49 protein-coding genes (1 of these 49 only partly in view) are annotated in these 56,525 nt (G+C 72.9%); 33 read left to right on the top strand and 16 right to left on the bottom strand.

Annotated elements, in window-relative coordinates:
- Positions 1 to 24 precede the first annotated feature (24 nt).
- The 6 genes from ACTWP5_RS22940 (at position 25) to ACTWP5_RS22915 (ending at position 7,143) form a co-directional block, all read left to right on the top strand.
- Entirely contained in the window at positions 25 to 483 is a 459-nt protein-coding gene (locus ACTWP5_RS22940) for a DUF6917 domain-containing protein (RefSeq protein ID WP_443222953.1), read from the top strand.
- Positions 480 to 2,438 carry a 1-deoxy-D-xylulose-5-phosphate synthase gene (dxs, locus tag ACTWP5_RS22935; protein ID WP_443222952.1) on the top strand — a complete coding sequence of 653 codons (1,959 nt, stop codon included), beginning with the start codon at positions 480 to 482 and terminating at the stop codon, positions 2,436 to 2,438. Before ACTWP5_RS22940 ends, dxs begins: the two co-directional genes overlap by 4 nt.
- Positions 2,439 to 2,571: 133 nt before the next feature.
- Positions 2,572 to 3,735 (top strand): flavodoxin-dependent (E)-4-hydroxy-3-methylbut-2-enyl-diphosphate synthase, encoded by a 1,164-nt coding sequence (ispG, locus tag ACTWP5_RS22930; protein WP_443222951.1) that lies wholly within the window; start codon positions 2,572 to 2,574, stop codon positions 3,733 to 3,735.
- Between the two features lie 75 nt (positions 3,736 to 3,810).
- A complete protein-coding gene (locus ACTWP5_RS22925) occupies positions 3,811 to 4,773 on the top strand; it encodes an alpha/beta hydrolase (RefSeq protein ID WP_443222950.1) in 963 nt (320 codons plus the stop codon).
- Between the two features lie 137 nt (positions 4,774 to 4,910).
- Positions 4,911 to 6,368, top strand: a complete 1,458-nt coding sequence (locus ACTWP5_RS22920; protein WP_443222949.1) for an NAD(P)/FAD-dependent oxidoreductase — start codon at positions 4,911 to 4,913, stop codon at positions 6,366 to 6,368.
- A 124-nt stretch (positions 6,369 to 6,492) separates the two neighbouring features.
- Positions 6,493 to 7,143: a class I SAM-dependent methyltransferase gene (locus ACTWP5_RS22915; protein WP_443222948.1), complete on the top strand. Its 651-nt coding sequence runs from the start codon at positions 6,493 to 6,495 to the stop codon at positions 7,141 to 7,143.
- 123 nt (positions 7,144 to 7,266) lie between these two features.
- On the opposite strand, the gene ACTWP5_RS22910 is transcribed toward ACTWP5_RS22915, so the two are convergent.
- Complete coding sequence (locus tag ACTWP5_RS22910; RefSeq protein ID WP_443222947.1) at positions 7,267 to 8,295, bottom strand: glycoside hydrolase family 25 protein; 1,029 nt, start codon at positions 8,293 to 8,295, stop codon at positions 7,267 to 7,269.
- Positions 8,296 to 8,760: 465 nt separating this feature from the next.
- On the opposite strand from ACTWP5_RS22910, the gene ACTWP5_RS22905 reads away from it, so the two are divergent.
- Entirely contained in the window at positions 8,761 to 9,633 is an 873-nt protein-coding gene (locus tag ACTWP5_RS22905; RefSeq protein WP_443222946.1) for a helix-turn-helix transcriptional regulator, read from the top strand.
- A gap of 61 nt (positions 9,634 to 9,694) precedes the next feature.
- Here ACTWP5_RS22905 and ACTWP5_RS22900 read toward each other — a convergent pair whose 3' ends face one another.
- Entirely contained in the window at positions 9,695 to 10,114 is a 420-nt protein-coding gene (locus tag ACTWP5_RS22900; RefSeq protein WP_443222945.1) for a hotdog fold thioesterase, read from the bottom strand.
- A 190-nt stretch (positions 10,115 to 10,304) separates the two neighbouring features.
- On the opposite strand from ACTWP5_RS22900, the gene ACTWP5_RS22895 reads away from it, so the two are divergent.
- The 5 genes from ACTWP5_RS22895 to ACTWP5_RS22875 all read left to right on the top strand — a co-directional run bounded on the left by ACTWP5_RS22895 (position 10,305) and on the right by ACTWP5_RS22875 (position 14,633).
- A complete protein-coding gene (locus ACTWP5_RS22895; protein ID WP_443222944.1) occupies positions 10,305 to 11,297 on the top strand; it encodes an AvrD family protein in 993 nt (330 codons plus the stop codon).
- Between the two features lie 104 nt (positions 11,298 to 11,401).
- Positions 11,402 to 12,121 (top strand): AAA family ATPase, encoded by a 720-nt coding sequence (locus tag ACTWP5_RS22890; RefSeq protein ID WP_443222943.1) that lies wholly within the window; start codon positions 11,402 to 11,404, stop codon positions 12,119 to 12,121.
- A 109-nt stretch (positions 12,122 to 12,230) separates the two neighbouring features.
- Positions 12,231 to 12,473 (top strand): acyl carrier protein, encoded by a 243-nt coding sequence (locus tag ACTWP5_RS22885; RefSeq protein WP_443222942.1) that lies wholly within the window; start codon positions 12,231 to 12,233, stop codon positions 12,471 to 12,473.
- A complete protein-coding gene (locus ACTWP5_RS22880) occupies positions 12,470 to 14,107 on the top strand; it encodes an FAD-dependent monooxygenase (protein ID WP_443222941.1) in 1,638 nt (545 codons plus the stop codon). Before ACTWP5_RS22885 ends, ACTWP5_RS22880 begins: the two co-directional genes overlap by 4 nt.
- An 88-nt stretch (positions 14,108 to 14,195) precedes the next feature.
- Entirely contained in the window at positions 14,196 to 14,633 is a 438-nt protein-coding gene (locus ACTWP5_RS22875; RefSeq protein WP_443222940.1) for a nuclear transport factor 2 family protein, read from the top strand.
- Positions 14,634 to 14,700: 67 nt separating this feature from the next.
- Here ACTWP5_RS22875 and ACTWP5_RS22870 read toward each other — a convergent pair whose 3' ends face one another.
- Entirely contained in the window at positions 14,701 to 15,060 is a 360-nt protein-coding gene (locus ACTWP5_RS22870; protein ID WP_443222939.1) for a winged helix-turn-helix transcriptional regulator, read from the bottom strand.
- Positions 15,061 to 15,187: 127 nt separating this feature from the next.
- Here ACTWP5_RS22870 and ACTWP5_RS22865 point away from each other — a divergent pair, with 127 nt between their 5' ends.
- From ACTWP5_RS22865 to ACTWP5_RS22855, 3 genes are read left to right on the top strand one after another with little or no spacing between them, the layout of a single operon-like run.
- Complete coding sequence (locus tag ACTWP5_RS22865) at positions 15,188 to 16,459, top strand: MFS transporter (RefSeq protein WP_443222938.1); 1,272 nt, start codon at positions 15,188 to 15,190, stop codon at positions 16,457 to 16,459.
- Positions 16,456 to 17,400 carry an SDR family NAD(P)-dependent oxidoreductase gene (locus ACTWP5_RS22860; RefSeq protein WP_443222937.1) on the top strand — a complete coding sequence of 315 codons (945 nt, stop codon included), beginning with the start codon at positions 16,456 to 16,458 and terminating at the stop codon, positions 17,398 to 17,400. Before ACTWP5_RS22865 ends, ACTWP5_RS22860 begins: the two co-directional genes overlap by 4 nt.
- A gap of 10 nt (positions 17,401 to 17,410) precedes the next feature.
- A complete protein-coding gene (locus ACTWP5_RS22855) occupies positions 17,411 to 17,896 on the top strand; it encodes a carboxymuconolactone decarboxylase family protein (RefSeq protein WP_443222936.1) in 486 nt (161 codons plus the stop codon).
- Positions 17,897 to 18,081: 185 nt separating this feature from the next.
- Here the strand turns inward: ACTWP5_RS22855 and ACTWP5_RS22850 are convergent, their stop codons facing one another.
- Positions 18,082 to 18,879 (bottom strand): TetR family transcriptional regulator, encoded by a 798-nt coding sequence (locus ACTWP5_RS22850; RefSeq protein WP_443222935.1) that lies wholly within the window; start codon positions 18,877 to 18,879, stop codon positions 18,082 to 18,084.
- A gap of 84 nt (positions 18,880 to 18,963) precedes the next feature.
- Here ACTWP5_RS22850 and ACTWP5_RS22845 point away from each other — a divergent pair, with 84 nt between their 5' ends.
- The gene (locus ACTWP5_RS22845) at positions 18,964 to 19,644 is read left to right on the top strand and encodes a response regulator transcription factor (protein WP_443222934.1); all 681 of its coding nucleotides are present in this window, start codon (positions 18,964 to 18,966) and stop codon (positions 19,642 to 19,644) included.
- A gap of 305 nt (positions 19,645 to 19,949) precedes the next feature.
- A complete protein-coding gene (locus ACTWP5_RS22840; RefSeq protein ID WP_443222933.1) occupies positions 19,950 to 22,070 on the top strand; it encodes a SpoIIE family protein phosphatase in 2,121 nt (706 codons plus the stop codon).
- A 30-nt stretch (positions 22,071 to 22,100) separates the two neighbouring features.
- Here the strand turns inward: ACTWP5_RS22840 and ACTWP5_RS22835 are convergent, their stop codons facing one another.
- From ACTWP5_RS22835 to ACTWP5_RS22805, 7 genes are all read right to left on the bottom strand, one after another.
- On the bottom strand, positions 22,101 to 24,491 hold the full coding sequence (locus ACTWP5_RS22835; RefSeq protein WP_443222932.1) for an ATP-binding cassette domain-containing protein: 2,391 nt from the start codon (positions 24,489 to 24,491) through the stop codon (positions 22,101 to 22,103).
- Between the two features lie 342 nt (positions 24,492 to 24,833).
- A complete protein-coding gene (locus ACTWP5_RS22830; protein WP_443222931.1) occupies positions 24,834 to 25,244 on the bottom strand; it encodes a VOC family protein in 411 nt (136 codons plus the stop codon).
- Positions 25,245 to 25,254: 10 nt separating this feature from the next.
- Positions 25,255 to 25,743, bottom strand: a complete 489-nt coding sequence (locus ACTWP5_RS22825; protein ID WP_443222959.1) for a helix-turn-helix transcriptional regulator — start codon at positions 25,741 to 25,743, stop codon at positions 25,255 to 25,257.
- 74 nt (positions 25,744 to 25,817) lie between these two features.
- Positions 25,818 to 26,681, bottom strand: coding sequence for an RNA polymerase sigma-70 factor (locus ACTWP5_RS22820; protein ID WP_443222930.1), 864 nt, complete (start codon positions 26,679 to 26,681; stop codon positions 25,818 to 25,820).
- Positions 26,678 to 27,256: a carboxymuconolactone decarboxylase family protein gene (locus tag ACTWP5_RS22815; protein WP_443222929.1), complete on the bottom strand. Its 579-nt coding sequence runs from the start codon at positions 27,254 to 27,256 to the stop codon at positions 26,678 to 26,680. Before ACTWP5_RS22815 ends, ACTWP5_RS22820 begins: the two co-directional genes overlap by 4 nt.
- 299 nt (positions 27,257 to 27,555) lie before the next feature.
- Positions 27,556 to 28,932 (bottom strand): glycoside hydrolase family 6 protein, encoded by a 1,377-nt coding sequence (locus ACTWP5_RS22810; protein WP_443222928.1) that lies wholly within the window; start codon positions 28,930 to 28,932, stop codon positions 27,556 to 27,558.
- A gap of 266 nt (positions 28,933 to 29,198) precedes the next feature.
- Positions 29,199 to 30,335: an endo-1,4-beta-xylanase gene (locus ACTWP5_RS22805; RefSeq protein WP_443222927.1), complete on the bottom strand. Its 1,137-nt coding sequence runs from the start codon at positions 30,333 to 30,335 to the stop codon at positions 29,199 to 29,201.
- A 34-nt stretch (positions 30,336 to 30,369) separates the two neighbouring features.
- Between ACTWP5_RS22805 and ACTWP5_RS22800 the strand changes: the two genes are divergently transcribed.
- Complete coding sequence (locus ACTWP5_RS22800) at positions 30,370 to 30,552, top strand: hypothetical protein (protein ID WP_443222926.1); 183 nt, start codon at positions 30,370 to 30,372, stop codon at positions 30,550 to 30,552.
- A 2,159-nt stretch (positions 30,553 to 32,711) separates the two neighbouring features.
- On the opposite strand, the gene ACTWP5_RS22795 is transcribed toward ACTWP5_RS22800, so the two are convergent.
- Complete coding sequence (locus tag ACTWP5_RS22795; protein WP_443222925.1) at positions 32,712 to 33,482, bottom strand: FadR/GntR family transcriptional regulator; 771 nt, start codon at positions 33,480 to 33,482, stop codon at positions 32,712 to 32,714.
- A gap of 151 nt (positions 33,483 to 33,633) precedes the next feature.
- On the opposite strand from ACTWP5_RS22795, the gene ACTWP5_RS22790 reads away from it, so the two are divergent.
- From ACTWP5_RS22790 to larA, 6 genes are all read left to right on the top strand, one after another.
- Positions 33,634 to 34,899, top strand: coding sequence for an ABC transporter substrate-binding protein (locus tag ACTWP5_RS22790; protein ID WP_443222924.1), 1,266 nt, complete (start codon positions 33,634 to 33,636; stop codon positions 34,897 to 34,899).
- 157 nt (positions 34,900 to 35,056) lie between these two features.
- Positions 35,057 to 35,887, top strand: coding sequence for a carbohydrate ABC transporter permease (locus ACTWP5_RS22785; protein WP_443222958.1), 831 nt, complete (start codon positions 35,057 to 35,059; stop codon positions 35,885 to 35,887).
- Entirely contained in the window at positions 35,887 to 36,714 is an 828-nt protein-coding gene (locus ACTWP5_RS22780) for a carbohydrate ABC transporter permease (protein ID WP_443222923.1), read from the top strand. The genes ACTWP5_RS22785 and ACTWP5_RS22780 overlap by 1 nt, the downstream gene beginning before the upstream one ends.
- 10 nt (positions 36,715 to 36,724) lie before the next feature.
- On the top strand, positions 36,725 to 37,984 hold the full coding sequence (locus ACTWP5_RS22775) for a mandelate racemase/muconate lactonizing enzyme family protein (RefSeq protein ID WP_443222922.1): 1,260 nt from the start codon (positions 36,725 to 36,727) through the stop codon (positions 37,982 to 37,984).
- A 2-nt stretch (positions 37,985 to 37,986) separates the two neighbouring features.
- Positions 37,987 to 40,026, top strand: coding sequence for a right-handed parallel beta-helix repeat-containing protein (locus tag ACTWP5_RS22770; RefSeq protein WP_443222921.1), 2,040 nt, complete (start codon positions 37,987 to 37,989; stop codon positions 40,024 to 40,026).
- Positions 40,027 to 40,309: 283 nt separating this feature from the next.
- Positions 40,310 to 41,545 carry a nickel-dependent lactate racemase gene (gene larA, locus ACTWP5_RS22765; RefSeq protein WP_443222920.1) on the top strand — a complete coding sequence of 412 codons (1,236 nt, stop codon included), beginning with the start codon at positions 40,310 to 40,312 and terminating at the stop codon, positions 41,543 to 41,545.
- A 30-nt stretch (positions 41,546 to 41,575) separates the two neighbouring features.
- Here larA and ACTWP5_RS22760 read toward each other — a convergent pair whose 3' ends face one another.
- Positions 41,576 to 42,781: an ROK family protein gene (locus ACTWP5_RS22760; protein WP_443222919.1), complete on the bottom strand. Its 1,206-nt coding sequence runs from the start codon at positions 42,779 to 42,781 to the stop codon at positions 41,576 to 41,578.
- Between the two features lie 140 nt (positions 42,782 to 42,921).
- On the opposite strand from ACTWP5_RS22760, the gene ACTWP5_RS22755 reads away from it, so the two are divergent.
- From ACTWP5_RS22755 to ACTWP5_RS22725, 7 genes are all read left to right on the top strand, one after another.
- A complete protein-coding gene (locus tag ACTWP5_RS22755) occupies positions 42,922 to 44,421 on the top strand; it encodes a sugar ABC transporter ATP-binding protein (protein ID WP_443222918.1) in 1,500 nt (499 codons plus the stop codon).
- On the top strand, positions 44,421 to 45,518 hold the full coding sequence (locus ACTWP5_RS22750) for an ABC transporter permease (RefSeq protein WP_443222917.1): 1,098 nt from the start codon (positions 44,421 to 44,423) through the stop codon (positions 45,516 to 45,518). Before ACTWP5_RS22755 ends, ACTWP5_RS22750 begins: the two co-directional genes overlap by 1 nt.
- 5 nt (positions 45,519 to 45,523) lie before the next feature.
- On the top strand, positions 45,524 to 46,531 hold the full coding sequence (locus ACTWP5_RS22745; protein WP_443222957.1) for an ABC transporter permease: 1,008 nt from the start codon (positions 45,524 to 45,526) through the stop codon (positions 46,529 to 46,531).
- Positions 46,528 to 47,739 carry a substrate-binding domain-containing protein gene (locus ACTWP5_RS22740; RefSeq protein ID WP_443222916.1) on the top strand — a complete coding sequence of 404 codons (1,212 nt, stop codon included), beginning with the start codon at positions 46,528 to 46,530 and terminating at the stop codon, positions 47,737 to 47,739. The genes ACTWP5_RS22745 and ACTWP5_RS22740 overlap by 4 nt, the downstream gene beginning before the upstream one ends.
- Positions 47,736 to 48,605: a sugar phosphate isomerase/epimerase family protein gene (locus ACTWP5_RS22735; protein ID WP_443222915.1), complete on the top strand. Its 870-nt coding sequence runs from the start codon at positions 47,736 to 47,738 to the stop codon at positions 48,603 to 48,605. The genes ACTWP5_RS22740 and ACTWP5_RS22735 overlap by 4 nt, the downstream gene beginning before the upstream one ends.
- Before the next feature lie 54 nt (positions 48,606 to 48,659).
- The gene (locus ACTWP5_RS22730; RefSeq protein WP_443222914.1) at positions 48,660 to 51,785 is read left to right on the top strand and encodes a ThuA domain-containing protein; all 3,126 of its coding nucleotides are present in this window, start codon (positions 48,660 to 48,662) and stop codon (positions 51,783 to 51,785) included.
- 79 nt (positions 51,786 to 51,864) lie between these two features.
- Positions 51,865 to 53,004 carry a cellulase family glycosylhydrolase gene (locus tag ACTWP5_RS22725; RefSeq protein ID WP_443222913.1) on the top strand — a complete coding sequence of 380 codons (1,140 nt, stop codon included), beginning with the start codon at positions 51,865 to 51,867 and terminating at the stop codon, positions 53,002 to 53,004.
- Between the two features lie 152 nt (positions 53,005 to 53,156).
- Here the strand turns inward: ACTWP5_RS22725 and ACTWP5_RS22720 are convergent, their stop codons facing one another.
- Positions 53,157 to 53,585: an arsenate reductase ArsC gene (locus tag ACTWP5_RS22720; RefSeq protein ID WP_443222912.1), complete on the bottom strand. Its 429-nt coding sequence runs from the start codon at positions 53,583 to 53,585 to the stop codon at positions 53,157 to 53,159.
- 81 nt (positions 53,586 to 53,666) lie between these two features.
- Here ACTWP5_RS22720 and ACTWP5_RS22715 point away from each other — a divergent pair, with 81 nt between their 5' ends.
- Together ACTWP5_RS22715 and arsB are read left to right on the top strand one after the other, a co-directional pair.
- The gene (locus ACTWP5_RS22715; RefSeq protein ID WP_443222911.1) at positions 53,667 to 53,981 is read left to right on the top strand and encodes an ArsR/SmtB family transcription factor; all 315 of its coding nucleotides are present in this window, start codon (positions 53,667 to 53,669) and stop codon (positions 53,979 to 53,981) included.
- Positions 53,982 to 54,055: 74 nt separating this feature from the next.
- The gene (arsB, locus tag ACTWP5_RS22710; RefSeq protein WP_443222956.1) at positions 54,056 to 55,111 is read left to right on the top strand and encodes an ACR3 family arsenite efflux transporter; all 1,056 of its coding nucleotides are present in this window, start codon (positions 54,056 to 54,058) and stop codon (positions 55,109 to 55,111) included.
- Between the two features lie 36 nt (positions 55,112 to 55,147).
- Here the strand turns inward: arsB and ACTWP5_RS22705 are convergent, their stop codons facing one another.
- Positions 55,148 to 55,666 (bottom strand): GNAT family N-acetyltransferase, encoded by a 519-nt coding sequence (locus ACTWP5_RS22705; RefSeq protein WP_443222910.1) that lies wholly within the window; start codon positions 55,664 to 55,666, stop codon positions 55,148 to 55,150.
- Positions 55,667 to 55,846: 180 nt separating this feature from the next.
- Positions 55,847 to 56,525, bottom strand: the 3' portion of a protein-coding gene (locus tag ACTWP5_RS22700; RefSeq protein WP_443222909.1) for a flavin-containing monooxygenase. It continues 380 nt past the right edge of the window; only the last 679 of its 1,059 coding nucleotides appear in the window; the start codon falls outside the window, past its right edge; the stop codon is at positions 55,847 to 55,849.

The following is a 56,525-nucleotide window of genomic DNA, read 5'->3' as shown; positions in this document are numbered from 1 at the left end:
GGAAACGATGGAAGGACACGCGGCATGAACCCTCACGAGGACGGTCCCAAGCGTGAGGTGCCCGGCACCCTCGTCAAGGTCCTCACCCACCGTCGCCACGACCGCGGCATGCGGCTCGCGGAGTTCACCAGCCGCTGCGTGCGCCGCGGCGAGGTCCACGAGCTGGTCACCACCGACCAGGCGGGCCAGCCGCCGGGCGCGCGCATCGACCGGGTCGGCTTCCTCGGCTTCGCCGAGATCGGCGGCGCCGGCGTCATCGACCGCGGCGACGAGGTGTGGGTGGGCGACCACCGCGTCGGCACCGTGCTCGGCTTCGACTCCTGCCACTTCCCGAACCACTACAACGTCCTCATCGCCGTCGAACGCCTGCTGACGGGCCCCGAACTCGACCTCAAGCCCGAGGCCGAGCTCACCTTCCGCCAGGGGCAGCCCCAGCCTCAGCCCCAGCCACGGCCGGCCACCACGGAGCGGAGGCCGGCGTGACGACCCTCCTCGCCTCCCTCACCGGACCGGCCCAGCTGCGGGGCCTCGACGACGGGCAGCTCGACGCCCTCGCCGCCGAGATCCGCACCCTCCTCGTCGACCGCGTCTCCCTCAACGGCGGCCACCTCGGTCCCAACCTCGGCGTCGTCGAACTGACCATCGCCCTCCACCGCGTGTTCGACTCCCCCCGCGACGCCGTCGTCTGGGACACCGGCCACCAGGCGTACGTCCACAAGCTGCTGACCGGCCGCGTCGCCGACTTCGCGACGCTGCGCACCCGCGGCGGCATGTCGGGCTACCCCTCCCGGGAGGAGTCCGAGCACGACCTCGTGGAGAACTCCCACGCCTCCACCGCCCTGTCCTACGCCGACGGCCTGGCCCGCGCCCGCGCGCTGCGCGGCGAGCCGGGGCACGTCGTCGCCGTCATCGGCGACGGCGCGCTCACCGGGGGCATGACGTGGGAGGCGATCAACAACATCGCCGCCGCGCCCGAGCGCCCCCTCGTCGTCGTCCTCAACGACAACGGCCGCTCCTACGCCCCCACCGTCGGCGGCCTCGCCGACCACCTCGCCGCCCTGCGCGCCTCCCGCCGCTACGAGGAGTTCCTCGACCGCGCCAAGCACACCCTCCAGGGCCTGCCGGCCGTCGGCGACACCGTCTACCGCGCCCTGCACGGCGCGAAGAAGGGCCTGAAGGACTTCCTCACCCCCCAGGCCATCTACGAGGATCTGGGCCTGAAGTACCTCGGGCCGGTCGACGGCCACGACCGCGCCGCCGTCGAGCTCGCGCTCGCCCGCGCCCGCGACTTCGGCGGCACCGTCGTCGTGCACTGCCTCACCGTCAAGGGCCGCGGCCACGGCCCGGCCGAGCAGGACACCCGCGACCACTTCCACGCCGTCCGCGCCTCCGCACCCGCGGGCGCCGCCCGCCCGGCCCCCGCCGGCGGCGACGCGGCGGCGCGGGGGCGCCGCCTCGCCTGGACCCAGGCGTTCAGCGAGGAACTGCTCGCCCTGGCCCGCGAGCGGCCCGACCTCGTCGCGCTCACCGCCGCGATGCTCGAACCCACCGGCCTCCAGCAGCTCCACCAGGAGCTGCCCGACCAGGTCGTGGACGTCGGCATCGCCGAACAGCACGCCGTGACCTCCGCCGCCGGCATGGCCATGGCCGGGCTCCACCCGGTCGTCTGCGTCTACGCCACCTTCCTCAACCGCGCCTTCGACCAGGTCCTCATGGACGTGGCCCTGCACCGCCTGCCCGTCACGTTCGTGCTCGACCGCGCCGGCATCACCGGCGACGACGGCCCCTCCCACCACGGCATGTGGGACCTGGCGGCCTTCCGCCTGGTGCCCGGCCTGCGCATCGCCGCCCCCCGCGACCGCGCGACGCTGCGGCGCCAGCTGCGCCAGGCCCTCGCCACCACGGACGGGCCCACCCTGCTGCGCTTCCCCAAGGGCGACCTCGGCCCCGAACTCCCCGCCGAGGAGCGCCTCGACGAGGCGGGCTCGGACGCGTCGGTGGACGTGCTGGCCCGCACCGGGGAGGACGTCCTGCTCGTCGCGTTCGGCGCGATGGCCGGCCCGTGCGTCGAGGCGGCGGCGCTGCTGAACGAGACCGGCGTCGGCGTCACCGTCGTGGACCCGGGCTGGGTCGCGCCGGTCTCGCCCGCGCTGACGGGGCTGGCCGCCCGGTTCGAGACCGTCGTCACGGTCGAGGACGGCCTGCGGTCCGGCGGCGTCGGGGAGGCCACGGCCGTGGCGCTGCGCGACGCCGGGGTCGTGCCGCCGAGCCTGGCGGTGCTCGGCGTGCCCGCCGCGTTCCTCCCGCACGGCAGCCGCGCGGAGCTGCTTCAGGAGTGCGGGCTGACCGCCCACCAGATAGCCGCCCGTGTCCGGGAGGTGGCCGCGCTGCCGACGCCCGGACTGCCGCTCGGCGCGCGCGCCACGCTGACGCGCTGACCGCGCCCTCGTTGACCGTGCCCGCCGACCGTGCCCGCCGACCGATTCCGTGGACCGATTCCGCTGACCGTCTCCGACGAGCCCGCCCGTGCCGGCTGTCATGCCGACCCGTTGAGTTGAAAGGAGCCGTGTGATGACCACGACGCCCGTGTCGCTCGGCATCCCGGCCGTCCCCGTCCGGCTCGCCGAGCGCCGGACCTCCCGAAGGATCCGCGTCGGCTCGGTCGAGGTCGGTGGTGGGGCGCCGGTCTCGGTGCAGTCGATGACGACGACCGTGACCGCGGACGTGAACGCGACGCTCCAGCAGATCGCGGAGCTGACCGCGGCCGGCTGTGAGATCGTCCGGGTCGCCTGCCCCTCCCAGGACGACGCCGACGCGCTACCGCAGATCGCGCGGAAGTCGCAGATTCCGGTGATCGCCGACATTCACTTCCAGCCGAAGTACGTGTTCGCCGCGATCGACGCGGGGTGTGCGGCGGTGCGGGTGAACCCGGGGAACATCAAGAAGTTCGACGACAAGGTGCGGGAGATCGCCCGGGCCGCGGCGGCGGCCGGCACGCCGATCCGCATCGGCGTCAACGCCGGCTCGCTCGATCCCCGCCTGCTCGCGAAGCACGGCAGGGCCACGCCGGAGGCGTTGGTGGAGTCGGCGCTGTGGGAGTGCTCCCTGTTCGAGGAGCACGGCTTCACCGACCTGAAGATCTCCGTCAAGCACAACGACCCGGTGATCATGGTCAACGCCTACCGGCTGCTGGCGCAGCGCTGCGACTATCCCCTCCACCTCGGCGTCACCGAGGCCGGGCCCGCCTTCCAGGGCACGATCAAGTCGGCCGTCGCGTTCGGCGCGCTGCTGGCCGAGGGCATCGGCGACACCATCCGCGTCTCCCTCTCCGCCCCACCCGTGGAGGAGATCAAGGTCGGCATACAGATCCTCCAGTCGCTGGGCCTGCGCGAACGCCGCCTGGAGATCGTCTCCTGCCCCTCCTGTGGCCGCGCCCAGGTCGACGTCTACAAGCTCGCCGACGAGGTCACCGCCGGCCTCGACGGCCTGGAGGTCCCGCTGCGGGTGGCGGTGATGGGCTGTGTGGTCAACGGTCCGGGTGAGGCCCGGGAGGCGGACCTCGGGGTGGCCTCGGGCAACGGCAAGGGCCAGATCTTCGTGCGCGGCGAGGTCATCAAGACCGTCCCCGAGTCCCGCATCGTCGAGACCCTCATCGAGGAGGCCATGAAGCTCGCCGAGCAGATGGAGGGCGACGACACCGCCCCCACCGGCACACCCCAGGTCACCGTCGGCTGACCCCCGCGCCCCACCCGCGCCGCCCCTCTCTCCCCTCCCGTCTCACGCAGATCCCACCGAAGGGTTTCCCACACGATGACCTCCGCACCTCGCGCGATCGACCTCGCCCTCGACGTCGTCCCCTTCCCCGACGCCCCGGCCACCTGGCGGGTCGCGGCCACCCTGCACCTCCCCGCGGGCGACCCGCCCGACACCGTCCAGGTGCTGCTCTCGGGACTCACCTACGACCGCCGTTACTGGTCCGTCCCGGGCGAGGGCGACTACGTCCGCCACGCCGTCGGCGAGGGCCACGCCGTCCTCGCGCTGGACCGCCCCGGCACGGGCGCGAGCGAGCACCCGCCGGCCGAGCAGGTCACCGTCGACGCCAACGTGGCGGCCCTGCACCACGTGGTCACCGCCCTCCGGGAGGGGAAGGCGGCCACCGAGGTGCCGGCGTTTCCGCGGGTCGTCGCCGTCGGCCACTCCCTCGGCTCGGGCATAGCCATCCTGGAGGCCGCCCGCCACCACGACCTCGACGCCCTCGTCGTCACCTCGCTGCTCCACGCCTTCGGCCCCCTCTACCCGGAGGCCGCACCGGCGCTCCACCCGGCCGCCGCCGACCCCGTCCTCGGCTCCGCGGGGCTGCCCGAGGGATACCTCACGACACGGCCGGGGCTGCGCGCCCGCCTCTACGAGCACGCGGGCGGGGTGAGCCCGGAGCTCTCCGCGTACCACGAGGAGACGAAGTCCACCGTCACCCTCGGCGAGGGCGCGACGTTGGAGGCCATCTACCAGCCCGAGGCCGCCGCCGGCGTCGACGTCCCCGTGCTGCTGGTCGCCGGCCGGGAGGACCGGCTCTTCGGCGGCGGCGAGCTCTCCCTGGAGCGCCCCGAGGACGTCGTCGCCCACGAGCAGAAGATCTTCACCGGCGTGCCCGAACTGGAGGCCTTCACCCTGCCCGAGGCCGCCCACTCGCTCAACCTCCACCGCACCGCGCCGCGTTGGTACGCGGCGGCGCAGGCCTGGCTCGCCCGACGGCTGCCGCCCACCCGCCCCTGACCATCCGCACCCGCCCGCCCCCGACCGCCCGCCCCTGACCGCCGACCGCCGACCGCCGACCGCCGACCCGCATCCGACACCCCCGGACCTGACACCGCCGGACCTGACACCCCCGCGACGAACAGAAGGACGAGACGATGACCACAACCAGGGACAGTCATGCCGTGGTCCTGGGCGGCAGCCTCGCGGGGCTGTGCGCCGCCGCGGCCCTGGCACCCCACGTGGACCGGGTCACGCTGGTGGAGCGCGACGCCTTCCCCGACGAGCCGCGCTGGCGCCGCGGCGTCCCCCAGGCCCGCCACACCCACAACCTCATGCTCGGCGGCCAACGCGCGCTGGAGCAGCTCTTCCCGGGCCTGATGAGCGCCCTGCGGGAGCTCGGCATGGTCGAGGTCCGCATGCCGCAGGACATGCGCCTGCTCGTCCCCGGCGGATGGGTGGATCGTTTCTCCAGCCACCACGTGGTGCTCTCGGGCAGCCGCGACCTGCTCGACTGGGCCGTCCGCCGCGAGCTGCGCAAACGGCCGGGGGTGACCGTCCGGCAGGAGACCGAGGTGCTCGGCCTCGCCGCCCGCGACGGCGTGGTGACCGGCGTCAGGCTCCGCTCCCGCGCCACCGCCGACGCCACGGCGGCCACCGCCGCCACCACCGGCGCCGCGACCGCCACCGACGCGGCCCGCGCCGACACCACCGTCACCACCGACACCGTCGGCGCGGGGGGCGGCGCCGCCGGCGCCGGCTGGGGCGAGCCGTACACCCTGGAGGCGGACTTCGTCGTCGACGCCACGGGGCGCACCTCCCGCGCGCCGAACTGGCTGCGGGAGCTCGGCTACGAGGCGCCGAAGGAGGAGGTCGTCGACGCCGGCTGCGCCTACGCCTCCTGTGTCCTCGCCCCGCCGCCCACCCCCCGCGACTGGCGGTGCATGCTGCTCCAGTCCACGCCCGAGGAGCCGCGGTCGGGCATCATCAACCCCATCGAGCAGGGCCGTTGGATCGTCTCCGTCGCCGGCATGGGCGGCGAACGCCCCCCGCTGGACCACGCGGGATTCGTCGACTTCGCCAAGCGGCTGCGCAGCACCGAGCTGTACGAGGCGATCAGGGACGCCGAGCCCCTCGGCGAGGTCCACGGCTCCGGCCGCACCGAGAACCGCCGCCGCCGCTACGAACGGCTCCGCCGCTGGCCGGACCGCTTCCTGGTGATGGGTGACGCGGCCGGTGCCTTCAACCCCGCCTACGGGCAGGGCATCTCGGTCGCCGCCCTCAGCGCCCTGGAGCTGCGCGACGCCGTCGGCCGGGCCCCGACCCTCGCCGGACTCGCCGGCCCGATGCGTCGCCGCGTCGCCCGCCGCGTCGACCAGGCGTGGATGCTCTCGGGCAACGCCGACCTGGCCTACCCCGGCGCCGCCGAGGGCGACCGGCTGCCGCTGGCGGCGCGGCTCGGCAAGCGCTACACCGACCGGATGCTGAGGGTCGCGACCACCGACCACACCGTGGCGTCCGCGCTCTTCGACATGACCCACCTCATCGCCCCGCCCCAGGTCGTCCTCCGCCCCCGGGTGTTCGCCTCGGTGCTCCGCGGCCGGCAGCGCCCCTGACGGCCCACCGGTTCCACCGGTTCCACCGGTCCCGCTGTTCCCGGCACCCCCGGAACCCCGGCCCTCCCGACGTCCCGCCGTCCCCATCACCCCGACGCCCGACGCCCCGACGAAAGGAACACCGATGACCACGGTCGAGTCCCGCCGCATGGTCGAGATATACCGCAAGCGGGCCAAGCGGTACGACATGACCTCCAACCGCCTGTACCTCATAGGCCAGCGCACGATGGCCTACAAGAACCTGGCCATCAAGCAGCTCGCGCTCCGCCCCGGCGACACCGTCGTCGACGCCGGCTGCGGCACCGGCCACAACCTCCCGAAGCTCGCCGAGGCCGTGGGCCCCACCGGCCGGGTCGTCGGCGTGGACCTGACCGACGCCATGCTGGCGCAGGCCGAGGAACGGGTGGGCCGGCTGGGTCTGAAGAACGTCTCCCTCGTCCAGGCCGACCTGCTGAAGTACGACTACCCGGAGAAGACCAGCGCGATCATCGCCTGCTTCTCCCTCACCCTCATCAGCGAGCACCCCGCCATCATCGAGCGCGGGTACCAGTCCCTGCGGCCCGGCGGCCGGTGGGTGATCCTCGACTACCGGCTGCCGCGCTGGTGGCCGAAGGCCATGATCCCGATGCTCGGGCCGATGATCGCGCCGTTCGGCGGCGACACCAGCATGGTCCACCGCCAGCCGTGGAAGGCCGTCGAGGAGGGCGCGGCCCGGCACCGCATGCTCACCCGCTACGGCGGCTGGGTCTACGTCTCCGTCGGCGAGGCGCCGTAGGCCCGACCTCCGACCTCCGACCTCCGGCGTCCAGCCCCCGGTGTCCGGTGTCCGGTGTCCGGTGTCCGGTGTCCGTCGCCCGACGCCCGGGGTCTGATGCCCGGTGCTCCCCCGCGCGCCGCGTCACGCGGGCCAGTACAGCGTCTCGGCACGGGCGAAGTCGATCGTGACCGACTCGCCCTCGCCGCCCTCGTGGTCGTGGCGCACCTCGGCCCGCAGCCGGCCGCGCCCGGCGCCCGGCACGTACCCGGTCCAGGTGTGCACCACGTGGAGGTCGCCGCCGGCCTGGACGGGGGAGTGGCTGGGCATCGCCACGGTGCGTTCGAAGTCGCCGCTGCCGTCGTCCTTCTCGCGGTAGTTCGCGAGCCGCACCCGCAGCTCCGCGCCGCGCGGCAGGCCCGTGACCCGCAGGCCGAGGGAGGCGCTGTAGTGGCACGGCCCGTAGACGATGCCGGTCGGGTCGCTCTTCTCGGTCCAGTCGCCGTCCTCGTACCGGCGGCTGAAGCGGACGGTGGTCCAGGCCCTGGCCGGGACGGTCCTGGTCAGGCCCTGCGCGTCGTAGAGGTTGCGCCGGGGTCTCTCCTCCTCGTCCCCGGCCGCGTCGCCCGCCGCCCACGCCGCCATGTCGGAACGGCTGTCGAAGCGGGCGACGTTGGTGTCGATCGGGTCGTCGGTGTACTGGTGGATCAGCCACGGGTCCTTGATGCCCGGCTTGCCGGCGCCGACGCCGTAGTGCGCGATCCACAGCCCGTCGCCCGCGAACGACGAGGTGTCGTGGTTCAGCCAGAAGTTGGTGTTGCAGTAGAGCAGCACCTTCCGGCCGCCCGCCTTGTCCTTCAGGCGGCGTATGGCGCTGTCCTTCTCGTCGCTGGACACCCCCGACTCCTCCCAGTCCACGGCCAGGACCTCTCCCTCCCGCGCGCCCGCGTGGTCGAGGAAGTAGTCCATCTGGGCGGCTATGCCGCTGCCGGAGCTGAGGTAGTGGTAGTGGCCGACGACCCGGTTGTGGTCCCGCGCCCGCCTCACCTGCGCCGCGTGGCGCGGGTTGACGTAGCTGGTGCCCTCGGTCGCCTTCACGATCACGAAGTCGAAGCCGTCCAACGGATACGTCTCCGACTGGTAGCCGGAGACGTCGATGCCCTTGATGGTCATCGCACTTCCCTGTCTCGTCGCCGTCACGGGGGGTGGCGCCCCCTTCTCCTGTGTGTGCCCGGTGAGGGGCCCCGGCATGGCCCTCCCGCGCGGATCCGGCCGCGCGCGCGGGAACGCGCCGGCGCTGACGTCCCGTCAGGTGCTCGACGGGGCGGCGCGGCGTCCGCCGTCGTCCTCCCGGCGCGACCCGGGGGCGGAGGGCGGGGTGGGGGAGGGACACCGGAGGACGGGCGGTTGGCGGGGGGAGTGCCCGCCGCCTCGCGGGGGGCGAAGATCGCCGCGCGAAATCCGGAACTAGACTGCGGGCATAGGCCAGGGAAAAAGTCCACTCCCGTGACTCCCTGACTATTCCGCGCGGGGTGTCCGAACAGGTACCCCACTCGGTGGGTCGGTTTGTCGATGTCTTTATCGTGCCGTTTCGTATGCCTTGACCGACCCCCCGGACTGTGCCTAGCATCCGGGTACATGAAAACGGGGACAGGTACGCGACGGCATCATGCTCTGAGTCATTTTCTCCGCACCCGTCGGGCGCGTCTGTCGCCCGCCCAGGTCGGCCTGACCGAGTCGGCCGGAAAACGCCGTACCCCGGGGCTGCGGCGCGAGGAGGTCGCCGTTCTCGCGGGAATTGGCACCTCATGGTACAGCTGGCTTGAGCAGGGGCGTGACATCAATGTCTCGGCCCCCGTCGCGCGCGCTATCGGGCGGGCGCTGCGGCTCGACCCGAGCGAGCTCCGCTATTTCTACCAATTAGTTGGTGTCGGTGTCAGCGCGGCCGACGCCGACACCGACGCGGGGAGGGACCCGGTCGGCCACCGGGCGGGCATGGACGTGACACGCCTCGTGAACGGCTGGCTGCCGAGCCCGGCGCTCGTCCTCGACACGCTGTGGAACATCATCGAGCTCAACGAGGCGGCCAGGGCCGTGTTCGGCCTGGCCGGGGACGACAACCTGCTGGTCGGCCTCTTCACCAACGCCGTGCTGCGCGCCAGGTCCGCCGACCACGAGTGGCTCACCCGGGTCGCCGTCGCGGAGTTCCGCAGCGGCACCGTCGAGCACAGGGAGGACCCGGCCCTGCACGAGCTGGTCGAGGCGCTCTCCGCCCGCGACCGACGCTTCGCCGACCTGTGGCGCACCCACGAGATCATGCGTCCGGAGTTCGTGCCGACGGCCGTCGAACACCCCGAGGTCGGGCGGCTCGACTTCGAGTCCAGCATGTGGCAGCTCGGCGGGCTGACCCGCCTCCAGCTGCGCCTCTACACGCCGGCGCGGGGAAGCGCCACGCAGGCGGGCCTCGGTGCGCTCCTCCGTGGGAGCGCTCCCGCCACCGTGGCGACCTGAGGCCGGCCCGCCGCGACGACGGGCGTGGGCCCGGTGTTTCCCGTGCCGGTCCCACGCCGCGTCAGGCGCCACGGCGCCGGCTGATCGCGCAGGTCAGCCGCGCCGTGCAGATGCGCCTGCCCGCCTCGTCGGCGATCACGACCTCGTAGCTGGCGCTGGTGCGCCCCTCGTGCAACGGCCTCGCCACGCCCGTGACGAGGCCGGCGGCGATCCACCGGTGGTGCGTGCACGACAGGTCCAGGCCCACCGCCTGCCCGTCGGGGCCCGCGTGGACCAGCGCCGCGAGCGACCCGAGGGTCTCGGCGAACGCGGCGCTGGCGCCGCCGTGCAGGATGCCGACCGGCTGGCGGTTCCCCGCGACCGGCATGGTGCCGACCACGAACCCCGGGCGGCATTCGACGATTCTTATGCCGAGCTTCGCCGTCAGTTGTTCGTGCTGATAGCCGGCGTCCACGGCGCGGTGTGACGGAAGAGCGGTCAACGAGCACCCCTTTTCTCTCGCAGCCACAGCGTAGGGAGTTCGAAAACCTCCGAACCCGGAATGTGACCGACCTCACCATGGTGGTCCCAGTACCAGCCTCCGAGTGAGGTGACAAACAGACACAGGCGCGTTTCTCCGGTGCTTGCTAGATTCCTCGGCGAGGAACACGAACCGTCGCCCACAGGAGGTTATGACGGTGACCACCGTCGAACTCGCCAGCCGCACCGTTGACGATTTTCTAGGTCCCGGTGGAAAACGATTCTTCGCGACAGGCTACCGACGCGTAGAATATCACTTCGGAAAGGTCCGAATAAGCGTGGACGGCGAGGCGGCGGCCCGCGTTTCCACCACACTCACCCTGCACTACCCGAGCGACTGGTCGAAGAAGTCAGCCCGCGGCGCGATACCGCCGCACCTGAGCACGGTCGACGCCGTGGTGGTCGGCGCACAGCTCACGGAGCTGTGCCTCACCCAGACGTTCGGCCTGACCCCCCGCCAGCGCGCCAGGACCTGGCTGGCCGGCATCACCATCCGCGCCGGCTCCACGCCCGACGAGGCGCTCGACGACGTCGCGGTCACCGCCACGCTGCTCGGCTCCACGCCCGGCGGTGACGGGCTCACCCGCTCGGTCGTGGAGACCGTCGTCGGCCGCATGCGGGTCCGCTGCGAGGCGGTCCACGACAGCGCCCCCGCGCGGCCTGGCACCGTCCTCCTCGCCGGCCCCGACGACCTCCTCGGGCCCGCCGACTCCCGGTACTACGGGACGGGGTTCACCCGCGGCGCGCACCGCGTCGACGACCTGTCCGTAGACGCCGCCGGCATGCTGGCCACCGCCTCCGTCACGCTGCGGGCCAGCGGCGCGACGGCCGGCATCGAGGGCGCCCACCAGCCCCGCGCCACACCCGTCGACTGCTTCGTCACCGGCCTCCAGCTCGGTCAGGTGCTGCTCTACGAACTCGACGCGATGGGCCGCGGCACGAGCGACACCCTCTGGATGCGCTCCACCGCCATCGAGCTGCCCCGGCCCACGGGCCACGCCATGGTGCGGCTGCCGCTCGCGACGCGCCTGCGGCGGCCGGCGCTCGTGGAGATGAGGGGCGGGGTCTGGCGCACCGCGGACATCGTCGCCGAGCTCGGCGCGCTCCGCTTCACCTGCAACGTCACCCACCGGCTTCCCGGCTGACCGTCCGGCCGGCTGCCCGGCCGACCTCCCCGTCCGTCCGCTCCCTCCCCTTCCATCCCCTCCGTCCGCCCCACACCGTCGTCCGTCCCGTCGAAAGGTTCGCCATGAAGCTCGCCATCTCGGGCACCTACTCGTCCGGCAAGACCCTGACCTCCTACGCCCTGTCCCACTACGTCGACATCCCCCGCACCCGCGCCCGCACCATGCGCGAGCTGCTGCCGGTCGCCGTCCCCGGCAAGACGCTGGAGGAGTGCACCGCCGCCGAGCTGATCCAGCTGATCGTCCGCCGGCACACCGAGCGGCTGGTGCAGGAGAGCCACCTGTCGACCGGCTTCGTCTCGGACGGCTCCTCCCTCCAGGAGTGGATCTACGGCTCGGTGCGGGTCGTCGTGGGCATCAACCCGAACGACTCGGTCCACCTCGGCGCGCTGGAGACCGTCGAGCGCACGCCCCAGATGGTCTTCTTCGAGCAGGTCATGGAGCAGCTCGGCGTCGCCGTCAAGCACCACGTCAAGGAGACCTACGACGCCTTCGTCCACCTCCCCAACGAGCTGGAGCTGGCGAAGGACGGGCACCGCCCGGTGAACGAGCGCTTCCGCTCCATGGCGGACGAGGCCATCGCCGCCACCATCGACGAGCTCGACATCCCCCGCCACGTCATCGGCGGCACCCTCAGCGAGCGGCTCGACGGCATCGTCGACACCTTCGGCCTGACCCCCGTCACCGACGTCCGCACCGCCATCGAGCGGGCCCAGCGGGAGTACGCGGCCATCGACATGACGATCGAGTCCGACCGCGCCTGGGCCACGGCGACCGCCTCCTGACGGCCCCGACCCGACCCGCCGCGCCCCGGCACGACCCGACCCCGCCACGACCCCGACCCGACCCGCAGCACACCCACCAGACAAGGCCCGACAGGGAGGAGGCCGAACCATGGAAATGACCGTCAGTTCACGGTTCGTCGAAATGTTCGCTGAAAAGGCCGGAATACCGGCGGAGAGACTCGACCTCGACGCCACCTTCGAGGATCTCGGAATGGACTCCCTGCACCTCATGGAGATCGCCCTGTGGGTGCAGAAGGAGTTCGACGTCACGATCCCCGAAGGCGACCTGGAACACGACCAGACCGCCCGCGAGGCGCTGGACTACCTGACGGGCAGGGTGCGACGCGCATGAGCACGGACGAAGCCGCCCAGCCCGCCGGCGCGACCGGCGGCGACGACCCCGAGGTGCTGATCGTCGGCGCCGGACCCGTGGGCATGGTGCTCGCCTGCGAGCTCCTCCAGCAGGGCGTCCGCATCCGGCTGATCGACCAGGAGAACCGGGCCGAGGACACCGACCCGCACTCCCGCGGCATCCTCGTGTGGCCCCGCAGCCTGGAGATCCTGCGCCGCGTCGGCGTCGCCGAGCGCCTCGCGGCCCTCGGCCACCAGTCGCCCCACGTCAACTACTACTCCGAGCACAAGCTGCGCGGCGCCGCCCGCCTCGACCGCCACCCCGACTCGCCCTACCCGTTCGTGCTGACGCTGCCGCAGCGCGACACCGAGCGGGTGCTGCGCGAGCGGGTCGCCGAGCTCGGCGGCCGGATCGAGCACGGCGTGAGCCTCGTCGACCTGGACAACGCCGGGCCCCGCCCGCGCGCCACGCTCCGCCACGCCGACGGCGTCACCGAGGAGGTGAGCTGCGAGTACCTCGTCGGCGTCGACGGACCGTCGAGCAGGGTGCGCTCCCACCTGGGCATCCGCTTCGACGGCGACCCCATCGACGTCACCTACGCCATCGGCGACGCCCCCGTCGTCGGCGACCTCCCCGCCGAGGCCCAGTACTACTACCACCGCACCGGCGTCGTCGCGCTCGTGCCGCTGCGCAACGGGCACTACCGCATCGCCGCGAACATCCCCCACCGGGGCGAGGACGAGCCGGACCCGCCGGCCACGATGCTGGAGGAGATCATCAGGGGACGGGCCGGGCTGGACGTCACCGTCGGCGAGCCCGACTGGACCCGCTCCTTCCGCCCCCGGATGGGCCTGGCCGAGCGGTACCGCGTCGGCCGCTGCCTCATCGCGGGCGACGCGGCCCACGTCATCAGCCCGGCCGGCGGCCAGGGCATGAACGTCGGCCTCCAGGACGCCGTCAACCTCGGCTGGAAGCTCGGCGGCGTGCTCCGTGGCCGCCTCGACGCCGCCATCCTCGACACCTACGAGCCCGAGCGCTCCGTCGCGGCGGAACGGATGTCGCGCACCTCCGCCGCCCAGGCCCGCTTCGCGCTCCAGCGCACCACCTGGGGCATCCTGCGGCGCGACACCGTCTTCCGCGCGGCCCGCCTCCTCGGCGTCCTCCAGCGGATCCTCGTGCCGCTGCTGAGCCAGACCGACGTGCACTACGGCGACCACGACAGCACGCCCATCATGCTGCGCGACCGCAACCGGCGCCGCCTCGAACCGGGCCGGCGCGTGCCGCTCTTCGCCGGCCCCGACCTGCCCGACGGCACCCCCGCGCTCGACCTCCACCGGTACACGGTGGTGTGCTGGCCGGGCCGGCGCGCCCCGCGCGGCTGGGGCGACACCGTCGCCCGGCACCGCGGTCGGCTCGCGGAGAGCGCGGCCGTGGTGGACCTCGCCGGCCTTCCCCGGCCGGCGGCGGCCAAGCTGCGCCGGGCCTTCGGGCGCCGGCCCGTGGTCGGCGTGGTGCGCCCCGACGGCCACCTGGCCTTCCTCACCACCGACCTGAGCGGCGGCCCGGTCGCCGACCACCTGCGCGGCACGGCGCCGCGCGCCACCGCGGTGGGCGAGCCCGTCGCGGTGGGGTGAACCCCGCGTCCGGCAGCCCGCCATCCGCGTCCAGAACCCCGTACCCAGAACCCCGTAGCCAGGACCCCGACCGAACGGAGAACCGCCCATGAGCACGTCCCTGACCACCCCGCCCACGGCGTCCACGGCGTCCACGGCGTCCGCCCAGGACCTCGTCACGGCGTTCTTCGAGCGCTTCGGCTCCGGCGACGCCGAGGGCGTGCTGGCACTCTTCGCCGACGAGGTGGACTTCGAGATCGCCGGCGCGGACACCGTGCCGTGGACCGGCCGGCGCACCACCAGGGCCGGCGTGGCCGCGTTCCTGAGGGAGGCCGGCGCGGTCGAGCCGCAGGAGTTCGTCGTCGAGCGGGTGCTGGCGGACGGCGACACCGGCGTGGCGCTGGGCCGCTTCCGCCACCGGGTCCGGAGCACCGGCAAGGAGTTCGCCAGCCGCTTCGCCCTGCACCTCACCGTCGAGGGCGGACTGATCCGGCGTTACCACATGTTCGAGGACAGCCACGCGATCGCGGAGGCCTTCCGCGCCTGACGGCGGCGGCCCGGCGCACGCCGCGACGGCCGACGGCCCGGCAGGCGGCCCCGGCCGGCGGCGTGCGCTACGCCGTCTCCTCCAGGGCGTCGACCACAGCGGCGCCGTGGTTCTCCGCCCAGGCGGTCAGCGCGTCGATGGCCGGCAGCAACGTCCGCCCGAGGTCGGTGAGCTCGTACTCCACGCGCCGGGGCACCTCGGCGTACTCGTGGCGCCGCAGCATGCCGTACCGCTCCAGCCGCCGCAGCGTCTGGGTGAGCACCTTGGAGCTGATGCCGCCGATGAGGTCGCGTAACTCGCCGTGGCGCCACGGCCGCGAGCCCAGGGCGTGCAGCACCACCATGCTCCACTTGTCCGCGATCACCTCAAGCGTCAGCCGCGCCGGGCAGTCCGCGAGAAACACGTCACCTGGCCGGTCGAAGCGCACGACGAACTCCCAGGGCTCGTAGGTACCACATGGTTCGTACGGGAGTTCTTAGCGTAGTGGCAGCCACTGTCGGTGAACCACTCGTCTCTCCCTCAGCGGAAGTCCTCACAACGGAAGGCGACCCATCGTGAGACCGGCACAGTCCTTCGACGGCGTGGAACCCGCCAGGGCCGCGCCGTCGGACCGCACACCCCGACCCGACGGCGGGCTGTCCCGCGCGATGGTCATGCTCTTCGCCGTCGCCGCCGGCTTCTCCGTGGCCAACATCTACTACTGCCAGCCGCTGCTCACGGGCATCGCGGACACCTTCGAGGTCAGCAGCGACACCGCCTCGTTGATCGCGACCGCCGCCACCCTCGGCTACGCCGCCGGCCTCGCCCTGCTGATGCCGCTGGGCGACGTCATGGACCGCCGCCGCCTGGTGGTGACGCTGCTGCTGGTCGTCTCCGCCATGCAGGCGGTCTCCGCCGTGGCGTTCTCGATCCCCATGCTGGTCGCGGCGTCCGGGGTGATGGCGCTGACGGCGGTGGTCGCGCCGATCCTCGTGACGTTCGCGGCGACGCTGGCGGCGCCCGAGGAACGCGGCAGGGTCACCGGCGCCGTGATGAGCGGCGTCCTCATGGGCGTGCTGCTGGCCAGGACCGGCGGCGGGCTGGTCGCCGAGGTCGGCGGCTGGCGCACCGTCTTCGGGCTGGCGGCGGTGCTGATGGTGGCGCTCGCGCTGGTGCTGCGGCGCACCCTGCCGCGCGTCGAGCCGGCCGCCACCATGCCCTACCCCCGCCTGCTGCGCTCGGTCTTCACGATCCTGCGGGAGGAGCCCGTGCTGCGGCTGCGCTGCCTGTACGGCTTCGTCTCCTTCGCGGGCTTCAACGTGCTGTGGACCTCGGTCGCCTTCCTGCTGGACGACCCGCCCTACTCCTACGGGGCCGGCGTCATCGGCCTCTTCGGCCTGGCCGGCGTCGTCGGCGCGTACGCCGCCCGCGTCACCGGACCGCAGGTGGACCGGGGCAGGGACGACGCCGTGACAGGGGTGCTGTTCACGCTGATCCTGCTGAGCTGGGGCCTGATGGGGCTGGACGGCGGCACCTGGCTGTGGGCGCTGCTCCTCGGCGTCGTCGTGATCGACCTGGGCGTGCAGGGGATGCAGGTGGTGAACCTCGCGGTCACCTTCCGGCTGCGGCCCGAGGCGCGCAACCGGATCACCACGGCCTACATGACGTGCTACTTCACCGGCGGTGCCGTCGGCTCCGCCGCCTCGGCCGCCGCGTACGCCGCCGCCGGCTGGGACGGCGTGGTCCTCACCGGGGCCGGGTTCGCGGCCTTCGCCCTCGGGGTGTGGGTGCTGGAGATGACCCTGCGCGGCGGGCGTCGCCGCGGGAGCCTGGCCCGGTCCTCGTGACGGCGTCGCGGCAGGAGCAGCGGGCTCAGCAGCAGGAGCAGCAGGAGCAGCGGGCGGGATCGGGGGCGGGGGAGCGGGCGGCCGGTCCCCGGACCGCGCTGGTGACGGGCGCCACCTCCGGTCTCGGCCGGGCCCTCGCCCTCGCCCTGCACCGGTCCGGTTGGACCGTGCTGGCGCACGGCCGGGACCGCGGTCGGCTCGCGCGGCTGGCCGCCGAGGCGGGCGACTCCCGCCTGGTCACGCTGACCGCGGACCTGGCCTCGTTGGCCGAGGTGCGGTCCCTGGCCGAACGCACGGCCGCCCGCGGCGGTCCGCTCCACGTGCTGGTCAACAACGCCGCCGTGGGCTTCGGGCCGCCGGGCGCGGGACGCGAGACCAGCGCCGACGGGCACGAGCTGCGCATGGCCGTCAACTACCTGGCGCCGACGCTGCTCGCCAGGCTGCTGCTGCCGCTGCTGGCCGCCTCCGCGCCGGCCCGGGTGGTGGCCGTCGGGTCCGTCGGCCAGGTCCCCTTCGCCGTCGGCGACCTCGCCTTCGCCCACGGCTACCGCGGCGTCGAGGCGTACCGGCGTTCCAAGCTGGCGCTGGCCGCCGGCACCTTCGACCTCGCGGAGGCGGCCCGCCCGCTCGGCGTCACCGTCAACTGCGTCCATCCGGCCGGCTTCATGGACACCCCCATGGTGCGCGAGAGCGGCGTCGCCCCGCTCTCCACGGTCGCCGACGGGCTCCGCGCGGTGCTGCCCCTGGTCACCGACCCCGCGTTCGCCGACACCACGGGCACCTTCTTCCGCGGCACCGAGCCGGGCCGCGCCCTCGACCTGGCCTACGACCCACGCTTCCGGCGGGACCTCGCGGCCGCCACCGACCGCGCGCTGCGCGCACACATGTGCGGAAGCGAAGCATCAGACACCAGAACCGACGGCTCGACGACCGACGAGTGAGGACCTTGCGATGACGTATCCCGTGACGGACCCGCAGACCGATCCGCAGACCGATCCGACGACTGGTCCGACGACTGGTCCGACGAGCGACCCCGCGCCCTCGGGCACGGCCACCTCGGCCGGGGAACGGCTCTTCCGCCAGCTGGCGCCGACGGGCGCGACGCCGCCCTGGGAGGGGATGGCCGACGTCGCGCCCGCCCTCGGAGCCGAGATCGAGCACGGGCTCGGCGCGGTGATGGCGCGGCCGGGACTCGACCTGCGCACCCGGGAGCTGGCCGTGGTGTGCATGCTCGCCGCGCTCGGCGGATGCGAGCCGCAGCTGGCGTTCCACGTCGGCGGCGCGCTGCGTGCGGGAGCGCGCCCCGCGGAGGTCGTCGAGGCGGTGACGCAGGTTTACCTCTACGCGGGATTTCCACGCACGATCAACGCGCTCAACGTTGTCAGAAAGGTGTTCGCGGAACACGGCGTACTCGACGTCACCGCCAGCGGATCCTGACGCTGGTAATCCCCGCGCCACGCGGCGGCCGCAGGGGCATCACCGAACCGGTGCCCCTGCTTCCGCGTGCCTTAGAAAACCTCGTGAAAATCCTCCTTTCACGGAAGGGAAATCCCGAGGAAACACCCGGATGAACGTGGAACGGCGAACGCGGATGACGGGTATCCCCTCGCCTCGTCAACCGTTCACAAACATCGCACCGGATTGCGAACGAGAGCGGACTCGGCCATGTGCCACAGTTCTTCGAGGATCTGTTCCGACGTCTCGTCGTTGGCGGCCACCCACACGACCGTCAGCAGCAGGCGGGTGATCGCCCGCACCGAGTACCGCGACGAGATCTCGCCCCGGGACTGCGCCTGCTCCGCGACCCGCGCGACGGTGTCGTGGATGCCGTCGACGAGGTCGTACCCGGGCCGCCAGTGCCGTGGCGCCTCCCGAAGAAGCCGCAGGCCAGCGCGGACGTGGACGTCCCGGATCACGCGCCGGGCGAGCCCGATGACGAGGGTGCGCAGCGCGGCCACCGACGCGGCGTCCGCGCGGGACTCCGCGACCACGGTCTCCCACGCCTCCTCCACCCAGCCGACCAGGCGGTGGGCGAGGGCGTCCTTGGAGGAGAAGTGAGCGTATAACGCTCCCTTGGTCATTCCAGTCCTGGCAGCGACGCGGTCCAGTCTCGCCCCCGCGTATCCGTGACTGGCGAATTCCTCCGCGGCGGCCAGCAGAACGGTTGCTTGGGTGCGACGGGCTCGCTCCTGCACAGTCGGTTCCTCCTCCTGTCTTAGCGTAGCCCATTCTCTACCAAACGTTGGTCCCAGAACAGGGCGCCGGTACTGGAGAGTTAAGTATGTGTAAGCGGTTGGATGGCGAGTGTCAAAAGATTCTCTCTGGTATCTAGCTGTGTTACTGTGGACCGGTCCTGTGTGGGACGCCCCTGCATCGGTGGCGAGGACAGGATCGGGGCACGGGGAGGGAAGAGAATCCATGGGAGCGAGGGCTTGACAATGACTGGAAAGCAGCTCGGTGACAACGTGTTAGCTGACAGCCTGTTAGGGGGCGCGGGAAGGCGCGTGTCGCGCGTCGTGCTCGCGATCCAGGGGGAGACGCTCGCGCTGCGCGTCGCTCGTCTGCTGCAGGTGCCTCCCCTCCCGTCCGCGGCCGTGCACCGGGTGGAGTCCGCCCACGCCGCGCCGTCGACGGTCGAGCTCGAGGATGACCTGCTGGTCCTCGCCATGGAGGAGATGGACCGCCCGCTGGCGGCCTGGCTTCGCAGCGCGGGGGACCACGGCCTGCGCATGCTCCTGCTGGTGGAGGACGAGGAGCTCGCCGACCTCGGCCTCGTCGCCGGCATGCGCAACGTCGGCTTCGCGGCCGTGACGGATCTGGACGAGCGCGCCCTCGGGGACGCCCTGCGGCGGGTCGCCGAGGGGGAGCTGCCCATGCCGGCGAAGCTGGCGCACCGGCTGCTGTCCTCGGCGGTGGAGAGACGGGCCCTGCCCCGGCTGACTCCCCGCGAGCAGCAGACCCTGGTCCTCCTGGTGGACGGCCTGAGCAACAAGCAGCTCGCCCGCCGCCTGAAGATCTCGGCCCACGGCGCCAAACGGCTCGTGACGAACATCCTCGCCAAGCTCGACTGCCCGAACAGGACCCAGGCGGTGGCCTTCGCCCTGCGCGAGGGGCTCTACGACAAGTGCGTGCAGGAGACGGCCCTGACCCACGCACGCATGAGACCCCGACGCGTCGCCGGGTGACCCGACGCGCCGGGTGGGCCACCGGCCGGGGCGAGGCACCGGCCACCAGCAGCGGGGTGCGGGAGCAGCGGGGCGCCCGCCCCCACGTCGGCGCGGGCCCTCGCGCGTCGTCAACGGCGACGGTCGCGCGGCACGCGACGGCGCACGCCCGCCGACGCGCGCACCCGCCGACGACATGCGGCCCGTCCGCACCCCACCTACGCTGGGGAGGACACGGCGGTACGCGCCGGCCCTGGTCGAGGAGGAAGGGGTGAGCGGCATGCCCCACGGTCGCCGACCAGCACCTCACCACGGATGCCAGGCCTGTGAGTGAGCGGAACGACACCCCCCGCAGCAGCAGCAACAGCACCGGCGACGGCACGGGCACCGACGCGGTGAGCGCCGCCCTGGCGCGGGCCGTCGTGGCGCATCCGCCGTGCGGGCTGTACCTGCTGGACGATGAGTTGCGCCTGGTGCACTCCGCCAAGGGACCGTCCGGCCCGTCGCCGGCGCACGGCTGGCACGAGCTGGGGCTGGACGAGGCCGAGCCCGTCGTCCGGATGCTGCGCGAGGTGCTCCACGGCGGCGAGGCGGTCGACGGCTTCCACCACGAGGGTCCCCCGCCCGACGCCGCGGACGGCGCTGACGGCGCGGCCCCACGGACGCTGTCGTTGTCCGCGAGCCGGCTCACCGACGCCGACGGCCAGGTCCTCGGCGTGGCCGTGACGGTGGCTGACGTCACCGAGGAACGCTCCAGGAACCGGCGCCTGGACCTGCTGCGGACCGCGTCGCAGCGCATCGGCACCACACTCGACATCTTCACCACCGCGCAGGAGGCCGCCGACGTGGCGGTCTCCGCCCTGGCCGACGTCGCGGCGGTCGAGGTTCTCGACTCGGTGACCTACGGCCACGCGCCCGCCCCGGGCCCCGTCCTGGACCGGGTGGCCCTGCGCCGAGCGGGCTTCGCGCGGGCCGGCTCCGGCAGCCGCGACGGCGCCTTCGCCGTCGGCGACGTGCGCATCATGCGGTACGGAACGCCGTACACGCAGGTCCTGGCCGACCTCAGGCCCCGGATGGTGTACCCGCTCCACCCCGAGGACCCGTGGCTGGCCCGTGACCCAGGCCAGGCCGAGCTGGCCCGGCGCGCCCGCGTCCACTCCCTGATGGCGGTGCCGATGACGGCCCGCGGCGTCGTGCTGGGCATCGTCACGCTCTACCGGGTCGGCGACTCCCCGCCGTTCACCGACAGCGACCTGGAGGCCGCGACCGAGCTCACGGCGCACGCCGCCACGGGCGTGGACAGCGCCCGCCGGTACACCCGCGAGCACACGCTGGTCCGGCTCGTACAGCACAGCATGGTCCCCACCCAGCTGCCGGTGCAGGTGGCTCTGGAGACCGCCTACAGCTATCTTCCGGTGGCGGCGGGCGGCACCTGGTTCGACGTGCTGCCCCTGTCGGGCGCCCGCGCGGCGCTGATGGTGGGCCACGTCGGGGGGTCCGGCATCCGTGCCGTCGCCGCCATGGGCCAGCTGCGCGCCGCCGCCTCGGCCCTGGCGGCCATGGACCTGCCACCGGACGAGCTCCTGGTCAGGCTCCACGAACTGGTCGTGCGGCTGGGCGAGGACCCGCCCCCACCCGACGACCCCGACGTCTCCCAGCCGCTCGCCGCCACCTGCCTCGTCGCCGCCTACGACCCGGTCTCCGGCCAGTGCGATCTCGCCAACGCCGCGCACGCGGCCCCGGTGCTGCTCTCGCCCGGCGAGCCGCCCGAGGCCATGGAGGTCCCGGCGGGCCCCTCCCTGGGCCAGGGCGCCCCCGCCTACCCCCTGACCACCGTCGACCTCCCCGAGGCCAGCATCCTCGCGCTCTACAACGCGGGAACCCTCGACGGCCTCACCGAGGCCCTGCGGGAGCTGCGCGTGACGTCGGAGGACTCGCTCCAGAGCGCCTGCGACACACTCGTCTCCCGGCTGCTCCCCCCGGACCCCACCGACGACGTCCTGCTGCTGATGTCCCGCACCCGACTCCTGGCGCCCGACCGCGTGGCGTCCCACTCCCTGCCGAACGACCTCGGCGCCCCGGCGGCGGCGCGCGCCTGGGTCAACACCCAGCTGGCCGACTGGGGCCTGGAGGAGATGGTCCCCTCCACCGAGCTCGTCGCCAGCGAGCTGGTCACGAACGCCGTCCGGTACTCCACCGGCCCGATCGGCCTGCGCCTGATCCGCGACCAGACCCTCAGCTGCGAGGTCACCGACTCCAGCGGCAGCTCCCCGCACCTGCGCCACGCCGGGGACGAGGACGAGCGCGGCAGGGGGCTGTACCTCGTCGCCCACCTCACGGAGCACTGGGGCACCCGACTGGCCGGCACGGGCAAGACCATCTGGACGGAGCAGGCCCTGCCCTCCGAGGGGCGCGCGCCCGCCGGGGGGACGGCGGCCACGCGGTGACCCACCGCGTGACCGTCGCCCCGCGCCCGCTCAGGCGCCGACGTAGGCCGCGAGGTGCTCGCCCGTGAGGGTGGAGCGGGCGGCGACGAGGTCGGCGGGCGTCCCCTCGAAGACGATCCGGCCGCCGTCGTGGCCGGCGCCGGGCCCGAGGTCGATGATCCAGTCGGCGTGGGCCATGACCGCCTGGTGGTGCTCGATGACGATGACCGACTTCCCGGACTCCACGAGCCGGTCGAGCAGGCCGAGCAGCTGCTCGACGTCGGCCAGGTGGAGGCCCGTGGTGGGCTCGTCCAGCACGTAGACGCCGCCCTTCTCGGCCATGTGGGTGGCAAGCTTCAGGCGCTGCCGCTCGCCGCCGGAGAGCGTGGTGAGCGGCTGGCCGAGGCTCAGGTACCCGAGGCCGACGTCGACGAGCCGCTCCAGGATCCTGTGCGCGGCCGGCGTGCGTGCCTCGCCGGAGCCGAAGAACTCCTCCGCCTCGCTGACGGACATCGCCAGCACCTCGCTGATGTCCCGGCCGCCGAGGTGGTACTCCAGCACCGCGGGCTGGAACCGCTTGCCCTCGCAGTCCTCACAGGTGGTGGAGACGCTGGCCATCATGCCGAGGTCGGTGAAGACGACGCCGGCGCCGTTGCACGTCGGGCAGGCGCCCTCGGAGTTGGCGCTGAACAGCGCCGGCTTCACGCCGTTGACCTTCGCGAAGGCCTTGCGGATCGGGTCGAGCAGTCCGGTGTAGGTCGCCGGGTTGCTCCGGCGGGAGCCCTTGATCGGGGTCTGGTCCACCGACACGACGCCCGCGTCCGCGGGGACCGAGCCGTGCATGAGCGAGCTCTTCCCCGAGCCGGCCACGCCGGTGATCACGGTCAGCACCCCCAGCGGCACGTCGACGTCCACGTCGCGCAGGTTGTTCGCCGTGGCGCCGCGGATCTCCAGGGCGCCGGTGGGCTCGCGCACCGTGTCCTTCAGGCGGGCCCGGTCGTCGAGGTGGCGGCCGGTGATGGTGCCGCTGGCCCGCAGCCCCTCGACGGCACCCTCGTAGCAGACGGCGCCGCCCCCCGTGCCGGCGCCGGGTCCGAGGTCGACGACGTGGTCGGCGATCGCGATCACCTCGGGCTTGTGCTCCACCACGAGCACGGTGTTGCCCTTGTCGCGCAGGCGCAGCAGCAGGTCGTTCATCCGCTGGATGTCGTGGGGGTGCAGGCCCGTCGTGGGCTCGTCGAAGACGTAGGTGACGTCGGTCAGGGAGGAGCCGAGGTGGCGGATCATCTTCACGCGCTGCGCCTCGCCGCCCGAGAGCGTCCCCGAGGGGCGCTCCAGGGACAGGTACCCGAGGCCGATCTCCACGAAGGAGTCGAGCGTCTGCTGCAACGTCGTGAGCAGCGGCGCCACCGAGGGCTCCGTCAGCTCGCGGACCCACGCCGCCAGGTCGCGGATCTCCATCCGGCAGGCGTCGGCGATGCTGATCCCCCTGATCTTCGAGGACCTCGCGCCCTCCGCCAGTCGGGTGCCGTCGCACTCGGGGCAGTCGGTGAAGGTGACCGCCCGCTCCACGAAGGCGCGGATGTGCGGCTGCATCGCCTCCTTGTCCTTGGACAGGAACGACTTCTGGATCTTGGGGATGAGCCCCTCGTAGGTGAGGTTGACGCCGTTGACCTTGACCTTGGTCGGCTCGCCGTGGAGGAAGTCCCGCATCTCCCTCTCGGTGAACTCGCGGATCGGCTTGTGCGGGTCGAGGAGGCCCGACTCGGCGTAGATCCCCACGGTCCACGGGCTGTCGGACTTCCAGCCGGGGATGGTGAAGGCGCCCTCGGAGAGCGACTTCGTGTCGTCGTAGAGCTGGCTCAGGTCGATGTCGGAGACCTTGCCCCGGCCCTCGCAGTTCGGGCACATCCCGCCGGTGCGGGTGAAGGTGACCTTCTCGGCCTTCTTCGCGCCGCGGTCCACGGTGATCGCGCCGGAGGCCTTCACCGAGGGGACGTTGAAGGCGTACGCGCTGGGCGGGCCGATGTGCGGGGTGCCCAGGCGGCTGAAGAGGATGCGGAGCATCGCGTTGGCGTCGGTGGCCGTCCCCACCGTGGACCGGGGGTCTGCGCCCATCCGCTGCTGGTCGACGGTGATGGCGGTGGTGAGGCCGTCGAGCACGTCGACCTCGGGCCGCGCGAGGTTCGGCATGAAGCCCTGGACGAAGGCGCTGTAGGTCTCGTTGATCAGCCGCTGCGACTCGGCGGCGATGGTGTCGAACACCAGCGAGCTCTTGCCCGAGCCGGACACCCCGGTGAAGACCGTCAGTCGGCGCTTGGGGATCTCGACGTTGACGTCCTTGAGGTTGTTCTCGCGGGCGCCGTGCACGCGGATCAGGTCGTGGCGGTCGGCGTCGTGCGGCGCGGGCGACTGCGTGTCGGTGCTGGTGGCCTTGCTCATCGTCTCTCCGTCTCGTGGTCGAAGGCCGCCCGCGCGGTCCTTCCGCGTCGCTCGCCCGGCCGCGCTGGCCGGCGTCGAGCGCCTTCGTCTCCTACCGCGTCGCCGGGTCTCACCGGCCTCGTCGGTCTCGTCCGTTCCCATCAGTCATGTCGGCCTCGTCTCAGTCATGTCGGCCTCGTCGTCCCCGACCCGCCCTCGCTCCGCCGCCACGCGACCGGGCGACGACCCCCGGCCGGCCGGGGCCGACCGGGGTCTCACGCGGGACGTCGCGGCACGGTACCCAGGCGGCGCGGCCCGGGGGCCGGGGTGCCCCCCGTCCCGCCGGCCTCACCGGCGCGGGGATCAGCGCACCTCCTGGATCCGGATCAGGTTCCCCGCGGGGTCGCGGAACGCGCAGTCCCGGACGCCGTAGGGCTGGTCGGTCGGCTCCTGGACGACGTCGGCGTCGCTCGCCTGGAGCCGGGCGAAGGCCGCGTCGACGTCGGAGGTGGCCAGCAGGATGCCCGCGTACGTGCCCTTGGCCATCATCTCGGTGATGGTGCGGCGCTCCTCGTCGGTGACGCCGGGGTCCACGGCCGGCGGGTGGAGAACGATGGACGTGGCCGGCTGGTCGGGCGGGCCGACCGTGATCCAGCGCATCCCGTCGTAGCCGACGTCGTTGCGGACCTCGAAGCCGAGGGTGTCGCGGTAGAACACGAGGGCGGCCTCGGGGTCGTCCTGGGGGAGGAAACTGGCGTGAATCGTGATGTTCATGGCAGTGATGCTAGGCAGCGGTCAGGACCCGTGCTTCTCGATTCCTGATCGGTCTGGTGACCTGTTTCGCCACGCAGGACGGGATGCCCTGCGTCGAGCGGGCCGCGCGGCGCCGGTACGTGCTCGGCGGCATGCCGACCAGCTCGGTGAAGCGGGTGCTGAAGGTGCCCAGCGACGAGCAGCCGACGGTGAAGCAGACCTCGGTGACGCTGAGGTCCCCGCGGCGCAGCAGGGCCATGGCGCGCTCGATGCGCCGCGTCATGAGGTACCCGTACGGTGACTCGCCGTAGGCGGCGCGGAAGGCGCGGCTGAGGTGGCCGGCCGACATGTGCGCGCCGCGCGCGAGCGCCTCGACGTCCAGTGGCTGGGCGTACTCCCGGTCGATCCGGTCGCGGACGCGGCGCAGACGTGCGAGGTCGCGCAGGTGCTGCTCGCTGGTGGCGGGTTTCCTGGTCACGTCCGCGATGCTGCCACAGCCCACTGACAACCGCACAGGCATTCGACGCGCGGGCGGGTGGTCCGGGTGGTAGCGCACCGCCCGGACCACCGCGCCGCGGACCGGCGCGCGTCGGCTCACCTGCTGAGCGCGGCCGGCACCTCCAGCCGGGTCAGCTTCCGCGGGTTCCTCACCACGTAGATCCGGCTGATCCTGCCGTGCTCCACGACGAAGCTCACCGCGGCCGGCTCCCCGCCCAGCTCGATCCGGCCCGCGGGAGCGCCGTTGAGCCACACGGTCGCCGTCTCGACCGCCCCCGCCCGGTCGGCCCGCGCGAGCAGCCCCACCACGGCGTCCGCGCCGTGGATCGGGGCCGGGAACGCGGCGACCAGCCCGCCCCCGTCGGCGATCATGACCACGTCGGGCGCCATGACCTCCATCAGCTCCCGCACCCGCCCGGTGCGCAGCGCCTCCAGGAAACGCTCCACCACGGCCCGCTGCTCCGCCCGGTCGACCCGCACCCTGGGCCGCCGGGCCGCCACGTGGTCCCGCGCCCGCCGCGCGATCTGCCGCACCGCGGCCGTGGACTTCCCGACCGCCTCGGCGATCTCGCCGTAGGGCGTGTCGAAGACCTCGCGGAGCACGAACACCGCCCGCTCCGTCGGCCCGAGCGTTTCGAGCACGGTCAGGACGGCCATCGAGACGCTCTCCGCCAGCTCGACGTCCTCGGCGCCGTCGGGGGTGGTCAACAGCGGCTCCGGCAGCCACTCGCCGACGTAGTCCTCGCGGCTGCGCGACAGCGTCCGCAGACGGTTGAGCGCCTGCCGCGTGACGACGCGGACGAGGTAGCCCCGCGGGTCACGCACCCGCGAGCGCTCGACGTCGGCCCACCGCAGCCAGGACTCCTGGAGCACGTCCTCCGCGTCGGCCGCCGAGCCGAGCATCTCGTAGGCGACCGTGAACAGCAGGCCGCGGTGGGCGACGAACGGGTCCTCTGTCATGCCGCCGACGCCACACCGGCGCGCGCGGGACGCGTCGCCAGCGGCGTCTCGCAGGCGTCGGAGAAGCCCTGCGACGTGATGCCGAGGGCGGAGTTCCCCCGGGTCGTCAGGTTGCTGTAGGCGACGTACACCGTGAGCTCCACCAGGCCCTCGGTGCCGAGCCGGTCGAGCAGGCGCGCCGCCAGCTCGTCGGTGACGGTCGGCGGCGTGTCCGTCATCGCCTCCGCGTACTCCAGCACGTCCCGCTCCAACGGCGTGAACACCTCCGACTCCCGCCACCGCGGCACCTGGCTCGCCTTGGCCATGTCCAGGTTCTGGTTCTGCGCCTGGAAGTAGTTGACGTCCAGGCACCAGCCGCACCCGACCTGTGCCGCGACGGCCATGTGGACGAACGTCTTCAGGCCCGCGTCGACCGCCTCCCAGGTCCCCGCCCTGGCGGCGAAGTCCAGACTCGCCTCGGCGACCGCGGGGTGGTTCCACATCACCTCGACCGGTTCGGGAACGGCACCGAACCGCTCCACCATGCCCTTCCTGAGCTCGTCGGGAAGATCCGTCCTCGGAACGCGTAGCGTCATGGTTCTCTGCTTCTCCTCGGGAAGGTCTGCCTGTCTGTGCATGAGACACCGCCCGACCCGCGGATGTGACAGGGGAACGCCCCGGTGGAAACGGTTCTGGTGTGGCCCGGTGACGGGTGGCCCGCGACAGGGGCGGGTGGCCCGTCCTCCGTGACGGGGGCCGCCACCGCCGGGTCCCGCCGACCGACGCGCCTGACGCGCCGCGCCCCCGGTGCCTGGGGAGCACCGGGGGCGCGGGTGTACGGGCTTCGGGCCTTGGCCGCGGTCGGCCGCTCTCCGTCAGCCGGCCACGCCGTCCGTCACAGGGGCGGGTAGGCGTTGGCCATGAGTTCCTGGAACTGCGCCTCGAACCAGTGGCCGGAGATCGGCGCACCGCCGAGAGCGCCGGACATGTGGTTCTGGTTGAGCGGGTTGCCCTCGTAGGTCGGGTCGCACATGCGGTCGAAGCCCTTGCCCTCGTCGTTCGGGATCTCCTCGCTGGAGCCGTCCGACTCGCCCGGGGGCTTGATCCACGCGTAGGCATGGATACCGGAGGCGGGGGACGCCTGGGGGCGCTCGCCGAGGCCGGCGCCGGCCTGGTTGCACCAGTTGCCGGTGTGGATGCGCTGGTCGATACGGCCGCCGTTGACGTACTCGTCGACGCTGGTCTCCGGGCCGGGGCCGCTGGGACGGTCAGGTCCGCCCCAGCCGTTGCGGGAGGTGTCGATGATCAGGCCGTGGCCGCCGTCGACCGCGGCGGCGAAGTCCAGGCCGAAGTCGGTGTTGTTGGTGTACTGGTTCCAGTCGATCCACTCCGACTCGCGCACCTGGGTGCCGCCGATCGTCTCGTCGACGGAGAAGTGGGGCTCCTCCAGCGAGCCGTAGTTCGCGACGTTCACCGCGATGCCCGCCACCTTGTCGGGGCTGGCCGGGGCGGTGCCGATGACCTCGTTGAAGAGGTCCGCGGCCGGCTGGAAGTTGGTGTCCCAGCCGAGCCAGCCCCAGTGACCGGCGTCGATGTAGTTGTAGACGTTCTCGTACTCGCCGAGGGTGCCGACGTTGTAGGAGACACCCTCCTGGTAGTTTCCGTTGGCCAGCATCTCGTTGCACTCGGGCGTGGCCGTCTCGGCGGAGCCGGTGTTGGTGATCAGGTTCGGCAGCGAGTCGATCTCGACGATGTTGACGATGCGCAGGTTCGGGTTGGCCGTGGCGTACTCGCCGACGATCTCCGCGATCGGGTCGATGAACTCGGTCTTGTACCGGTCGATCTCCTCCGGCCCGAGCTCGCCGTTGGAGGCGAGCGCCGAACAGTCACGGCCGGGCAGGTTGTAGGTGACCATCTGGAACACGAACGGCTCGCCGCCGGCCTGCTCCACGGCGCGGTCCAGGTGCTCGGCCAGGCCCGTGCTGTTGCCGGCCGAGCCGCCCGTGATGGCGCCGATCGAGTCCAGCCACACGCCGGTGGGCTGGTCGGCGATCGCCGACCCGCCGGAGGCCTCCGCGTTGGCGGACCAGTCCGGGTTCACGTAGACGTCCGCGCCCTCGTAGGGGTTCTCCACCCGCTGTAGCGGGGCCGGGTCCTCGGCGGACGCGAGGCCGAGGGTGGCCGCGGTGATCGCGGCCGCGCCGACCAGCGCGCCCGCGAGCATCGCGGGCCGCCTCCGACGGCGGTGTGGTGGGGGGGTCGTGCGGCTCATCGTGGTCCTTCCTCCAGAGGAAGCTTCTCTGGTGGCTCGTTCTCTGGTGGCTCGTCGTCGAACGGTCGCCGTGGCGTGCCCGGACGGCACGCCGAGGTCACCGTCCTGCGGGCGCTCCCGGGGCGGGGCCGCCGGCAGCGGTCGACCTTCGCGGAGACGCGGAGGCACGGCTGCGTGGGCGGCCGGGGCGCGCCCCCCGCGCGGCACACGCGGGGGGCCTTCGCCGAGTGACCGGGCCGGCAGCGGAAACGGGCGTGCGCCGGCGATCAGGTGCCCTGCTCTGAGGCGAGGGCACTGTCGCGCCGTGCGGTCGGGTCGTACGCCGCCGCGTCGGGCTCGTCGCCGTCGCCGTCGTCGCCGCCGTGACGTCCGGCGGCGCCGTTCAGCGCGTCCAGGACGGCGTTGTAGGCCTCCTTCTTCTGGTAGTTGGCGTCGAAGAGCAGCGGGGTCTCCTGGCCGCGCCAGGAGTACCTGTCCGTGATGCCCCAGGTGGTGATGCCGGTGCAGCGCTCGACAGCCATGCAGGCCTGGGTGACGGTCCGGTAGACGTTGGCCTGGGCGCTGCCGGAGCCGCCGACGTCGAGCTCGGTGATCTCCACGTCGACGCCGAGGTCGGAGAAGCGCTGGAGGTTCTGCTGGTAGGTGCTCAGGTCGGAGTCCTGGCTCACGTGGGTCTGGAAGCCGACGCAGTCGATGGGGACGCCGCGGGCGAGGAATTCCTCGACCATGCGGTAGATTCCGTCGCTCTTGGAATTGATGCCGTCCGTGCCGTAGTCGTTGTAGCAGAGCGTGGCGTCGGGATCGGCGGCGTCGGCGGCGCGGAAGGCCTCCTCGATCCAGCCGTCGCCCAGCTGCTGCTGGAGATTGGACTGGCGGCGGCTGCCGTCCCACTCGAACGCCTCGTTGACCACGTCCCAGGACGAGATCTCGCCCGCGTAGTGGCCCGCGACGCCGGTGATGTGGTTGACCATCGCCTGGCGCAGGCTGTCGCCGGTCAGGCCCTGCACCCAGCCGGGCTGCTGGGCGTGCCAGACCAGGGTGTGGCCGCGGACCTCCTGGCCGTTGGCCTGCGCGTGGGCGACGATCTGGTCGCCGCCGCTGAAGTTGAACTGGCCGGGGTTGGGCTCGGTGGCGTCCCACTTCATCGCGTTCTCGGCCACGACGCTGTTGAACTCGGCGTTCAGCGTGGACGCGTAGGAGGACTCGCCGAGGAGGTTCGGCACGATGGCGGCACCGAAGTACCGGCCGCTCTGCTCCGCCGCGGCACCGAGGGTGTCGGCCTGAGCCGTGGCGGAGCCGGTGGACAGGACGACGCCGGTCGCCGCCAGGCCGCCGGTCACCGCGACGGCGACGGCGGTTCGAACGAGCCGACGCCCGCGCCGCATGGGCGAACTGCTGGTCACGTGAGACCTCTTTCTTCCGGTGGGGGAGACAGGGATGACCCTGTCCGGAGTGGGGATGGGTGACGTGGCCGCGGCGCAGGGCCGCACCGAGCCACCACCGGCCAGGGAACGCGGCCGGCGGCGTCAGGAACAGGCCGAGGAGACCGTCCAGCCGGTCAGGGCGGGGAGGCGGACGCGGGACCGCGCCAGCGGGCGCCGGTCGCCCGCCCAGCCATGACGGTGGTCACGCACGGGCCGGTCGTGCCGTCCCGGGGTGCCGTGTTCCGCGTCGGCCGTGGCGAGGCGTGGCAACGCCGCCGTCGGCGGGGGAGTTCGGCGCCCGGGAGTCGGTGCGGTGGGAACCGGCGGTCCGCTGGCCGTGGCCGTTCGCGCGGCCGAAGCGGTGAGCGGGGGCGGGAGGCAACGGCTTGCCGGCGACGTTTCCGGCGAGCCCGTGGGCCACGCCGGCGGCCACGCCACGGACGGCAGCGGACGTCACTCGCCGCTGCCTGAGACCTGCCAGCCCGGTGCCACTCGCGCAAAGGATCCTTCGTCGGGCCATGTGTATGGCCATGACAAACTCCGAGTTCCCAGCGCCCCTGCGCACACCAACAAACCATGAAGCCCAACGAACTTCAAGAGCACCGTACGGCCCGGGGGAGGCGAGCGGCACGGCCGGCGTCTCGTGGGTGGATCGCCCTAGGCCGCCGGGCACATCCCTGACCTCCCGGTCTCCGTCGGTGACGCCGTCGCCGGGGGTCGTGGCCGGCCGCGGCGACCTCCCGCCGCTGGCACGCACCCGCGCGGCGCCGCCCCCGCCCCGGAACCCGGCGGCTCGGGGCCACGCCGGGCGGACAAGGGATTCCTTACACGTATGTTGACTAACCCCTGTGCCCGCCTATGATCGCTGACGTCTGAAGTGCCAGTCAGTGTTCGAAGTATCGGACGCGCGGCTTGGCGGCACGTGTCTGGGTCCGCCCCACAGGGCCATGGCACGACCGCACGCACACCATCCGTTCTTGTTCCGGTACGGCTGCTGACACCTGCCCCGGGGCCGGGGTCGCGCGACCTCCCGGCTCCCCGCCGGCGCCAGCGGCGGCGGCGCGAACGGGGAGGCGGCGGCGCGGTAGTCCGACACGATGACTCGTCGCGTCGAGGGGTGGCCGGGGGGATCTGTCCCAACCTGGAGCCGGCGAACCCCGACGGTGCGGCGTCGGCGCCGCCCAGGGCCGGCCGGTCGGTCCTCCAGCGACCGCGACGGCCCTGGGCAGGCGCCTTCCCTCACGCCTGTCGCGCCGAGACGTCCACGCGCATCGGTGCTCCGGCGGTCCGGCGGTCCCGTCCCCCCTTCGCCCCGAACGGCGTGGACGCCGGGCTGGTGCCCTGCCACCGGCTCGACCCCCGGGGCCGCCTCGTCGTGGCGCCGCCCGAACGCGCGCCCTCCCGGCACATCCACGCCCTCGCCGTCGAGCGGGGACCCCACGGGTACCGCACGGGGACCGCGCCGGCCCCGCTGAGGCGGCGCTGGTCCAGTGCTGGACCAGTCCGCCCGCGGTATGGCTTCCCGGCCGGTGTACACCCGGGGGTCAGTGGTGCATCGTCGAGTGGGTGCCCACCCAGGACCAGTCGCAGGGGGCTGTTAGAGGAGAGGACTGGCCCTGGGAGGCACCAACGCCTCGCCATGCGGTTGCTGCAGCCAACCGCCATGGCGCGGCGGGTCGTTGGCCCGGACTAGTCCGGGACGGCCAAGCGCGCCGTGCCGCCGGGCGCGCCGGTGGCGAGAGCGGCTGCTGTGGCCGTGTCCGGTCCCGGACGCGTACGCCGTCGCACCGGCATCGTTGGCTCCTTGTGGGGGTGGTGGGGGTTGGGGGTGGGGGTGGGGGACGCTCGTGCCTCGCGCCGTGCCGGCGCTGTCTGACGGCTGGTCAGCGGCCGGTGGGCGGCATCGGCTGGTGCGCTTCGGGACGGTCGGGCGCTGCCGCGCGTGGCGGAGGGGCCCGGATGTCCCGTTCACCGGTCGTCGTGCTCAGGGGGAGAGGGGGAGGCTGCTGGGCAGGGAACGGCGTTCCGAAGCGAACAAGGCGGCACTCCATGGCGGCTCGGCCGGAAGGCCCACCCCAACGCGTCGACCCCGCGTCCTTGACGAGTCCGGCCATCTGGCGTGCGTGGGGGGTGCCTCACCGGAACAGGTGGATGGTGCGTGTGCGTGTCACGAGGGGGCCTGTGGGGCGGGCACAGACCGCTGCGACCAGCCCGTTGTTCGGTATACCGGACGTCGACTGGTCCTCCAGACGTCACGGATCATAGCCCTCGGGCGCGAGAGACAACACACGTCGTACGTATGTTTTTCGGGGGCGGCTGGCGGCGCCACCCCTCGGGGGCCCGTCTCGGCCCTGGTCAGCGCCGCAGCCGCACGGGGTCGCCCGGCCCGGTGCGGCGGACGAGCCACGCCTCGGTGATGTGGGTGAACATCGCCGAGGACGCGCCGCCCGGGTCGTGGGCGGCGATCCGCTCGAAGATGCGGCGATGGCCCTGGTTGGACGCGACACACAGGGACCGCTCGGTCTTGCCCACGTACCGGGCGATGGTGAGGACCTGGCTTTCCATGGACCGCACCACGGCGCGGGCGATGCGGTTCTGCGAGGTCTGCATGATCGTGTCGTGGAAGGCCCGGTCCTGCTCGGCGTAGGCGACCGGGTCGTCCACCAGCTCGTCCATCCGGTCCACCAGCGCCCGCAGCCGGTCGATGGCCTCGTCGGTGGCGAGCTGGGCGGCGAGGTTGGCCATGTCGGACTCCAACAGGCGCCGCGTGACGACGAGGTCGTCGAGGATCGCCAGGCTCTCGTCCTCCTCGATGCTCGCCGCCAGGACCAGCTCGTCGAGCATGTTCCACTGCGTCGGAGGGGTCACCAGGGTGCCGGAGCCCTGGCGGACCTGCACCAGGCCCTTGTCCTGTAGGAGCTTCACCGCCTCGCGCACGACCGTCCGGCTCACCGCGAACGCCTCGCAGAGGGCGGGCTCCGGGGGCAGGGCGGTGCCCGGCGGGTGCACCCCGCGAACGATGCGGCCCACCAGCTCCGTGGTCAGCGCCCTCGCGAGGCTGGCCGGTCGCCGTACCCAGTCCGGTGATGCCGTGGCGCCCTGGATGCCCTGCTGCGATGCCGTCATGGTCCCTCCCATGGCCCGCGACTGGCGGCGCCACCTCTCGACTGGCGAGTATACGCTCCACCCTCTTGACGTGAGACGTCACACGAATTATGTTTCCGGCCCACTGGACAGCCGGGTGGGCGCCCGGTCTTCCTCCGGAGAGTGGGCAGCGATGAAGCAGCGAACACTGTGGTCGGCCGTCCTGGTCGGGGCTCTCGCCCTGACCGGCTGCGGGAGCGCCGGATCGGGTTCCTCCTCCGGCTCCCCGGACGACACGCTCGTCGTCTGGGACTGGAAGTCCGCTGACGAGGCGTCCGCCGCCTACGTCGAGGCCGCGAAGGCCGATTTCGCCGAGCGACACCCGGACGTGACGGTGGAGTTCGTGGCGCAGCCGTTCGACCAGTACTACACGCTGCTCGGCACGGCGATGCGGACCGGCGAGGGCCCCGACGTGATGCTCTTCAACGGCGGCGGCCAGATACGCGACCGCGCGGACTCCCTGCTCCCCCTGGACGCGTACGTCGCCGAGGACCGCCAGCGGCTGGCGGGATGGGAGGCGTTCACCGAGGAGGACACGGTCTACGCCGCCCCCGTGACACTGCAGGGGCACCCGATCTACTACAACAGGGCGCTGTACGAGGAGGCCGGGCTCGACCCGGAGGACCCGGCGACGACCTGGGAGGACTTCCTCGACGACTGCGGGACCATCGCCGAGGAGACGGACGCCAGCTGCCTCGCCCTGGGAAACAAGGAGGGCTACGGCATCCAGTTCTTCCTCTCGGGGCTGGGATCGGCCGTCCTCACGCCGCGGGAGTACGACGACTGGATCGCCGGGAACCGCGACTGGACCTCGCCCCACGTGCGGCGGGTCTTCGAGCTCTGGCAGGAGGCCGGCGAGGCGGGCCTGAACAACGACGGCGCCAACTCGACCGCGTTGTTCAACGACTCCCTCGGGCTCTTCGAGGCCGGTGAGGCCGCCCACATCGTGGGGCTGATGTCGGACGTGGGCCACTGGAAGGACTTCGGTGAGTTCCTGGGCGACGAGAACGTCGGCGTGATGCCGGCGCCGCTGGTCACCGCCGACGCCAGCCCCAGCCTCCCCTACGACGGCGGCATCGGGTACGCCGTCGCGAAGGGGACCGCGCACCCGGACCTGGCCGCCGACCTCGTGCGGTCGCTGACCTCCACCGAGGCGTTGAGCGCCTTCCACGCCGACGCCGGCGCGATCGTCTCCGACACCACGGTCGACGTCTCCGGCGGCGGACCCGCCCTCGCCGCGATCGTCCCGGAGATCGAGAACGGCGAGCCCGCGCTGCACGTCGCGCTGTCGTCCGAGACCCTGGAGTTGATGGGAAGGCTCTCCCAGCAACTCCTGAGCGGGTCGGTGAGCGTGGACGACGCCCTACGGCAGCTGGCCGACTCCGACCAGGCGAGCTGACCCTGTGCCGCCGAGCCCACCGCCGCCCGTCCGCGGGACGGCGGCCGACCGGAACGTTTCCGCCGGCGTCCCCGGGCGTACCCGCCGCGCGGCCTCCCCGGCGCCCCGGCCGGGGGGACGGGGAGGCCGGCGCGCCGAGCGTCTCGCCCCCTACGTCCTGCTGGCCCCGGCCATCCTGATCATCGTCCTGCTCCGGCTGTACCCGCTGGCGCTGGGCGTGAACTTCTCCTTCACCGGCGACGGGGAGCGCGACGGGCAGCCGGTGGGCCTGGACAACTACACGGAGCTGTTCAGGGACCCCGTCTTCCGCACCGCCCTGGAGAACGTCGGGCTGCTGGTGTTGCTGCTCCCGATCGCGGTGGCGATCCCGGGCCTGCTGGCGACGTTCATCTACCTGCGCGTGCCCGGCCACCGCTTCTTTCGGAGCGTCTACTTCTTCCCGGCCGTGCTCTCACCGGTGATCGTCGGCGCGGTCTTCAACCTCCTGCTGGCGTTCGACGGCCCCGTCAACTCCGCCCTCGACACCGTCGGCATCGGGCCGATCGACTGGCTCGGCGATCCGGACGTCGCCATGTTCACGGTCGTCGGCGTGCACGTGTGGGCGACGTTCGGCATGGCCCTGGTCGTCTTCCTCGCCGGGTTCGCCACCCTGGACGCGGCACTTCTGGACGCGGCCCGGATCGACGGGGCGTCGCTTCGCCAGACCGTGTGGCACGTGATCGTCCCCGGGCTGTCCCGCACGATCCAGTTCGTCGTCGTGACCACCATGATCGGGATGCTGACGTCCATGTTCGGCCTGCTGTACGTGATGACGAGCGGTGGACCGGAAGGCTCCACCTACCTGCCGGAGTTCTACATCTGGGTACAGCAGGGCCAGATGAACCGTCCGGCGCTCGCCTCGGCGGCGTCGACCGTTCTCTTCCTCGTCATGCTCGTCGTGGGGCTCGCGCAGATCGCGCTGCTGCGCCGCTCGGGGAGGGAGAGCTGATGCGCGGCCTCGGCCTCACCAGGTGGGTGGTGGCCGTCCCCATGGCGGCCCTCGCCCTGGCGACGCTCTATCCCCTGCTCTTCACCACGAACGTCGCCATGAAGACCCGGCACGACTACGTCCTCGACCGCTTCGGCCCGGCCGACTCCCTGAACGGGGACAACCTCGCGACGGCCTGGACCAGCGTCGGCATGGACCGCTACCTGATCAACTCGGTCATCGTGGTGACGGCCGCCGTCGCGCTGCTCCTGCTCGTCGGCTCGATGGCCGGCTTCGCCCTCAGCCACCTGCGGTTCCGAGGGTCACGGGTCATCTTCCTCGGCTGTCTCGCGGCGCTGTTCGTCCCCTTCCAGGTCATCATGGTCCCGCTCGCCCGGACCATGGCGGACGTCCAGCTCATGGACACCTACGCCGGGCTGGTCCTCGCCTACGTCGCGCAGTTCCTCCCTTTCACGATCTTCCTGATGACGAGCTACTACACCGCGATCCCGGGCGAACTCGTGGACGCGGCCAGGATCGACGGCAACACGCCGTACGGCGTCTACCGGCGCGTCATGCTGCCGATGGGCCGCCCGGCGCTGCTGTCGGTCGGCATCCTCAACGCCCTGTTCTGCTGGAACGACGTGCTCATCGCCCTGCTGATGATGCCGTCCCCCGAGCACCGCACGCTCATGACCGGCGTCACCTCGCTGCGCGGCCAGTACACCGACGACATCCCCACCTTCGCCTCCGGTGTGCTCATCGCCGCGCTTCCCGTCCTCCTGCTCTACCTCTTCTTCCAGCGCCAGATCGCCGACGGCGTCACCGCCGGCTCCACGAAGGGCTGACAGAACCGACATGCGGATCACCGGCTTTCGCACCCTGACGACGGTCCAGGACTGGGGCCGCCCCGTCGGCGACGCCAACGGCGTCTTCGCGGACGGGATCACCTCGGTGCCGATCGTCCTGGTGGACACCGACGAGGGCATCACCGGCGTCGGCCTGGGCCCGCACGTGGAGATCGAGGCCCTCTTCCCCGCCATCGAGGGGGAGGACCCGCGCGCGGTGACCGGACTCTACGACCGCATGCTCCGGCAGACGTTCAAGGCCGGCCACGCCGGGATCGTGTTCGGCACCATCGGCGCGCTCGACACCGCCCTGTGGGACATCAAGGCGAAGGCGGCCGGAGAACCGCTGTGGCGGCTCCTGGGCGGACGCGAGCGAAGGGTGCCGGCGTACGCCTCGGGTCTGGACATCGCCCTGAACGAGGACGACCTCGTGGCCGTCTACCAGGAGTACGCCGAGCACGGCCTGCGCGCGGCCAAGCTCAAGGGAGGGCTCGACGTCGACGTGGACCGTCACCGCCTGACCCTGGTCGAGCAGGTGCTGACCGAGGCCGCCCACGGGATGCGGCCCAGCCTGATGCTGGACGCCAACGAGTCCTGGACCCGCAAGCAGGCCGTCCGCCACGTCCGTGAGCTCGAACGCACCCTCGACCTCACCTGGGTCGAGGAGCCCGTCCGTCGCTGGGACGCCGAGGGTATGGCCGTGGTCCAACGGGGCGTCCGCGCGTCGGTCGCCAGTGGCGAGAACCTCACCGGGCTGGAGCAGTACCGCCCGCTCCTGGCGGCGGGTGCCGTCGACATCGTCCAGACGGCGGCGGTCTGGGGCGTCACCCACTTCCTGCGGGTCGCCGTCCTCGCGCACGCCCACGACCTGCCCGTCAGCCCCGTCGGCACCACTCCCGTCGGGCTCCTGCACGCCGCGACGGCCGTGCCCAACCACCTCGTCAGCGAACTACAGGACCTCAGACCACCGGTCGGACTGACCGTCGACCTCCACGTCGAGGGCGGCGCCTACGTCCTCGGCGACGCGCCCGGCCTCGGCATCCGCGTCGACGAGGAGCTGATCGCCGGCTCACGACGGGACCAGGGGATCGTGGTGCCCGGCGGTCCCCACGTCCGGCCGGAGCGCGCCGGACGGCGCCTGCTCACGGTGGCCGCGAACGAGCGGCGGCGCCACCCGGCGTCCGTGCCGCCGCACGGAGCCCACCCCGTGCCGCACACCCCGCACCACCCGGACCTGTCCGTGACGCCCCTTCACGACGAGAGGACGTAGTCGTGCCCCCACACCCCTCCGTGTTCGTGTCCCCGAGGACAGCCCTCGCGGCAGCCGCCGCGGCGCTGGCCGCCGCCGGAGTCCTCACCGCCATGCCCGCAGCCCCGGCGCACGCCGCCGCCGAACACACGCTCTTCGTCGCGCCCACGGGCGCGGAGAACGCCGACGACGGCGGTCCCGGCACCGCCGACCAGCCCCTCGCGACCGTGGCGGAAGCACAGCGCCGGGCCCGGGAGTTCGCAGCCCAGGCCGACGGCGACGTCACCGTGAACCTCCTGGACGGCACCTACCGGCTCACCTCGCCGCTGCGGTTCGACGGCGCCGACTCCGGCCGTGACGGCCACACCGTCACCTGGCGGGCCGCTTCGGGCGCACACCCCGTCCTGACCGGCGCCGAAGCGGTCACCGGCTGGGAACTCGACGATCCCGCGACCGGCGTCTACACGGCGGAGGTCGGCACCGGGTTCGACACCCGGCAGCTCTACGTCGACGGCGCCCTCGCCCAGCGCGCCCGCACCAGCCTGGCGCGTTCCGACATCACGCTCAACCAGGACGGCTTCACCCTCGACAACCCCGACCTCGGCTACCTCGCCGGGCTGCCCGACCAGCAGCGCGTCGAGCTCCAGGCCATGCTGTCGTTCACCAACCGCTTCGCGCCCGTGGAGAGCATCTCCGGCTCCACCGTCACCATGCAGCAGCCGGCCTGGGACAACAACACCTACGGGTACGACACCATCCAGTCGCCGTTCCGCACGCCGACGTTCTGGCTGCTCAACTCCAGGGCGTTCCTCGACGAGCCCGGCGAGTGGTACCTGGACACGGACGCCGGGACGCTCTCCTACAAGCCGCTCGACGGGCAGGACCTGGCCACCACGCCGGTCGAGCTGCCGCGGCTGGAGACCCTGGTCGAGGTGGGCGGCACCTACGACGAGCCCGCCCACGACCTCGCCTTCGAGGGACTGACCCTCACCGGCACCACCTGGCTGCACCCCGGCTCGCCCAACGGATACGCCAACCAGCAGACCGGGGCCTTCATCACCGGCGTCCAGGAACACCGGCCCGCCGACGCGTTCACCTCCTGCGCGGTCGGCTGCAAGGGCTTCGAAGGGGCCCGCAACCACTGGGCCCAGGCGCCCGCGGCCGTGCAGGTCTCCGCGGCACACGACATCGCCTTTGACGGCAACACCTTCGTGAACCTCGGCTCGGTCGGGCTCGGCGTCGGCAACGACGCCAACGCCCACGCCACCGGCGTCGGCCTGGGCGCGCGGAACGTCTCGGTCACCGGCAACACGTTCACCGCCAGCGCCGGGGGCGGCATCGTCGTCGGCGGGGTGCGCCCCGACGCGCACCACCCCTCCGACGAGCGCATGACCAACAGCGACATCCTGATCCGCGACAACCGCGTCTTCTCCACGGCGCTGGAGTACCTCGACCAGGACGGGATCTTCGCCAGCTACGTCACCCGGCTGTCCATCGAGCACAACGAGGTGTCCGACATGCCGTACACCGGCATCGGCATCGGCTACGGCTGGGGCGCCAACGACCCGGGCGGCAGCCCCGAGTACCTCAACCGCGGCCTGTACGACTACCAGCCGATCTACGACACGCCCACCACCCTGACCGACGTCCGTGTCGTGGGCAACCACGTCAGCGACGTCGTGCACACGCTGTTCGACGCCGGCTGCGTCTACAGCCTCTCCGCGATGCCGGGCAGCACCATCGAGGAGAACGTCTGCGAGGACAGTGGACAGCTCGGCCTGTACTTCGACGAGGGGTCGCGCTACCTCACCGCCGCACGCAACGTCTTCCTCCACACCGCCGGCCAGTGGGCGCACGCCAACAACCAGAACAGCAACCTCACCGGCGACCAGACGCTGACCGGGAACTTCACGACCAACCCGGCCATCACCGGCATCGTCGACGGCGAACGCGGCAACACCGTCGAGGGCACCGTCGTCTTCACTCCCGGCGCCATCCCGGCCGAGGCCAGCGAGATCATCTCCAACGCCGGGCCGGCCACGGCACACCGTCGCACCCCCTGACGCGGCCCGCCGCCCGTCAGACCCACCCGGCCGCGACGCGACGCCCCACCCGCCGCAGGGACCGGGACCCGCGGCGCGGCCGGGTCCCCTGCCCCTGCCGCCCGGCGACACGTCGGCGCGGCACGGCGTCCCGGAAGCACGCACGCTCACGAGAAGGGACCTCTGTGAGCCACCCGCTGACCATCGGCGTCGCCGGCCGCCCGGCCGCCGTCGCCGGCTTCACTCTCCCAGCGCCGCACCGCCACCGTCGGCGCGTCGGACCACCCATCGAGGGGTGGGCGCGATGAGGGTCCGCCTCGCCTACGGCACCGACGGCCTGGTGGCCGACCTGCCCGGCCCGCCCGAGTATCCGCCGGGGACCACGATCGTCGTGACGCCCGAGGAGCGCGACCCGGTGCCGGACCCCGCGGCCGCGCTGCGCGCCGCGCTGCGCCGCCCCCTGTCCGGCCCTCCGCTGCGCGCGTTGGTCCGCCCAGGACAGACCGTGGCCATCGCGGCCAGCGACGTCCCCCGGCCGCGGGCCCACCCGTTGATGATCTCCGCGATCCTGGAGGAACTGGAGGGCGTCGTCCGCCTCCCCGACGTCACCGTCCTCCTCGCCACCGGCGCACACCGGGGCGCGACCACCGACGAGACGCTCGGACTGCTCGGCCGGCACCTGGCCGGAAGCGTCCGCGTCGTCAGCCACGACGCCCGCGACCGCGCGTCGCTGACCTGGCTGGGCACCCACGGCGACGGCGTGCCCGTGTGGCTGAACAGCCGGTGGACCGGCGCGGACGTGCGCATCACCACCGGCATCGTCGAGCCCCACGCCCACGCCGGCTTCCGCGGCGGACCGGCGCTCGTCGCGCCCGGACTGGCCGGCCTCCCGACCGTGCTGACGCTGTACGACACCCGCCGGACCGGCCATCCCAAGGCCCGCCGGGGCATCACCCACGGCAACCCCGTGCACGACGACATACGCGCGATCGCCGAGGCCACCGGGGTGGACTTCGGCCTCGACGTCGTGCTCAACCGCGACCACGACGTCGTCGGCGCCTTCGGTGGCGAGACGCTGGTCGCGCACGCCGCCGCCACGGCCGCGGCCCGCCGCCTGTCGCTGCGCCCCGTGCCGGGCCTCTTCGACGTCGTGCTGACCACGGGCGCCGGCCACCCGCTGGACCGGAACCTGTGTCAGTCCGTGGAGGGCATGAGCACCGCGGCCGGGGTGGTCAAACCCGGCGGCGTCATCATCTGCGCCGCCGCGTGCCCGGACGGGCTTCCCCAGGACGGCTTCCGCCCCGGGGAGCCCTCGTCGGCGGCCTCCCCGCGCGCGGCGCTGGCCGCCGTCACCGGCCGGGCCCGCAGGACCGTCGTCCACGGTGCCGGCCTCGCGGCGGCGGATCTGGCCGCCGTCCGGCTGGAGGGGACAGACGACGTGGCCGCCGCCGTACGCGTCGCCCTCGACGAGGCCGGCGACGGCGCGCGGCTGTGCGTGCTCCCGGAAGGACCGCGGACCATCCCCTACGTGGAGGCGTGATGCGGCGCCACTGCGCGGCGCGGGCGCCGGTCAGGCGGCCGGCCCTCCGAGGGCGCGGTCCACCTGTTCCGGGGACAGGACGTGGTCGATGGCGAGCGCCGCGGCCCCGAGCGCCGCGCCGTCCTGGCGCAGGCGGCTGGGTTCGATGAGCAGGTGCCGGGTCGCCAGGGGGTGGGAGCGTCGGTACACAGCCTCCCGGACGCCGGCGAGCAGGTGGTGGTGCACGGCCGACAGCACTCCGCCGAGCACGATCGCGTCGGGGTTGAAGAAGTTGACCAGGCCCGAGAGCACCTCTCCGACGGTGCGTCCGGCCTCCCGGACCGTGCGGACCGCTTCCCGGTCACCGGACGTGACCAGGCGCACGACCTCGCGCGCCGACGCGACGGGGACGTCGGGCGTACTGAGCCGGCGTGCCAGCGCCGCGCCGCCCGCGATCGCCTCCAGGCACCCGGTGTTGCCGCAGCGGCAGGGGGTGTCGTCGGTGCCCACCCGGGTGTGGCCGATGTCGCCGGCGGACCCCTGGGCGCCGCGGTACAGCTGCCCGTTCGCGATGACGCCGCAGCCGATGCCGGTGCCCATCTTGACGAACAGCAGATGGCTGGTGCCGGGGAGGACGCGGCTCCGCTCCGCGAGTGCCATCACGTTCACGTCGTTGTCCACGAGGGCCGCCACGCCGAACCGGTCCGCGAAGAACCGCGGGATGGGGTACCGGTGCCAGCCGGGCATGATCGGCGGGTCCACGGGCGTTCCGGTGGCGAACTCCACGGGTCCCGGCACCCCGACGCCTATCGCGCGCAGGGCGGAGGGCGGCTGTGCGGCCTCCTCCAGGAGATCCCGAGTGCTGCGCGCCACCTGCTCCAGCACCACCTCCGGTCCGTCGGCGATGTCCCCCTCGTGCTCCCGCACGGCCAGTTCGCCGCCGCCGAGGTCCACGAGCGACACCCGGTGGTGCGTCGCGCCGAGGGCCACGCCGACGGCCACCCGGTCCCTGGTGCGCAGGCGCAGCCGCCGCGAGGGTCTGCCGCCCGTGGAGCGGCCGTCCTCGTACTCGTCGAGGTAGCCGTTGGAGATCAGCGCGTCCACCCGGTGGGCGATGGTCGACCGGGCCAGGCCGGTGGCGCGGGACAGGTCGGCACGCGTCTCCGCGACGCCACGGGCGATCAGGGCGAGGACCCGGCCCGGGGACGGGCTGAGGATCGCCGCGTTGACGCCCCGCGGCTCCGGCATCGCGGGCATACCGCCTCCTCTTGCTGACGATGTGGCGATCGGGTCAGGCTACTTGATTCGATGATCGACAAAAGTCGGGGCAACTTCCGTCGTTTGTCGGGGGACTTGAGCTCTTGTGGCGGCCAACTTTCGCAAGTACCTTGCTTTCCGTGTTAACGATGCGGGACATGACAAAGAGCTTCCTCGGCACCCCGGTCCTCCAGGACGTCACCCTCGACCTGCGCCGGGGCGAGGTGCACGCGATCGTCGGCGAGAACGGCGCCGGCAAGTCCACGCTCATGAAGCTGCTGGCCGGGGAGCACCAGCCGGACCGCGGCCGCATCGAGATCGACGGCGTCCCGCGCACCTTCAGCCACCCCGCGCAGGCCCAGGCGGCCGGCGTCGGCGTCATCCACCAGGAGCTCGCGCTGCTGCCGGACCGCACCGTGGCCCAGAACGTCTTCCTCGGCCGCGAACCCACGCGGCGCGGCCTGGTCGACCGTGCCGCCATGGAGCGGCGCACCGCCGAACTGCTCGGCGAGCTCGACGCGCGCGACATCGGCCCGCGCACGCTGGTGCGTGAGCTGACGGTCGCCCGGCAGCAGACCGTGGAGGTCGCCAAGGCACTCGCCGCGGACGTGCGCGTCCTGGTGATGGACGAGCCCACGGCGGCGCTGGCCGAGCACGAGGTGGCGGTCGTCCGCGACCTGGTGCGCCGGCTGACCGCTCGTGGCCTCGGCGTTCTGTACGTCTCGCACCGGCTGCGCGAGGTGTTCGACCTCTCTCAGCGCATCACGGTCCTCAAGGACGGCCGCCACGTCGCCACGCTCGACACCGCCGCCACCAGCCCCGAGGAGATCGTTCGGGCCATGGTCGGCCGGGAGCTCAGCGCGTACTACCCGCCGCGCGCCGCCCGGGAGGAGGTGGGCGCCGAGCAGCTCACCGTCAGCGGCGGGGGCAACGACCGGCTGGCCGACGTCAGCCTGTCACTGCGGGCCGGAGAGATCGTGGGGATCGCCGGTTTACAGGGCTCCGGGCGGTCGGCGCTCGCCCGCGCCCTGTTCGGCGCGGCGCCGTTCACGCGCGGCACCATGACGGTCGGCGGCAGGCGGCTGCGGCCACGGCGACCACGGGAGGCGATCCGGGCCGGCATCGCGCTGGTTCCCGAGGACCGCAAGGGGGAGGGGCTGGCCCTGCGGCAGTCCGTCAGGGACAACGCCCTGCTGGTGAGGCGTGCCGTGCCGGCCGGCGGGCGAGCGCCTGACCCGCAGGACCTCGCCGCACTGCTGCGGCGCGTCCGGCTGGTGGCTCGCGGCGGCGTCGAGCAGGAGGTGCGCTACCTCTCCGGCGGCAACCAGCAGAAGGTCGTCATCGCCAGGTGGCTCTCGGCGCGACCGCGGGTGCTGCTGTTCGACGAGCCGACACGCGGTGTCGACGTCGGTGCCAAGGCGGCCATCCACACCCTGGTCAGGGAACTGGCCCGCGACGGGCTGGCCGTGCTGCTGATCTCCTCCGAACTGCCCGAGCTCATCGGCATGAGCGACCGCGTCCTCGTCATGGCCGAGGGCCGCGTGGCCGGCGAACTCAGCGCCGGCGCCTCGGAAGCGGACATCATGCGGCTGGCCACGGCGGACGCCTCCCGCCGGCCCCGGACGGCCGGAGCGGCGTGATGGCCACCAAACCGCGCCAGACACCCCCGCCCACGCCGTCGCCGAACCCGCGAAGGACCCGGCGGAGGGCCGCCGTCCGGCACCGCCCCACGCCCCGCCCGGAGCGGGCCCGTGCCGCGAGCGAGCGCCGCGCCAGGGCCCGGCTGGCCGACCCCGCCGTCGGGATCTGGCTCGCCGCGCTCGGCGTCACCCTGCTCGGCTGGCTCGCCGTCACCGTCCGCGGCGGCGACTTCCTCACCCAGCCCACCGTGACCGGCATCCTCTCCAGCTGTGTGGCGCTCGGGCTGATCGCCCTGGGACAGACCGTCGTGATCCTCACCGGCTCGCTCGACCTGTCGGTCGCCTTCCTGGTGAGCCTGGGCACGCTGCTCGCCGCGGAGACCATGGCGGGACAGGACGGCAACATCCCGGTCGCCGTCGCCGCCGTCCTCGCGCTGTCGGCGGCCGTCGGCCTGGCCAACGGGCTCGTCGTCACCCAGCTGAAGGTCCACGCCTTCATCGCCACCCTCGGCACCGGCCTCATCCTGCGCGGCTGGATCGAGGACAACTACACCGGACCCGCCGGGTCGGTGCCCGCTACCTTCCGCCGCCTGGGCTACGACCGGATCGGTCCCGTGCCCGTCTCCGTCCTCCTCCTGGCCGCCGTCGCGCTGGCCCTGTGGCTGCTCCTCCGGCACACCCGGATCGGCCACCACATGTACGCCACCGGCGGGGACGAGCACGCGGCCCGGCTCTCCGGCGTACCCACCCGCCGGACCGTGGTCGTCGCCCACGTCCTGTGCTCGCTGTGCGTCGGCGTCGCCGCGCTCTTCCTCGCCGCCCGCTTCGGGGCCGGAACGCCCTGGGCGGGCACCGAGGCCCGCTACGACCTGGAGTCGATCGCCGCGGTCGTGCTCGGCGGCACGATCCTGGCGGGCGGACGCGGCGGCGTCGCCGGGACGCTCGGCGGCGTTCTCGTGCTGGCGGTGCTCGACTCCGTGTTCGACCAGCTCTCCGTCGATCCGTTCACCAAGAACGCGCTGCGTGGCGTGGTGATCATCGCCGCGGTCGCCCTCGCCGCACGCAGTCGCCGCCGTCCCGCGAGGAGGACCGCGTGACCGTCGTGGACCACCCGGGCATCCCCGAGCCGGCGCTTCGCCGGCGGCTGGCCGCCGCGCTCGGCACCGCGGCGCCGGTGTGCGCCCTCCTGCTGGCACTGCTGGCGGCGCTCGCCGTCACCGACCCCGGCTTCTACGAGCCCGACAGGCTCCTGGCGTTCGTCCGGCGCGCCGCGCCGCTGGTCATCCTGGCCGCCGGCCAGTACCTGGTCATCGTCTCCGGCGAGTTCGACCTCTCCGTCGGCGCCGTCGTCACGGTCGGTGTGGTCACGGCCGCGGAGCTGTACCAGGAGTTCCCCGGCGCGCACTGGACGGTGGTCTGCGCCGTGCTGCTGCTGGCCGGCGCCGCCGTCGGGCTCGTCAACGGCCTGGTCACCACCCTCCTCGCCGTGCCGTCGTTCATCACCACCCTGGGCACGACCCTCGTGCTCCAGGGCGGCGTCTTCTCCTGGACGGGCGGCTCGCCCCAGGGCTACCTGCCCGACGACTTCCGCGCGATGGGCCGTGACGACCTGTTCGGCTGGCTGCCCTGGGGCGTGCTGGTGTGCCTGGCGGCGGGTGCCGCCGTGGTCGTGCTGATGCGCTGCCGGTTCGGCCGCACGCTGCTGGCCACCGGCGACAACGAGCGGGCCGCCGCGCTGGCGGGGGTCCGCGTGGGCCGGGCGCGCACCGTCGCGTTCGTGCTGTCCGGCATGGCCGCCGCACTGGCCGCGGTGCTCGTCGCGGGCTTCTCCGGCGTCTCGGCGCAGGCGGGCTCCGGCATGGAGTTCGAGGCCATCACCGCCGTGGTGCTCGGCGGCGTCGTCCTCGGCGGCGGGCGGGGCTCGGTCGCCGGCGCCATGGCCGGGGCCTTCTGCCTCGTCGCGCTGTTCACCCTCCTGAACCTGCGAGGCGTCTCGGGCGCGCTGGAGCCCACCGTCCAGGGCGTGATCGTCATCGCCGCCGTCGCGCTCGGCGCCGCCGACCTCTCCCGGCGCCGCCGCTCACCATCCACCGGAGGTCAATCCTCATGACACGACCAGCCCTCGCCGTCCTCGCCACCCTGCTGTCGGCGGCGTTGCTCACCCCGCTCACCTCCTGTAGCAGCGACACACCCACGGACGGCCCCTCCCCGCCCGCGGGCTCCGCCGCGCCCGGCGACGGCGGCGAGGCCGGGGACGCCGCGTTCTTCGAGCGCGCCGAGTACGAGCGGCAGGTCGCGCTCGCCCGCGAGACGCCCGAAGGGCCAGCCGACCGGCCGTGGGAGCAGATGCTGCGCCCCGAGATGATCGACACCGGGGAGTACGCGATCCCCGGCGGCGAGGCTCACCTGTGTTTCTCCAACGCCGGCGTGTTCAACCCCTGGCGCCAGGTCGGGCTGCGGACGATGGAGGCCGAAGCGGCCGGGCACGAGGAGGTCACCCTCACCGTGCTGGACGCCGAGGGACAGGACGACAAGCAGATCTCCGACATCCAGGACCTCAGCGGTCGTCAGGACTGCGACGCCCTCATCGTCTCGCCCAACACCACCGCCACCCTCACCCCGGCCGTGGAGGAGGCGTGCGGGAGGCTGCCCGTCATCGTCTTCGACCGGGGCGTCAACACCGACTGCCCGGTGACCTTCATCCACCCCGTCGGGGGCTACGCGTACGGCGCCGCCGCCGCGGACTTCCTGGTGGACACCGTCGAGCCGGGCGGCAACATCCTGGCGCTGCGCATCTCCCCCGGCGTCGACGTGCTGGAGAACCGCTGGTCCGCGGCGGAACTCGCCTTCGAGGAGAGCGACCTCGAGGTGGTGGACGTGGAGTTCACCGAGGGCGATCCGGCGACCACCAAGTCCGTCGTCACCGACGCCATCCAGCGCCACGGCCACATCGACGGGGTCTGGATGGACTCCGGCGCCACCTCGGTGGCGGCCGTCGAGGCGTTCGAGGACGCCGGGGAGGAGATCCCGCCCATCACCGGCGAGGACCAGCAGGACTTCCTCCAGGCCTGGCACGACAAGGACCTGACGGCCATCGCACCCACCTATCCGACGTTCCAGTGGCGCACCCCCGTCATCGCCGCGCTGCGCGTCCTCGCCGGCGAGGAGGTGCCCCGCGAGTGGCGCCTGCCGCAACCCACCATCACCGAGGACACCCTCCCGCGCTACCTGAACCCGGCCATGCCGCCACTGCACTACGCCATGTGCGGCTGCGAGGACCTGCCGGGCTACCCCGAGGACTGGGGCGGTGAGGAGTGAACACCACCCTGCCGATCGGCGCCAACCCGTGGATCTGGCACGCGCCCGTCACCGACGCCGCCCTCGCCCGGACGATCCCGCGCCTCGGACGCTGGGGCTTCGACGCGGTCGAACTGCCCCTGGAGCGGCCCGGCGACTGGTCGCCGTCGTCCGTCGCGAGGCTGCTGACCTCCTGCCAGGTACGGCCCGCGGCCGTCGTCGCCGTGATGCCGCCGGGGCGCGACCTGGTGTGTGCCTCGCCGCGGACCGTGCGCGCCACCCAGGAGTACCTGCTGACCTGCGTCGACGCGGCCCACCAGCTCGGCGCGCCGGTCGTCGCCGGGCCGGTGTACGCCGCGGTGGGGCGGACCTGGCGCATACCCGCCGGGGAACGGGCCGGCGTCTACGCCGAGCTCCGGGACGGACTCGGGCCGGTCGTCGAGCACGCGCGCGCCGCCGGCGTCCGCCTCGCAGTGGAGCCGCTGAACCGCTACGAGACCAGCGTGCTGAACACCGTCGGCCAGACGCTGGAGGCGCTCGACGGGCTGCCCGAGGAGGCCGTCGGCGTGGCGCTGGACACCTACCACCAGAACATCGAGGAGCGCGGACTGGACATCGCCGCACGCCAGGCCGCCGGACGCGTCGCGCACGTCCAGGTCTGCGCCAACGACCGGGGCACCCCGGGGACGGACTCGCTGGACTGGTGGGGCTTCCTGCGGGAGCTCCTGGCCGGCGGGTACGACGGGCCGCTGTGCATCGAGTCGTTCACCGCCCACAACGACACCATCGCGGCAGCCGCCTCCGTGTGGCGCCCGCTGGCCGACTCCCAGGACGCCCTCGCCGTCGACGGCCTGGCCTTCCTGCGGAAGACGTTCACCCTTCTCTGACGCCTGAACCGGCAACGCCGGGGAGCCGCCCCCACCGGAGAGGAAACCCCCCACATGAGAAGCAAGCACCGCGAACGCTCACGCGCCCTCGTGGCGCTCACCATGGCGCCGCTGCTCGCGGCCGGCGCCCTGACGGCCGTCGCCTCCACCGCCCACGCCCAGCCCGAGTTCCGGGCCCTGCTGTTCACCCGGGCCGTCGGCTACGTCCACGACTCCATACCGGCCGGCATCCAGATGTTCCGGGAGGAGGCCGCCGAGCAGAACATCGAGCTCGTCCAGACCGACGACCCGACCGTCTTCGACGACGCCGAACTCGACGGGTTCGACGTGGTCATCATGCTCCAGAACTCCGGCATGGTCTGGGACACCGACGCCCAGCGCCAGGCCATGCGGGACTACGTGACCGGCGGCGGGGGAGTGGTGGCCCTCCACAACACCCTCGACGCCGGCGTCGAGGGGGAGTTCCCCTGGTGGGACGAGACCGTCAACGGCGGTGCCCACATGCCGGGCCACGCCTACGGCCCGCAGAACGGCACCGTCCACGTCGAGGACCCGGACCACCCCTCCACCCAGGGCCTGCCCGAGACCTGGGACCGGACCGAGGAGTGGTACAACTTCGACCCCAACCCGCGGCCGAACGTCCACGTGCTCGCCACGGTCGACGAGTCGACCTACGACCCGGGCGAGTTCGCGATGGGCGAGGACCACCCCATCTCCTGGTGCAGCGTCGCCTCGGGCGGCCGGGTCTGGGCCACCGCCATGGGCCACTACGCCGAGTCCTACGCGGAGGAAGCCTTCCGCGACCACGTGATGGGCGGCGTCCAGTGGGCGTCCGGCAACGAGCCGGGCGACTGCGGCCAGGAGGAGGCCCCCGCCCAGGGGACCTTCGAGAAGGTGACCCTCGACGACGACACGGCCGACCCGATGGAGCTCGACGTCGCACCCGACGGCCGCGTGTTCTACATCCAGCGCGGCGGCGAACTGCGCGTCTTCGACCCGCAGACCAACTCCACCACCACCGCCGGGACCCTCGACGTCTACACGGGCGGGGAGGACGGGCTCGTCGGGCTGGCCCTCGACCCGGACTTCGCCACCACGCAGCGCGTCTACCTCAACTACTCCCCGGCCGGCAGCGCCGAGGACGTCAACCGGGTGTCGGCGTTCACCATGAACGGCAACACCCTGGACCTCGCGAGCGAGCGGCCGGTGATCGACGTCCCCGCCTACCGGGACCGCACCTTCCCGGAACCGGGACACACCGGCGGCAGCATCGAGTTCGGTCCGGACGGCACGCTGTACCTCGGCACGGGCGACGACGTCGCGCCCAACCTCGACCCGGCCTGGCAGGGGTACGCGCCGCTGGACTGGCGCGCCGGCCAGGAGATGCAGGACGCGGCCCGCACCGCCGGGAACACCAACGACCTGCGCGGCAAGATCCTGCGGATCCAGCCGACGGACGGCGGCGGGTACACCATTCCCGAGGGCAACCTCTTCCCCGAGGGCACGCAGGACACCCGGCCCGAGATCTACGCCATGGGCTTCCGCAACCCGTTCCGCTTCACCGTCGACCCCGCCACCGGGGACGTGTACATGGCCGACTACGGCCCGGACCGGCGCGGCACGACCGACAACCGCGGCCCCGCCGGCATGGGCGAGTTCAACGTCGTCACCGAACCGGGCAACTACGGCTGGCCCTTCTGCCACGGCGACAACCAGCCCTACGCCCCCTACAACCCCGACACCGGTCAGGTCGGCCCGAAGTTCGACTGCGCCAACCTCGTCAACGAGTCCCCCCACAACACCGGGCTGACCCAGCTGCCGCCCGTCCAGATGCCCGAGGTCTGGTACGGCTACGACACCTCGGCGGACTTCCCCGAACTCGGCGCGGGCGGCATCGCGCCGATGGCCGGGCCGGTCTACCGCTTCGACCCGGACAACCCCTCCACCACCAAGTTCCCGCAGTCCTTCGACGGCGCGGCGTTCTTCGGCGAGTGGGAGCGCAACTACCTCAAGGAGTTCCGCTTCGACGGCGGCGGCGGGCTGGCGTCCGTCAACGACTTCATGCCCGGCACCACGTTCACCAAGCCGATGGACATGACCTTCGGCCCGGACGGCGCGCTCTACCTCCTGGAGTGGGGCAGCTCCTTCGGCGGCGGCAACAACGACTCCGGCCTCTACCGCATCGACTACGGCGGCGCCGCCGGCCAGCCGGTCGCGCACGCCAGCGCCTCGGTGACCAGCGGCCCGGCGCCGCTGGAGGTCGCCTTCTCCAGCGAGGGCAGCGAGGACCCGGACGGCGGGCAGCTCACCTACGAGTGGGACTTCGACGGCGACGGCACCTTCGACTCGACCGAGGCCCATCCCACCCACACCTACGAGGTCGCCGGCGACGTCACCGCCCAGCTGCGCGTCACCGACCCCGACGGGCTGACGGCGTTCGACAACCTCGGCATCACCGTCGGGAACACCGCCCCGACGGTGACCCTGGAGATCCCGGTGAACGGCACGGTGATCGACTTCGGGGACCAGATCCCCTACGAGGTCACCGTGACCGATCCGGAGGACGGCGAGATCGACTGCGAGAACGTCATCGTCAACCCCGCGCTGGGGCACGCCGACCACGAGCATCCGACCACCGACCTCCGCGGCTGTTCGGGCACGGTGGACACCGGGGACCTCGGCGGCCACCCCGAGGGCGCCGACCTGTACTACGTGCTGAACGCCGAGTACACCGACCAGGGAGGCGACGGCGCCGGCGAGCTCACCGGCTACGCGCGCACGATCCTGCAACCCCGGCACAAGCAGGCCGAGTACCGCGACAGCCAGTCGGGCACCCGGATCGTCTCCCAGTCCGGCGCCCAGAACGGCCAGCGCGTCGGCGACATCTCCGACGGCGACTGGATCGCGTTCGAGCCCATGAGCGTCGAGGGGGTCGACTCCGTCAGCTACCGGTTCTCCTCGCCCGGCGGCGGGGGCGCCATCGAGCTGCGCGCCGACGCGCCCGACGGGGAACTGCTGGCGACCACGCCGGTGCCCGCCACCGGCGGCTGGGACACCTACGCCTCGACCGATCCGGTCGCGGTCGCGGACCTGGCCGGCACCCACACGCTGTACCTGGTCTTCACCGCCCCACAGGAGAACAGCTACGACGTGGACGCCGTCGAGTTCTCGGCGTCCTAGCGCTCACCGGGAGAGCGGCGCGCGCCGTCGTCGTCGCCGCTGGCCACACGCCCCCATGACCACCAGGAAAGAGGAAACCATGCTCCGTCTCCCCGCCACGCGTGCCTCCGGCCGGAGACAGGCCGGTGGCCCCCACCCGCGGGCGCGCCGTCACCGCCGCGTCCTGGCGACCGCGCTCGCCGCGCTGGTCGCCGTGCCACTCGCCGCGCTGCCCTCCGCGGCGGCGACCACGGCGGCGACCACGCCGACACCCGCCCCGCTGGCCGCCACCGATTTCCGGGGCGTCAACTGGGCGATGCCGGGTGACAACTTCACCGACGGCCCGGTCGTCCCCGAGGGACTGAACGAGACCGACAGCTACGAGACGGTCAAGGCCAAGGCGGCCGCCGTCTACCGGGGCTTCGCGGACACGATCGGCGTCAACACCGTCCGGCTGCCGGTCAACACCTCCTCCGTCCCCGGCACCCCGTGGGGCGACGCGTACGCCGGAGCCGTCGACGCGGCCGTCGAGGCCGGCTTCAGGGTGATCCTCTCCTACTGGGAGGACGGTGCCTCCTCCGGCGGCCGGATCGTGGACGCGGGCGCCTTCAACGCGATGTGGGACGCCGTCGTCGACCGGTGGGAGGCGGACAGCCAGGTCCACTTCGAGCCGATGAACGAGCCCCACGGCTACAGCGCCGGCGACTGGGCGAACGTCGCCGCCACCTGGATCGCCGACCGCCCGTCGGTCCCCAGGGAACGGATCCTCGTCAGCGGTCACGGCTTCAACGGCGACGTCACCTCCGTGTGTCGCGACAGCCGCCTCGACGGCACCTACCTGTCGCTCCACCTGTACGCCTTCCAGTTCGGCGAGATGAGCTACGACGCGTGGCTCGGCCTCTTCCGCTCCCGGATCGGTGACTGCGGATCCCGCACCATCCTGGACGAGTTCGGGGCTCCGACGGACGACGGCAGGGACTACAACAACGCGAACAGCACCGACAACTTCGTCCGCTACGTCCGCGCCGCCACCGACACCGTCCGCGACGCGCGGATGGGCGCCGTCTACTGGCCGGCGCTCGGTGGCAAACACACCGTCAGGCCCGACTACGACTGGTACTCCCTCTACGCCCTTGAGGGCAGCGGCACGAACCTGACGCTGCGCCTGCGCAACACGACCATGGCCGACCGGCTCCAGCACGCCTGGGCCATCGACGGCGGCTCGGTCACGAGGACCTGATCCACGCCACCGTCACGGACCCGGCCCGACCGAGGGTGCCGAGCGGGCCGCTCACCGCCTGTCGGGCGCGGGCGGTGGGGAGGGCGGCGGTCCGCCCGGCGGGGCCGGAGCCGTGGCGACGCCCCCGCGCGCCTCGGCGGGGCTCACGGCGCTCATGCCTCCCGCCGGGCGTCGATCTCGGCGATCAGGGCCTGGACCCTGCGCCTGATCTCGTCCCGGATGGGGCGGACCGCCGCCACGCCCTGTCCGGCGGGGTCGTCCAGGGCCCAGTCGCGGTAGTGCTTGCCGGGGAAGATCGGGCAGGCGTCGCCGCAGCCCATGGTGATGACGTAGTCCGAGGCCCTCACGGCCCCGGTGGTCAGCACCTTCGGCTGTTCGGCCGAGATGTCGACGCCCACCTCCCTCATCGCCTCCACCGCGGCGGGGTTGACCCGCTCGGCCGGGAGCGAGCCGGCGGAGCGGACCTCGATCCGTTCCCCGGCGAGGTGGGTGAGGAAGCCGGCGGCCATCTGGGAGCGGCCGGCGTTGTGGACGCAGACGAACAGCACCGAGGCGACCGGCGGGGTCGGAGAGGAGGACATCGCGTTCGTTCCTTCGCGGAGCGGGACTGCGGCATCGGTCATGGCTGGTGTCGGGCTCAGCTGATGTGACAGTATCAGCGCATGCTGACTTCAGTCGAGGCTGATCTGATCCGGGTGCTGGCCGACCCGCTCCGGCTGCGGGTCGTGACGCTGCTGGCGCGCGAGACGCTGTGCACGACGCACCTGGTCGAGGAGACCGGCGCGAAGCAGACGAACCTGTCCAACCACCTGCGGGTGCTGCGCGAGGCCGGGGTGGTGGACACCGAGCCGTGCGGCCGGTTCACCTACTACAGGCTGCGGCCCGAGGTCATCGAGACCCTGGCCGGGCGGTTCGCGGAGCTGGCCGCCACCGCCCGCGCCACCGCCGAGCACAACCGGAAGCGAGCCTGCCCGTGACCACCGGCACGACCTCGCCCGGCACGACCCCGCCCGCCCCGGACCGGACCGCGGACGCGGGCACCGACGACGGCGTGGGCGTCGTCGCGAAGCTCTCCCCGCTCGACCGCCTCCTGCCGGTGTGGATCCTCGCCGCGATGGCCGCCGGCCTGCTGCTCGGGCGGGCGGTGGACGGACTGGACGCCGCGCTGGCCGACCTGGAGGTCGGCGGGATCTCGTTGCCCATCGCGATCGGCCTGCTGGTCATGATGTACCCGGTGCTGGCCAAGGTCCGTTACGACGCAACCAGCCTGCGTACCGTCACCGGCGACCGTCGCCTGATGGCCTCGTCCCTGGTGGTCAACTGGGTGCTCGGGCCGGCGGTGATGTTCGCCCTCGCGTGGATCCTCCTGCCCGACCTGCCGGAGTTCCGCACCGGGCTGATCATCGTCGGCCTGGCCCGCTGCATCGCCATGGTGATCATCTGGAACGACCTGGCCTGCGGGGACCGCGAGGCCGCCGCCGTCCTGGTCGCGCTGAACTCCGTCTTCCAGGTGCTCGCCTTCGGGCTGCTGGGCTGGTTCTACCTCGACCTGCTCCCCGGCTGGCTGCACCTCGGCGAGGGCGAGAACCTCGACATCTCCGCCGCCGAGATCGCCCTCAACGTCGCGGTGTTCCTCGGCGTCCCCCTCATCGCCGGGTTCGCCACCCGCCGCGTCGGCGAGCGGCGCCTCGGGCGGGAGCGCTACGAGGCGAGGGTGCTCCCCCGGATCGGGCCCTGGGCGCTGTACGGGCTGCTGTTCACCATCGTGTTGCTCTTCGCCCTCCAGGGCGACGCCATCACCTCGGCGCCCTGGGACGTCGCCCGCATCGCCCTGCCGCTGCTGGCGTACTTCGCGATCATGTGGTTCGGCTCCTACGCGCTCGGACGGGCCGCCGGTCTGCCGTACGACCGCACCGCCACCCTCGCGTTCACCGCCGCCGGCAACAACTTCGAGCTCGCCATCGCGGTGGCGGTGGGCACCTTCGGCGTCACCTCGGGACAGGCCCTGGCCGGCGTCGTCGGCCCCCTCATCGAGGTCCCCGTCCTGGTCGCGCTCGTGTACGTCTCGCTCGCCCTACGCCGCCGGTACGCCGCGGCGCGGCGCTGACGGCCGCGCGCGGGCCCGGGCGGGCCCGGGCGGGCGTCATGCGACGGTGGGACTGCGCCGTTCGACGAGGACCACGTCGCGCCAGACGCCGCGATGGCGGCCGACGCGTTCGCGGCGGCCGATGACGCGGAACCCGGCCCGGGCGTGGAGGGCGAGACTGGCGGTGTTCTCGGGGAAGATCCCGGACTGGATCGTCCAGATCCCCGCCACCTCGGTCGAGGCGATCAGCGCGCCGAGCAACGCGCCCGCCACGCCCCGGCCGCGGGCGTCGGGATGGACGTAGACGGAGTGTTCCACCACACCGGCGTAGACCGGACGGGCCGACACGGGGCTGACGGCTGTCCAGCCCAGGACCAGCGTCGCGTGGGCGTCGTCGAGCGCGACGAACCGATGACCGGACAGCTTGCCCGCGTCGAAGGCCGCCCAGTCGGGTGCGGCGGTCTCGAAGGTGGCGTTGCCCTCGTCGATCCCGGCCTGGTAGACGGCCAGTACCTGATCGGCGTGGTCGGGCGTCATCGGCGTGATGGCGGCTACGGGGGCGGCGTGGCGGGTCATCCGGAAGCTCCTGGCGGGTCGGGTAGGGCGAGGTCGGCGAGGACGGAGACGGTCGGGCATCCAGGACGCGCCCGGTCCTCGGCCCTCTGCCGAGGAGAGCCGGTCACGTGCGTCGCCGCATCCTCCTCGGCGAGGCACTTCAGCAGCCGGAGCCGAGGGTGTCACGGCCGGGGCCGGTGGTCACCTGCGCCGGGCGACGCGTCGCAGCCTGGTGAGCACGTGCCGTGCGTCGCGGGCGGCGCCGCGCAGGGAGTTGGAGGCGAGGCTGCGCTGGAACTCGATGCCGACATAGCCAAGGCCCGGGACGGTGGTGGACACGCCCAGGCGGTGAAGCGGCCGGCCCTGGTCGTCCAGCGCGGGAGTGCCGGCGAGGTAGGGGTAGCGGTGGCGGTAGCCGGTCGCCCAGATGACGGCGTCGACCGCCTCCCGGGTGCCGTCCGCCCACACCACGCCGTCCGCGGTGAGCGCGGTGAACATCTCCCGCCGCTCCACGCCGCCCTCGTCCAGTGCCTTCCTGTGGGTGCCGTCGTCCAGGACGGAGACCGGCAGCGCGGCCAGGCGGCTGCGGATGGGAGCGATGTCCAGGCCGGTGTACCGGGTCCACCAGTGGATGTCCCGGCCGAGCATGCGCTGGGCCATCCACCGGATGGGCGCGCGGGTGGCCAGGGTGACGCGGGCGAGCGGCGCCATGTCGGCGGCGATCTGGATCGCGGAGTTCCCCGCCCCCACCACGACCACGCGCGCCCCTTCGAAGTCCGCGGGCGTGCGGTAGTCGGCGGAGTGCAGCTGCCGGCCGCCGTAGCTGTCGCGGCCGGGCAGGTCGGGGGTGTGGGGGTGGGCGAAGGCGCCGGAGGCGGCG

This window comes from Streptomyces sp. 4N509B (genome assembly GCF_052245655.1).
Lineage (GTDB): Bacteria > Actinomycetota > Actinomycetes > Streptomycetales > Streptomycetaceae > Streptomyces.
Note: the sequence above shows the minus strand (reverse complement) of the source record. Positions and strands in the feature narration are given on the sequence as shown.

Bases quoted from the DNA above. Each gene is read 5' to 3' on its own strand.
- ACTWP5_RS22940 (WP_443222953.1), top strand. From the start codon at position 25: ATGAACCCTCACGAGGACGGTCCCAAGCGTGAGGTGCCCGGCACCCTC.
- ispG (WP_443222951.1), top strand. From the start codon at position 2,572: ATGACCACGACGCCCGTGTCGCTCGGCATCCCGGCCGTCCCCGTCCGG.
- ACTWP5_RS22925 (WP_443222950.1), top strand. From the start codon at position 3,811: ATGACCTCCGCACCTCGCGCGATCGACCTCGCCCTCGACGTCGTCCCC.
- ACTWP5_RS22920 (WP_443222949.1), top strand. From the start codon at position 4,911: ATGACCACAACCAGGGACAGTCATGCCGTGGTCCTGGGCGGCAGCCTC.
- ACTWP5_RS22915 (WP_443222948.1), top strand. From the start codon at position 6,493: ATGACCACGGTCGAGTCCCGCCGCATGGTCGAGATATACCGCAAGCGG.
- ACTWP5_RS22910 (WP_443222947.1), bottom strand. From the start codon at position 8,295: ATGACCATCAAGGGCATCGACGTCTCCGGCTACCAGTCGGAGACGTAT.
- ACTWP5_RS22905 (WP_443222946.1), top strand. From the start codon at position 8,761: ATGAAAACGGGGACAGGTACGCGACGGCATCATGCTCTGAGTCATTTT.
- ACTWP5_RS22895 (WP_443222944.1), top strand. From the start codon at position 10,305: ATGACGGTGACCACCGTCGAACTCGCCAGCCGCACCGTTGACGATTTT.
- ACTWP5_RS22890 (WP_443222943.1), top strand. From the start codon at position 11,402: ATGAAGCTCGCCATCTCGGGCACCTACTCGTCCGGCAAGACCCTGACC.
- ACTWP5_RS22885 (WP_443222942.1), top strand. From the start codon at position 12,231: ATGGAAATGACCGTCAGTTCACGGTTCGTCGAAATGTTCGCTGAAAAG.
- ACTWP5_RS22880 (WP_443222941.1), top strand. From the start codon at position 12,470: ATGAGCACGGACGAAGCCGCCCAGCCCGCCGGCGCGACCGGCGGCGAC.
- ACTWP5_RS22875 (WP_443222940.1), top strand. From the start codon at position 14,196: ATGAGCACGTCCCTGACCACCCCGCCCACGGCGTCCACGGCGTCCACG.
- ACTWP5_RS22855 (WP_443222936.1), top strand. From the start codon at position 17,411: ATGACGTATCCCGTGACGGACCCGCAGACCGATCCGCAGACCGATCCG.
- ACTWP5_RS22850 (WP_443222935.1), bottom strand. From the start codon at position 18,879: ATGGATTCTCTTCCCTCCCCGTGCCCCGATCCTGTCCTCGCCACCGAT.
- ACTWP5_RS22835 (WP_443222932.1), bottom strand. From the start codon at position 24,491: ATGAGCAAGGCCACCAGCACCGACACGCAGTCGCCCGCGCCGCACGAC.
- ACTWP5_RS22830 (WP_443222931.1), bottom strand. From the start codon at position 25,244: ATGAACATCACGATTCACGCCAGTTTCCTCCCCCAGGACGACCCCGAG.
- ACTWP5_RS22825 (WP_443222959.1), bottom strand. From the start codon at position 25,743: ATGCCTGTGCGGTTGTCAGTGGGCTGTGGCAGCATCGCGGACGTGACC.
- ACTWP5_RS22820 (WP_443222930.1), bottom strand. From the start codon at position 26,681: ATGACAGAGGACCCGTTCGTCGCCCACCGCGGCCTGCTGTTCACGGTC.
- ACTWP5_RS22815 (WP_443222929.1), bottom strand. From the start codon at position 27,256: ATGACGCTACGCGTTCCGAGGACGGATCTTCCCGACGAGCTCAGGAAG.
- ACTWP5_RS22810 (WP_443222928.1), bottom strand. From the start codon at position 28,932: ATGAGCCGCACGACCCCCCCACCACACCGCCGTCGGAGGCGGCCCGCG.
- ACTWP5_RS22800 (WP_443222926.1), top strand. From the start codon at position 30,370: ATGACCCTGTCCGGAGTGGGGATGGGTGACGTGGCCGCGGCGCAGGGC.
- ACTWP5_RS22795 (WP_443222925.1), bottom strand. From the start codon at position 33,482: ATGACGGCATCGCAGCAGGGCATCCAGGGCGCCACGGCATCACCGGAC.
- ACTWP5_RS22790 (WP_443222924.1), top strand. From the start codon at position 33,634: ATGAAGCAGCGAACACTGTGGTCGGCCGTCCTGGTCGGGGCTCTCGCC.
- ACTWP5_RS22780 (WP_443222923.1), top strand. From the start codon at position 35,887: ATGCGCGGCCTCGGCCTCACCAGGTGGGTGGTGGCCGTCCCCATGGCG.
- ACTWP5_RS22775 (WP_443222922.1), top strand. From the start codon at position 36,725: ATGCGGATCACCGGCTTTCGCACCCTGACGACGGTCCAGGACTGGGGC.
- larA (WP_443222920.1), top strand. From the start codon at position 40,310: ATGAGGGTCCGCCTCGCCTACGGCACCGACGGCCTGGTGGCCGACCTG.
- ACTWP5_RS22760 (WP_443222919.1), bottom strand. From the start codon at position 42,781: ATGCCCGCGATGCCGGAGCCGCGGGGCGTCAACGCGGCGATCCTCAGC.
- ACTWP5_RS22750 (WP_443222917.1), top strand. From the start codon at position 44,421: ATGGCCACCAAACCGCGCCAGACACCCCCGCCCACGCCGTCGCCGAAC.
- ACTWP5_RS22740 (WP_443222916.1), top strand. From the start codon at position 46,528: ATGACACGACCAGCCCTCGCCGTCCTCGCCACCCTGCTGTCGGCGGCG.
- ACTWP5_RS22730 (WP_443222914.1), top strand. From the start codon at position 48,660: ATGAGAAGCAAGCACCGCGAACGCTCACGCGCCCTCGTGGCGCTCACC.
- ACTWP5_RS22725 (WP_443222913.1), top strand. From the start codon at position 51,865: ATGCTCCGTCTCCCCGCCACGCGTGCCTCCGGCCGGAGACAGGCCGGT.
- ACTWP5_RS22720 (WP_443222912.1), bottom strand. From the start codon at position 53,585: ATGTCCTCCTCTCCGACCCCGCCGGTCGCCTCGGTGCTGTTCGTCTGC.
- ACTWP5_RS22715 (WP_443222911.1), top strand. From the start codon at position 53,667: ATGCTGACTTCAGTCGAGGCTGATCTGATCCGGGTGCTGGCCGACCCG.
- ACTWP5_RS22705 (WP_443222910.1), bottom strand. From the start codon at position 55,666: ATGACCCGCCACGCCGCCCCCGTAGCCGCCATCACGCCGATGACGCCC.